Consider the following 51,476-nt stretch of genomic DNA (forward strand, 5'->3'; position numbering starts at 1 on the left):
CTCCCAGCTCGTCCCTGCTCCCTGCTCCCTCAATTAGCTTTTTTGTGGGATGGACATCTTGTCCGTCCCTTTTATTTTGAAATGTCGAACTTGGCTATATGTATCTTTTATCACAAATAATTGAACGTACTTTCAATCAAAATATGAACCGAGCTAAAAGTTACAGGCTTAGCGTCAGCTAGTCGATGAATCGATCTGCCTAATTTGATTGAATCAGTTTGCCTAAATCAGCGTGAATTTATAAGTGTGATTGTGAGGAGCAAGTGAACAAGCAAAAAATATTTGCGATCGCCAATTCCCAGCTAGCGATCGGTATTTGGAGATGGAATAAATCTGGGCGGCTGGCGATCGCAATAGGTTTAGGGTTAATACTATTGGTTGGTACGATTTCAATCTCAGTTCCCGTCATCGCCGCCGGACGGACGCAAAAAATTCTTTCAACTCCCGCAAACGTGATTTGGGGAGAATTATTTAAACCAGATAGCAAGCCGATCGCCCGCGTCAAATCGGGCGATCGCGTGGTTATGGAGACAATATCTCACGAAGGTATCCTCCCAGATCAAGGAGACACCGTTCGGTTTTTCGCCCAGGGTGGCATTCCTAAAAATCCTAAAAGTACGATTTCTCGACAGCAGATCCTCTCAGACCAACTACAAACTAAAGCCAAAGTGAAAAAGACTGGTCCCGGTCCTCACGTTATTACTGGACCAGTTTACATAGAGGGCGCAGTACCAGGCGATGTGTTGGAAATTAAGACCCTAGACATCAATTACAGATCGCCTTATGGTGCAATTTCCAATCGTCACGGCAAAGGAGCATTACCTGGCGAGTATCCTGAAAATAACGCTCCAATCTACTCCAAAGTTATCGCCATAGATGCCAAGCGGGAAGTAGGCATTTTTCAACCTGCCAACAACCTACTACCAATTGAGATCCCGTTGAAGCCTTTTGTCGGATTAATGGGAGTCGTGCCTGCTAACCCAGCCGATGCAGCGAATTCCGTACCACCTGGGAACTATGGTGGTAATTTGGACATCAAGCTTCTAGGACGTGGTTCGAGCTTGTATTTACCCGTACAAGTTCCTGGCGCACTATTTTACGCTGGCGATCCCCATTGCGCTCAAGCAAATGGCGAAGTTGCTTTGACGGCGATCGAGTGTTCCTTAACTCCCACGTTTGAATTTATCTTGCATAAAGATATGAAGTTAGCAACCCCAATGGGGGAAACAAAGGATGCTTGGATTGCTGTCGGATTGGATAAAGATCTGGATGAAGCCATGAAAAAATCTGTCAGAGAATACTTGCAAATTGCCAATGAGAAGTATGGCATGACAAAACAAGATGCCCTGATGCTAGGTAGTGCGGCAATTGATTTTGATGTTTCTCAGGTAGTAGATATTGTGAAAGGAATTCACGGAACGATCCCCAAGCAGTTATTTCCTACTAAGTAATTCAGCCAGAAATCCAGCCAAAGTCAATTCGTAGGGACTTACATCTGTCTGTCCCTACAGCTCATCTACATAGAATTACTAATTACAAAATACGAATTACAAATTACAATTCACAAGTTATACGCAACTTATATTTGCCAAGACTCTATGCTGAATTCTCATTCTCATCACGGTCATTCTCATCATGGTATCCACGGCTGCACTTGTCATACACTGAGCAACTACGATCGCAAAATTAAATTATTATGGACGGCACTGATCGCGATCGCCAGTTTTGCCGCACTTGAGTTTGGGGTGGGCTATTGGAGTCATAGTTTAGCTTTACAAGCTGAATCCGGTCATTTGCTCTCAGATAGCTTTGCTTTGGCTTTGTCTCTGCTAGCAGCTTGGTTCGTACAGCGACAAGCAGCTAGAGGAGAAAATTTTGCTCATATGCGGATCGAAGCTATTGCCGCTGTACTCAATGGTTTGGGACTGGTAGCGATCGCAGTTTGGATTGCAATTGAATCTGTCTCTCGCCTCCAGTCTCCACCGACAGAGATCCTCAGTTTACCCATGTTGGTGACTGCTGGGGTAGGTTTGGGAGTCAATGGGTTTAATGTCTTTTTACTGCACGACAGCAGCCATCACGATCTCAACGTCCGAGGTGCTTTTCTACATATTTTGGCAGATTTAATTAGTTCGATCGGCGTAATTGTAGCAGCGATCGCAATCTGGCTCATGCATTGGTTATGGGTAGATGGCGCAGTTGGCTTATTTGTATCTAGTTTGATATTTGTTAGTGCCATTCCTTTGATTATTCAAAGTCTCAATTCAATTCGTAACAAAGTGAGTCTTGAGCAGTGATAGCGATTGACTCCCAACTATCTAATCAGCCTGCATTTCCTCTTCGGCGCAAATGGTTAACTCTGTGGGTTGGCAACGCTTGATAACAATTGTAATGCCTTGCGCTCCCTCACTATCAAGGTCTTCAACGTAACCAGGATAAGCTGCTTTTGCTTCATCGTGCGTTGAAAAAGGTCCAAAATAGTAAGTACAGCGTGGCTTTGTCGTGATAATTTCTACCCACCAATCAGTTTCCTGCACCACCCTAAACCCAGCAAATGCTTGTTTGATTCGATCTAGTAATTTCATATTAAATATACTGTAGCTACTTCAATTATGTATGGTTTCTATCGGAAGAAGGAAAAAATTCTCAAAATTTTTTAATTACTAAATCAACTGCGATCGACAATACCAAAAAATATGGTTGCTCTACTAGATAACAACAGATTCTTTTCATCTTATCAATGCAAAACAGGATTTTCGATCGTTCTAAATTGTAGCGTTAAAACTTAAATAAACAACGATTAATATAATCCATAATTTGCAACTTGTTAATGTACGATCTGCAATGGAGCGATCGTGGGTAATTGAGTAGTGAGTGGCTAGTAGCTGGTGGCTAGACTATTTGCTAGTCATCAGCCACTCGTGACTAGTCACTCTCTTGTGATAACTGATAACCGATAACTGATAAATGAAGATTGCCACTTGGAATGTGAACTCGGTTCGTACCCGCTTAGAGCAGGTGATAGATTGGTTAAGACAAACTCCAGTAGATGTACTGTGTTTACAAGAAACCAAAGTCGTAGATGCAGATTTTCCGCGATCGCCCTTCGAGCATCTAGGTTATTATGTATACGCTTCTGGGCAAAAGTCCTATAACGGCGTTGCTATCCTCAGCCAACAGCCGTTACAAGACGTAAGTACTGGGTTTGCACCACTGTTAGTAGAGAGCGGTATTGTAGAAGCTGAGTTACTCGCAGCTTTAGACGAACAGAAGCGAGTAATTGCAGGTACGCTCGATCGCGTCCGCATCGTCAATCTTTACGTCCCTAATGGTGCGGCAGTGGGCAGTGAAAAATATGAATATAAGTTAGGGTGGTTAAAAGTCCTGCGGGAATATTTGCGATCGCAGTTGCTCGTTTCTCCGGTGATGTGTGTTTGCGGTGATTTTAATATTGCTCCCGACGAGCGAGATCTGCACGATCCAGACAAGCTGACAGGTCAAATTATGGCATCAGAACTAGAACGTCAAGCCTTGCAGGAGATTTTAGCACTAGGGTTTGCCGATGCCTTTCGCAAATTTATCACAGAAGGCGGACACTATAGCTGGTGGGACTATCGCACCGCAGCATTCCGCCGCAATTTAGGTTGGCGGATCGACCATCTATACTTATCGCCAGAATTGTACCAGCAGGCGATCGCTTGTTGGATCGATCCCGCACCGCGTAAGCTACCCAAGCCTAGCGACCATACACCAGTTGTTGTGGAATTTTAGCAATATGAGATTTTTGTTATTTTTTAGATTTCTCCTAACCAAAAGTGTACCGAAACCCTCCTTAAAAAGGGGAGTTGGGGGGATCTTAATCGCGATTGCTCTGAGTTTACCAGCAATTGCCCAACAACCACCCGCAGCCGACATCCGCGACGCATGGAAGCCAGTTTACAAACAACTACCCAATCTTCCACTAGAAAATAAGTACGTTAGTAGAGAGTCAGGAAAAGTCAATCCAGATAGCACTCTTGTCAACCGCTTAATTGAGTATCACGTTTATGTCAAAGGTCGAGCGCCCAACTACCGTCTAGATTGGAAATTAACCCTAGCAGATTATTTAGGGGCAAACGAACTCATTCAAGACACCACGTATCCAGGGGCAAAAACCTTACATCAAAATCCCCTAGAAGGCGATCGCGCTGCGATTAACCGCCTCAATCGCCAACAGCGAGATGCTTTAGTACAAACTCTAGTTAATGTCTTTACTCCCGAAACCTCCACATCTCCCAGCACCGAATCTCCCACCACCAATCAACAACCACCAACCAACAACCAACAACCAACCTTTTCTCAGCCAAAACCAGGAGATGCAGACTTATTGAAATGAATTGGTAATGGGTAATTGGTAATGGGTAATCGGTAGTTGGTGGTTAGTCACTAATAACTGATAACTGACAACTGATTTCCTCTTGACACGGGGAACGTAACATCATAATCTAACGAGAGTTAATGAAAATTATTGGCAACTGTTTTCTATGGGTTCTGATAATATTGCTATCCAGCAGCGAGAGAAAGAAGCGCGATCGCTGAAGACTCTTTTAGCTTGTAGCTTGGTTGGTTCCATAGCTTTGCACGTCGGTCTGCTATACGCAGGTATTGATAAATTATGGCAAAGGAATTTTACCCAGCCAAAACCCATAGAAGTTGTCATCGTCGATCCTCCTAAAAAACCGGAGGTCAAGAAGCCAGAACCTAAACCAGAACCACCAAAACCAAAACCCCAGCCACGGCGGGTACAACAGCCACAAGTCAGGCAGCCTCAACGAGTCGTACGCCAGTCGCCCCCCCCAAAAGTTGTTAGGGCTACACCCAAGCCCGTACCGCGTGCTGTGACTCCGCCGCCAAAGGCTGTTACGCCAAAGCCCGCACCTGCTCCAGCACCAGTAGCAACTCCCGATCCGCAATTGAGAAATAAGTTATCGGATCTGAGGAATTCGAGGGCAACACAAGAAAAAGTATTAACTGGTACGGGCGATCCTCAAGCACCCGCTGTAGCTCCCAGACCTAGCACGGGTACTGGTAGAACTCCTGTAGCAGCAGGACCCCGAACTGTCAGACAACCGCGCAGCGAAACGGGTGATTCCGAAGGTTCCAACACTCTAACTTGTCGCCGTTGTCCTGAACCCAGGTATCCAGCCAGTGCTAGAAGGCGGGGAGTAGAGGGGGTTCCCAAAGTTGCTTTCTATGTAGATTCGGATGGGAATGTGAGCAACGCGCAGTTAGTGCAGTCTAGCGGTGATGCAGACCTAGATGCAGCGGCACTTAGGCAGGTAACTCGTTGGAAATATAACGATCTCAAAAAGGGAAGACGTGTCGTGCTGAGAGTGCGTTTCGTCCTCAACTAAGATTGAAGCCGCTCTTGTATCTAAACTCGATCGCAAATGCGATCGAGTTTAAACTTTCAAATTTACCAATTTTGAAATTTTGTATAAAAAAAGACTTGTTTTCATAGCAGTTGTGAAATACTTAAAATTTAATGCTAGTGGCTTGCATTAATAATGATAAAATTTCCTAGTTGAAGGTAGATTTATAACTCAGTAATTCAGCATATAGCTTGCGCTTGAGCTGTAAATTGCTGTGGCTTTGTGTGAGGAAACACTGTGAATAAAATGCATTTGGTCAGTTGTGTGGGACTGGCTGGAATTGCTGTGGCTATTATGGCACAGCCAGTAAGAGCTGATGTAGTCAAGGTAACATCTGTAGAAATTCAGCCGACAGCATCAGGAGCAGAGATTGTATTAAAAACGACGAATGACGAGTCGCTGCAAGTTTTTACATCTAGTTTTGGTAAAACTTTTGTTGCTAACATTGTCAATACTCAATTACAAATTTTAGATAGAAATAATCTGCGACAAATAAACCCTGTAAAGGGCATTGCAGCGGTGACAGTTAGCGAAACTGGAGCCAATAGTCTCCGTGTTGTGGTGACGGGTGAGACAGAGTTACCGAAGGTACGGGTACGACAAAGCGAAAATGGTTTGGTTCTGAGTGCAACCACATCTACAACAGCTGCAACTCAACCCCCAGCAGCACCAGCAGCACCACCTGCAAGCGAGACACAGCCACAAGTCACTACACCGCAGTCAGAAGTTCCCCCTACAGAAGGTGAAGTCCAACAGCTAACAACACAGAGAGATGAGGAATCAGAAATCGTAGTCACGGGAGAGCGAGAAACTGGCTATCGCGTTCCTAACTCCACAACAGCAACTAAGACCGATACACCCATCCGCGATGTCCCAGGAAACATTCAAGTCATTCCGCGAGAGGTGATAGAAGACCAGGGAGCAGTTCGCATCAACGACGTACTGCGTAACGTTAGCGGTGTCAATTTCTCCACAGACGCTGGCGGTCGTAGCCCCACCTATAACGTGCGGGGATTTGAGGCTATCCAATTCAAAAACGGGTTAAGAGAGGACAGACAATTTAACACTCGTACTTACCCAGAAACAGCAAATATCGAGCAAATTGAAGTGCTAAAAGGACCAGCTTCCGTCCTGTTTGGACAAGCACAACCTGGAGGAATCATTAACTTTACGACTAAAAGACCGCTACCCGAACCCTTTTACCAAATTGATTTCACGGCAGGAAGTTACGATTTCTATCGTCCGACGCTGGATTTTTCGGGTCCGCTCAACTCTGATGGTACGCTTGCTTATCGGTTGAACGCTGCTTACGAACACGCCGAAAGTTTCCGAGATTTTGTTTCAACGGAGCGGTATTTCATCGCTCCCGTACTTGCGTGGAGAATTAGCCCCAATACCAGCTTAACTTTTGAAGGAGAGTATCTGCGCGATCGCCGACCGATTGACCGAGGTTTAGTAGCCGTTGGTGACGAAGTAGCTGACATTCCCTTGAGTCGCTTTTTGGGCGATCCCTCTTACGAGCAAGAAATGGACGAATTTCGCAGCTATCTTTATCTAGACCACCGTTTCAGCGAAAATTTATCACTCAGAACTGCCTTGCGGTACACCAGTAGTAAGGAAATCTATAACTCTGTAGAAGCAAATGAACTGGAAGCAGATGACCGGACTTTACTTTTAGCTCGTTATTTTGGCGGTCAGTATTACGAGACTTATACGCTACAAAATGACTTGACTTGGAAGTTTAACACGGGAGCGATCGCGCATACATTGTTGTTCGGTGTCGAACTCGCCAGACAGACAGGACGATACTTTGACGATGCAACAGCAGCAGAATCCCCATCAATAGATATTTTCGATCCCGACTACGAATCTGTCTTTGATTTTCCGTTCTCGCTCGAACCCGATCCTGCCTATAACGGTGGTAAGCTTTCATCAGATACGATTGCCTTTTATTTGCAAGATCAAATTGCTTTTACTGACAATCTGAAACTGGTTCTAGGCGGTAGATTTGATAGTTTTGACTCAGAAGAAAGATATCCTGGTGACCCAACATTAAACGTTGATACAGAAGCCAGCGAATTTTCACCGCGAGTTGGAATTGTTTATCAACCAATTCAACCAATTTCTCTCTATGCCAACTACAGCCGCGCTTTCATACCGCAGACTGGTAGGCTTACTGGTGGCGGTGCTGTTGAACCAGAGATTGGAGAACAATACGAAGTCGGTGTTAAAGGTGAGTTTTTGGACGGTCGGCTTGCCTCGACTTTAGCTTTTTACGATATTACCAAGAGTAACGTTCTGACTGACGATGCCAATAATCCCGATCCTGACTTTTCGATTCAGGTAGGCGAGCAGCAAAGTAAAGGATTTGAGCTAGATGTATCGGGAGAAATTCTGCCAGGGTGGAATATTATTGCCTCCTATGCTTATACCGACGCGGAAATTACTGCTGATAATACTTATGCAGTCGGCAATCGCCTCAACAATGTCCCTTTCAATACTGCTAGTTTATGGACGAAATATACCATTCAAAGCGGTTCGCTAGCAGGTTTAGGATTTGGCGCTGGTATTTTTTATGTTGATAGTCGAGCGGGAGATTTGGACAACTCTTTTACAGTTCCAGATTTTACACGGGTAGATGCTGCTATTTATTACGAAAGAGACAACTTTAAAGCAGCATTAAACTTCAAAAATCTATTTGATGTCGAATATTTTGAAGGAGTACAGAGTAGAACGCAAGCGATTCCTGGTGCGCCGTTTACAGTTCAGGGAACAGTTTCGTGGCAGTTTTAAGCTGAGTGATTTTTTGTCGCGATCGCTTTTCTTAATTGTTTCAAGTTTGGTGTGAGAAATTTCAATGAAGTTGCAGATCTATTCTTTATTGCTTGTTGTTAGTGCCGCAGTTGCGATCGCTCCACCAGTACACGCGACTGAAGCAGAGATCTCGATCCCCCCAACCCCCCTTTTTAAGGGGGGCAATTTACTCTCTCCAACCCCCCAAAACACAGCAGCAAAGAGCAATTTACTCTCCCTAACCCCCCTTTTTAAGGGGGGAGCCGCAGGCGAGGGGATCTGGGGATCTTTGGCACAAAGCCGCATTACCCAAGTAACTGCTGTACAACTGCAACAGACAGATAAAGGACTGGAAGTAATTTTAGAAACACCAGACGGTGAATCATTACAAGTCTTTCCTACTAGTTTCAGCAAAACCTTTGTCGCCAATATTCCCAACGCACAACTAGCACAAAACAAAACTTTTCGTCAAGAAAACCCTGCATCGGGAATCGCATCTGTCGCTGTTACTCAACAAGGAACGAATAATATCCGAGTCACGGTAACGGGAACCCAAGATTTACCCAAAATAGAAGTGGGAAGGAGCAATCGCGCCCTTACTCTCACTCTACCAGAAGCGATCGCACCTACAGCCCAACAACCCACACCAGAAGCACCAGTACCAACACCTGAAACCCAAACAACACCAGAAGTAACACCACCAGCAGATGAGACGACTCCCCCAGATGGCTTACAACCGCCAGCAGCCACTACTGAGGGAGACGAGGAAGTTGAAATCGTTGTTACAGGAGAAGGAGAAACTGGATACAGCGTTCCCGATACTTCTACTGCAACTAAAACAGATACACCCCTACGCGACATTCCCCAATCAATTCAAGTCATTCCCCGCCAGCTTTTAGAAGATCGCAACATCACCCGTGTAGGAGAAGCACTGCAAAATGTGCCTGGTGTCTTTAGTTTAGAGGGTGGTTATGAAGGTTATGCCGATTATTATCAAATTCGTGGTTTTGATACGAGTCGGGGTAGCATTTTTAGAGATGGCATTGCTACTGACGTTTGGGATACTTCAGAAACCGTAAATTTAGAACGGATTGAAGTATTAAAGGGTCCGGCTTCCGTACTATTCGGTCAAGGTTCTCCAGGGGGAATTGTTAACTTAGTCACCAAGAAACCCTTGGCAGAGCCTTACTCTTCAATTTCTGGTACGATTGGCTCGTTTGATACCTATCGTGGCGAACTAGATTTTTCTGGTCCACTCAACGACAGCAAAACAGTTAGGTATCGCCTCACGATGGCTTATGAAAATAACGACAGCTTTATCGACTTTGTAGAAGGAGAACGGTTTTTTATTGCACCAGTCATTACCTGGGATATTGGTTCTAGAACTTCCCTAACGGTTGATGCTTCTTATACTAACGATTCACGAACCCCCTATTATGGTATTCCCGCAGTAGGAGGAAGAATTGCCGATGTTCCCCGCAGTCGCTACTATGGCGAACCATTTGCCGAATATAGTCGTGATGGATTTGAATTAGGTGCAGTTCTCAGACATGGATTTAGCGATAATTGGTCGGTTACAGGTGCTTTTCGTTACATTAGTTACTCCCCAGAACGATACGCAGTCTTTTTTAGCTCTCCAGATGAAGATACAGGCGAAATGACTCGCGAACAATACTTTTCAGATGGAAATTATCAAAGATATATTGGTAATCTGGATTTAGTTGGTGAGTTTAAAACTGGTTCAATTCAACATAAATTACTATTAGGTACGGAATATCGGCAGTACATTGAAGACCCCAGATTTCAATTTGGAGAGTATCCATCGATTAATCTTTTCGATCCTGTTTACGTCAATAGACGTTTTGACAAAGCTCCTACCTTTTTTCGTGACGACTATGATGAAACTTGGGGTTTTTATATTCAAGACCAAATTGAGTTACTGCCGAATCTGAAATTTTTAGCAGGGGTGCGCTATGACAATTACCAGCAGAATCGTACCACACAAGATCTAGGCGAACCCAGAATCGATTTTGAGCAAACTGATACTGCTTGGAGTCCAAGAGTAGGAATTGTCTATCAACCCATCGAACCAATATCGTTGTATTTTTCCTACAGCGAGTCTTTTGTCCCCAATTTTGGTGACACTCTCGATCAAGCTGATGAGCCATTCGATCCAGAAAAAGGAAGACAATTTGAGGTAGGTTTAAAAGCCGATTTAAATCCCAATCTAAACGCAACTCTAGCATTATTTGATATCAGAAAACAGAACGTTCTGACTACAGATCCAATTAATCCCGAGTTTTCCATCCAAACTGGGGAACAAACTAGCAAGGGAATTGAGTTAGGTATCGCAGGTGAGATTTTGCCTGGTTGGGATATTTATGCGTCTTATACCTATCTCGATGCTTACATCAGTGAAGACAATACCTATGAAGTTGGCAACCGCCTACCTAACGTACCAGAAAGTACCATTGGTTTGTGGACGAAGTATGAAATACAGCAAGGCGGACTGAGGGGATTAGGATTTGGTTTAGGTTTATACTATGTTGGCGATCGCTTTGGAGAGTTAGACAATACGGTAGAGCTTCCTTCTTACTTTCGCACCGATTTGGCTTTATTTTACGAACGCGATAACTGGAAGGCTCAAATTAACTTTAAGAATTTGTTTGATATTGATTATGAAGCAGGAACATCTGGAGGTACATCTATTACGCCTGGTGCGCCGTTTACAGTTTCAGGTACGCTTTCAGTAGAATTCTAATTAGAGTAAATATCATGCGATTTCATCATACCAATTCTCTCAATCCTAAAACAAATTCTTCATCGCTACCCTTTTCAACAAGAGTTAGAGAAATCTCTTTGCTACCCTTTTCAAGGGGGGTTGGGGGGATATTTCTTATATGTAGCTATGCTAGGATTAATATTACTTTCACAACCTGCTTGGGCTGATAGTGAAAAAGAAAATTGCGATGCGGAAGGCGGTATGCTCTTCGACCATGCTACGCAAACGCTTCGCGACCATCGCAATCCCAACATCAACTGGGCGATCGCAAACTCTTTTCAGGCTGCATATGTAAATTGGGATACTGTTGAAAATTGTCACGGCAAGAAGCGATCGCGTCAAAAAAGTAGAGAATTTGATTTTGACGATTATTCTCTAAACGGCTTTTATGTACTTGAATTATCCTGGAGTAACGAGTTTAAAACTGGAACTCTTCAGCATGAAATGGGTTTTGGGATAGAATTGAATAAATTTCCGTTTTTGCTGTCTGCTAAAACTACCGACACTCAAGCAGACAAACAATTTAATTTCATAAACTCAACAACAATTCCTTTGCCGTTTTCTCTAGCTGATTTTACTAGTAGACAAAACTCATTGTCCTTATATCTTGAGAATAAAATTGCTATAGGAAAGCGACTTAGTATGTTTTTTGAGGGTAATCTAGACTTAGTGATTAACGATATTACAGACCTACCCGATGAAATTTCTAATATTAGTCAACAAGACTACGTAGCATTTAATCCAGAACTAGAAATTTCATATCAACTTAGCGACTCGCTTTCTATCTATACTAATTTAAGTTACTCCTCTCTCCCAGTTCCAAAAATTTCCAGTAGTTTGTTAAAACCAGAAATAGAAAATGGTTTAGAAGTAGGCATTGAGACAGAATTTTTTAACGATCGCTTTTCTGCTACTCTTTATTTATACGACGGCATTCAGCGAAACGTAACTTTCACAAATGCAAACGATCCTGAGTTGGAAGTTTTGACAGAAAAACAAAAAAGTCAAGATATCGGCTTAGAAATAGTCGGTGAGATTACCCCTGGATGGGATTTTATCTTGTATTATGCTTACACAAAGGCACGTATTGCTAAATCGTCAGAATTGCCTGTAGATTCTCAAGTTCCCAACATTGCCAGTCATAGTGGTGGTTTCTGGACGACATATGAGATTCAGGCAGGTACATTACAAGGTTTGGGTTTTGGGGGTGGCGTGCGGTACGTTGGCGATCGCCCAGGTAATATTGAGAATAGTTTTAAATTACTGAGTTACTGGCAGACAGATTTAGCAGTCTTCTACCAGCGCGATAACTGGAAAGCCGCACTCAGCATTGAAAACCTGTTCGACGTAGATTATTTCGAGGGTAAACCTCTAACTGTACTAGGAACGATTTTAGTAGAATTTTAAGCTAGATTACTTGAGATTAGTTTTAAATAAGAGTAAACTCTATAGCTAGTAAGTGAGAACGATACTTACTTATTGAGATACTGTAACTAGACTTACCTTTAATCTCTAATTCATAGCTGGTCGATCGTCACCGTCAACCAAAGTGACAACAGACATTTTTCCATGCAAAATCTACTATGAAAACTAAAACACTGCGCAGTATTGCATTTAGCTTGCATAGATACATTGGGCTAGCTGTAGGGCTGATTTTAATTATTGTTGGCGTAACAGGTAGCTTTTTAGTGTTTCAGAAAGAATTTGACCAATATTTATTACAGCACCAATTTGGGCAAATAACCCCACAACCGCAGCGCGTAGCAATAGAATCCGTTGTTAATACTGTAAAAGCAACTTACCGCGATCGCCCCGAACTTAAACTAGCTTCTATTAATACTCTGCCCCACAACCCGACTTACAGAGTGCGGCTGAGAACGGAGGATGACAAAACCACTGATGTTTATGTCAATCCTTATACAGGGAAAATTTTAGGCGATCGTAACTGGGACAATACTTTCATCGGCATTGTATTTAGACTCCATTACGCGCTTCTAGCAGGTGACATTGGGATCAAAATTGTTGGAATCATTGCCTTGCTACTTCTCGTTCTCAGTCTTACAGGTATCTTTTTATGGTCTGGTTGGCGTAAGCTAATCAGTGGCTTCAAGATTAAATGGCAAGCGCACCCCAAACGAGTTAATTACGACGTTCATAAAGTTGCGGGTATCGTTACTGCTATATTTTTGGGTTTGACTGCTTTTACAGGTTTCTGCTGGAATTTTTACGATTACGCCGAACCTGCAATCTACGCCCTGACTTTCACGCCAAAATCACCTGAACCAGTTTCTCAAATTGTTACAGGTAAGTCACCTTTGGGAATAACAGAGATTTTGAAAACAGCGGATGCGGCTTTACCTAATGCAGAGACTACTTTTATCAACTTACCCAGGAAACCAGAAGACGCATTCACTATCTATAAAAAACATCCTCAAGAGTCGAACGAATATGGCGACAGTAGCGTTTATCTCGACCAATATAGCGGCAAAATATTAAAACTCATAGATGGACAAAACTTACTTTTAGCAGAAAAAGTACTCGGATCTTTTACACCTCTGCACTACGGCACATTTTGGGGATTACCCAGCCGTGTTCTCTACGTATTAGTTGGACTTGCACCTCTAATTTTATTCGTTACTGGCTTTGTTATGTGGCGCTACCGTTATCGAGGCAAAAAAATTGCAGATCGAATAGATGTCGCGAGAGAACCAGTACAACGACATTAATGCATATTTAGGGCGATCGCCTCAATCTAGTTGAGACTTAGCAGCAAGAATCTGATAATTCTATGATTGGCTGTCTCCATAAACTGGACGATGCCAGTCAAAGCTTACATCCTCACAAACAGACAGCACGACATCACTGTCTTTAACCTGCAATCCTTGCCACTGGCAGCATTTCACCTCCCAGTCATGTCCCTCGATTGCCATAGCTGCAACATAGTTGACAGCTGGGATAAACGACTGAAGCAACCATCGCTCTGCCGCAGCGCGATCGCCATTTATACTGAATAGTTGGGCAGGTCGATCTGGTAGCAGTGAAACATCAAATTGGTTTAAAGGAAGTGCTAATCCATCTCCTAGTGCTTTGAGGATAGCTTCTTTACAAGTCCAACCGTGGAAAAAGGCTGCTGGCTGCTGGCTGGAAGGAAGCGCGAGAAAAGTCGTGCGTTCTCTGGTTGAAAAGAATTGAGCAACGATTTGCTCTAATCCAGGTATATGACGGACGTATTCTAAGTCAATCCCAATTTGGCGATCGTAAGTAAAAGCATACAAAGCTAAGTCTTGGGAATGAGATAAATTAAAATGTAGCAAGTCGCACGTCTTCAGTGCTGGTTTACCATGACTGCCGTAACAAAACTGTAATTGGTGAGGTTCGATATCTAAATAGTAACTGAGAATGCTTCTGAGGATACCGCGACCGATAATAAAACGGTTTCTATCTGCTTCAAAATGAAAGCGGTTTGCTCGATCTAATTCATCAACAGATAAGGTTTTAACTAATTGTTGCAAATATGCTGAATTTTGGCTGAGGCTAGCACGCCAAATGTGAATCTCGTGTTGTGGCAATACTAAGCTTTCAGAATTCGCAATCATATTGGTATTGTATCTACAACTATATTCTGCTCTTGTAACAATTTTGCTGCCATTTGGCTATCAACTGGTTTTGAGAAGAGATATCCTTGTCCGCTACCGCAATTAAGTGCTTTGAGTTGAGCTAAATGTTTTAATGTTTCTACTCCCTCAGCTACCACATCCATACCTAAATTAGCTGCAAGAGTGACAATAGTACGGACAATCTCAAATTGTTCGCTGTCTATATCAATCTTATTAATAAAAGAGCGATCGATTTTCAAAGTATGAGTAGGAAAGCGATATAAATAGGCTAACGACGAATAACCCGTACCAAAGTCATCAATTGAGAGCTGAATTCCTAGAGATTGTAACTGAAACAGCATTGTGGTTGCTATTTCAGCATTATCCATAATTACGCTTTCTGTAATTTCCAGCTTTAAACTTTGGGCAGGTACGTTTGTTTCCCGCAGAATTTCAGTAATTTCTTCTACTAAATTAGTTTGAGTAAACTGCTTGGCAGAAAGATTGATGCTCATGACTAACGATTGATATTCAGGAAATTGTATTTTCCAAGCACTCAACTGACGGCACGCTTCTCGTAATACCCACCAGCCAATCGGAACGATCAAACCTGTTTCCTCTGCTACTGGAATAAATTCGGCTGGTGAAACTAACCCTCTTTGTGGGTGTTGCCAGCGAATAAGTGCTTCAAAACCTGTAATCGCACTTGTTTTAAGCGAAACAATTGGCTGATAATATAATTGAAATTCTCGTCGTTCTAGTCCACGTCGCAAGTCAGTTTCTAATTGTAAAAGTGCAGCGGCTCGCGTGTGCATAGTGGTATTAAATACTTCGTAGCGAGCTTTACCTGTAGCTTTAGCGCGATACATGGCTATATCTGCGTCGCGAAGTAAATCTTCTGGGCGTTCGTAATTAAAACTACTGAGAGTAATCCCGATACTAGCACTAGTAAAAACCTCATTACCACTGAGATTGAAAGAGCGCGTTAATTCTTCTTGTAATCGATTGGCAATATTAGTAGCCACATTTTCATCTTTAATATCTTCTAATAAAATCGTAAACTCATCGCCACCTAAACGAGCAACAGTATCGCCAACTCGCAAATATTTTTCTAGACGACGGGCGATCGCAATGAGTAGTTGATCGCCTACTGAATGACCTAAACTATCGTTAATTAACTTAAAGCGATCCAAGTCAAAGAAAAGCACGGCAAATAAATAATTTCTCCGCCTTTTTGCCAGAGAAATTGCATGACTTAACCGATCCATAAATAAAACTCGGTTAGGCAATCCAGTTAATGCATCATGTAGAGCATCATGAAGTAACTGTTCTTCTGTAACTTTGCGGTTAGTAATATCAGATTGCGTTCCTACTATGCGATACGCTTCTCCTGATGTATCCCGGATAATAATTCCTCGGCTAAGCATCCAACGATAAGTTTTCCCCTTGCATAAAATCCGGTATTCGCTCTCAAACTTAGAATTTAGCTCGGAGAGATGATTGAGCATTTCCATTTTGATGCGTTCCACATCTCCAGGATGAATGCGATAAAACCATTCATCTAAAGAGTTCATCTCATTGTCTGAATAGTCCAGCATTGATTTCCATTGAGAAGAAAAGTAAATCGCATTAGTTTTTAAATTCCAGTCCCAAATGCCATCATTAGTAGCTTGCAAAGCCAGAACGTAGCGTTCTTCGCTCTCTCGCAGTACTGTTTCTCTTTGCTGACGAGCAGTTAAATCGATTTCAATCAAAATTGCCGTATTTTCTAGCGCAGTTTTTTGCGCCACTATTAGCAAGTTACGAGTACTGCTATCAGTTTGAATCTCTAGTTCCTTATAAATGGTTTGCTCTGGTTGAGAAAAAAAAGCTTGAATAAACTCAAGAAAATGACAATTTGAATTATAAAAACTAATAGGCTGCCCAATTAATTCTTCTGTATGCAAGTTTTGAGCTTGAGCCAGATGTTGATTGACCGCAAGAATCTTTAATTCCGAATTAATCCAGTAAGCTGGTAGAGGTATAAGATCGAAAACGCTTCGTTCCTGTAATTTTTCTTGTCGCTCATGCTGTTGAATGGCTGGCAACCCAATATGTAGAGATTGGAAAGCCCAATAAGCAAGTAAAACTGCAATACTAGCTAAAATAGATAACAAGCTGACTGCGATCGCTTGACTGGTAGCACCATAGCGGCTATTTGGCAGTAGGTAAAATATGCAGCTAAAAGTTACAAAATTGCACGTCAGGAATAGTGCGATTGTAACTTGCAGGGCTGTGAATTTCCGCGATATATTCGCAGTACTAGTTGGATGAGACGGCAGTTTCAGTTGAGTGTCAAAGTTAGTGTAAGAGCAATGACAGCTAGGATCTATATTTTCAGGTAAAGACTGATTTAACTCTAACTTCTCCATAATCTTCTATAAAATGTAGCTATTCGATCTCAACTCGATAAATCGTACTAAGCTATTCTGTTAGACGGGTAAAGTGGCTCTAGAATATCCATAGTCAATATAATTTGACATAAACTAGATTCAGAGTGTAATAGTAAACATCCTGAACATTTAATTCAAAGTTAGAGAGACACTCTACCTCAATGGAGTTTTTCTTTTGATGTTTTCAGCTAAGCTAAGTAGAAATTCGGTATTTAATCGCAGTTTATTATACTAATTGCAGAGTTGGTAAGATTTTTTATTATAGGATCGGTGTTTTCTCTAGGTTTTTTTCTCAACCTGCTACACAAACTAATATGGCGATCGCTATTTAGAGCAAATATGCGCTCAGTCTTACTCCCATACTAGGCAATTTCGGATACTAGAGCGATCGAACTAGTTATCTATTCAATAATTTCTGTATAGATTTACACTTAAAAGCTGTGGTACTCCTCAAGCGTGACCGCCGAGCTTCAGTAAATTTAAGGAATCTACAGATGTTATCTACCTTTTGATTAATAACAACTGTAAAATTGCTTAATTCAATAGCTTAAAAGCCAATCTTCAAGCAAATAGTTCTGTTTAATAAAATTTTAATAAAGTAGTTGGCATTCAGCGATCGCTAGTGAAATAGTGAAAATAACCAACAGAATTATTCGCATCTACACCGAGTGATTTAATTCTGGTAATCTACTAACTCTGATAGCGAATAGTTGCTAAACCATCAGTGGTTTGAGCTTAAAAACATAAGATAAATAAATCAACAAACCGCTAGAGACAAAAGCCAATGGTTCCAGTTAACTTTAAAAAAATAGCAACAAAAAAAGAAGTAGTTGCTCTGCTTGAGTATTTAAAACAGGAAACAGGTACAGCCATTCAAATTCACGATGCTGATGGCAAAAGAATAGTAGGAGTAGGTAGTGAAAACTCAACACATAGGTATCCAATTGAATTTGCCGACCGTGTTATTGGCTGGATTGCTGGTAGTGAAAAAGCTATTGCTATTGTTAACCTGATTTCTTACTTGATAAAACAGGAATTTGAGAAAAAGGCTCTGGCAAACGAATTATTAGAGAAATATCGAGAGCTGACTTTGCTCCACGATATTACGACTCAGATTACTGCTAGCTTAGAATTAAAAGAAGTTGCCCAACTGGTTATTGAGGGTGTTGGGAAACTAATTGAAGCTACAGGCGGATCGATTTTACTCCTGAATCAAAAAACAGGAGAGTTAGAATCTCTATCATCTGTTGGTCAAGCTTTTCCATCTCAAGAATCTTTGAAGTTAGGTGGAGGACTTATTGGTCGGATTGCTGACACAGGTAAAGGCGAGATTGTCAATGATATTACTACCGATCCTAGATTTGGCGAGTATCAAGGACCGATCAAATCTTTAATTTGCGTCCCACTGAAGACGAAAGAACAAATGAATGGGGTGATATTTTTTTGGAGCCAAGAAGTAGATGAGCTGAGCGAGAGAACCGCGCTCTCATACAATTCTGAAGACTTAAAAATTCTGACGATGTTTGCTTTCCACGCAGCAGTGGCAATTGAGAAGGCTCTCCTTTACGAACAAAGTTGCATTTCTGCGACTGTTGCTCAAGCACAAGCTCAACAGTTACAGCAAGCTTTATATGAATTGCAACATACCCAAGCTCATCTAATTCAGAGTGAGAAAATGTCTAGTTTGGGACAGCTAGTAGCAGGAATTGCTCATGAGATCGACAGTCCCGTGAACTTCATTCATGGTAATCTCGCTTACATAAGTAATTATGCTCAGAATTTATTAAATTTGATCGAACTTTATCAAAAATATCATCCTAGCGATCGCGTTCAAATTCAAGAATTGATGGCTAACATTGACTTAGAATTTCTCTTAGAGGATTTACCAAAAACACTAAATTCAATGAAAGTAGATGTAGGACGCATTCGTAAAATTGCTCTGTCACTGCGTAACTTCTCTCGCTCTGATGAGTTAGAAATGAAGCCGATAGATATTAATGAAGGGATTGATAGTACTCTGCTGATTTTAGATAGTCGCCTGAAAGCAATCAGCAAGCATTCTGTAATTCGGATTGTTAGAGAATATGGCAAATTGCCTTTGATTGACTGTTATTCTAGTCAAATTAATCAAGTATTTATGAGTATTCTTGCTAACGCAATCGATGCTGTGGAAAATCAGAGCGAAGCTGGAACCATTACCATTCGTACAGAAGTCATGGAAGTCGAAAATGAAAGTTCCTTAGCTTTAGGAATGTGGCAGCTTGAAGACAAATTTACCGCTCATTCTAGTTTCTCCTTCTCTAGTCCCCACGTCGTTATTCGTATTCAAGATAATGGCGCTGGAATTAGCGAGGAAGTTCGCGATCGCATATTCGAGCCTTTCTTTACAACGAAAACTGCTGGTAATGGCGCTGGTTTGGGTCTTTCTATCAGTCACCAAATTGTTGAGAAGCACGGAGGAGTTTTAAAGTGTTTTTCCGAACCAGGACACGGAGCCACATTCTGTATTCAAATTCCGATTAAGCAAACAATGATGTTGCAACCTATATTCAGCTCGGCAAATGGAAATAAAGTATTTAATTCAGAATTATCGCTAGCTGGCATTATTTAAAGGTAGTTCTCCTAGATTTTTCAATATTCTCAAACTTATTGTTATCTATCTTCAGTCTTCCATCTAAAGTAGTAGGTAAATCAATGCAGAATCAGACTCAAATCAATTCCATTCATCAGTTAGTTGAACTTCAAGTCTTAAAAACTCCTGATGCCGTAGCAGTTGTTTTTGAAAACCAACAACTGACTTATCGAGAATTGAATGAAAGAGCAAATCAACTAGCACATTACCTACAGGCATTGGGAGTTAAGCCAGAAGTTTTAGTAGGAATTTGTGTCGATCGCTCTTTAGAGATGATTATTGGGCTTCTAGGCATTCTCAAAGCTGGTGGAGCATACGTACCTCTCGATCCGAGTTATCCACAGGAACGCATAGCATTTATGCTAGAAGACTCTCAGTTGTCAGTACTTCTAACTGAGCAAAACCAACTTAACAAATTGCCACAGCACTCAGCACAGATTGTGAACCTGGATACCAATTGGCAGGCGATCGCCCAATATAGCAAAGAGAATGTTGACAGTGGAATTAATGCCAAGAACTTAGCATACACCATCTATACCTCCGGTTCGACTGGTAAACCAAAGGGTGTGCAAATTGTCCATCACGCTGTAGTTAATTTCTTAATTTCTATGCGAGAGAAGCCAGGGCTAACTCAGCATGATGTGCTTTTAGCAATTACAACAATTTCTTTTGACATTGCAGCCCTTGAGATTTATTTACCACTGATTGTAGGTGCAAGAATCGTATTAGTTAGCCGAGAAGTAGCTGCTGATGGAATGCAACTATCAACTATCTTAGATAAATCAGACATCACTGTCTTGCAAGCTACACCAGCCACTTGGCAACTCCTTCTTAATGCAGGTTGGAAAGGGCATAAACAGTTAAAGATGCTTTGTGGTGGGGAAGCAATGACTCGCTCTCTTGCTGACCAACTTTTAGAAAAAGGCGGTTCGCTTTGGAATATGTACGGACCAACTGAAACAACAATTTGGTCAGCAGTATGTCAGATAGAGCCTGGAACTGATTCCATATCAATAGGATACCCTATCGCAAATACCCAAATTTATCTGTTGGAAGAGCAATCTCGTCGCAAGGAAGATGTATTGAAACCCGTTCCTGTGGGTGTGCCAGGGGAAATTTACATTGGTGGTGATGGAGTAGCAAGAGGATATCTAAATCGCCTTGAACTAAACAGTGAAAGATTTATTCAGATCTCCTTTAAAGATCGACTAGAAGAGCGCCTCTATAAGACTGGAGATTTAGCACGTTATCGTTTAGACGGCACAATTGAGTTTATTGGTCGAATCGACCACCAAGTAAAAGTTCGCGGTTACCGTGTTGAATTAGGGGCAGTTGAAGCAGCATTAAGCCAGCATCCAGAGGTTAGAGAAGCCGCAGTTATTACGAAAGAAGATGCATCTGGTAATAATCGGCTGGTCGCCTATATTGTGAAGAAAGCTGGCATGGTCGAAACAAATTTATCAAAAGCAAGTGTTAAAGCTGATGTTGAGCAAGTCTCGCAATGGCAGCAAGTTTGGAGTTCTACTTACGGTCAATCTACTACAAGTCGAAATCAAATATTTAACAGTGTTGGCTGGAATGATAGTTACACAGGTTTACCAATTCCAGTAGAAGAAGTACGTGAGTGGGTTAACTACACAGTAGAGCGTATTCGTTCTTTTCGTCCCCAGCGCGTTTTAGAAATTGGTTGTGGTATGGGACTATTATTATTCCAGATTGCTCCGTGTTGCTCTCACTATTTAGGGATAGACCTCTCTGCTGAAGCTATTCATCGTATCCAGCAACAGTTGCAGCATAGTGGAGAGGATTGGTCTCACGTTGTGTTAGAGCAAAGAGCTGCTCACGAACTTGAAGATTTGGAACACGGAATGTTTGACACTATCATTATCAATTCTGTCATTCAATACTTTCCCAGCGTGGATTACCTAGTAAAAGTTTTAGAAAAAGCTATCAAGTTAGTTAGCCCGAAAGGTCAAGTTTTTATTGGTGATGTACGTAGTTTACCTTTACTAGAAGCTTTTCATACTTCGGTTCAACTCAGTCAATCTCCTGCTTCACTAACGACTTCTCAGCTTCAGCAACGCATTCAAGAACGTATTCTTCTGGAAAGAGAGTTAGTGATTCACCCAGACTTTTTTACTGCTCTGAAACACCACATTCCTCAAATTAGCTATGTTGAGCAACAAATCAAGCAAGGGCGATATCAAAATGAGCTGATTCGATTCCGCTCTGATGTTATTCTTCACGTAGGAAGTGAAATCGAGCCAACTATTGAGCCTTATTGTTTAAATTGGCAGCAAGATAATTTATCTCTTTCTATAGTTTGTAGCGTTCTCCAAAACGATAAAATTAAGGTACTCAAAATATCTCATATTCCTAATGCAAGACTTACCTCAGACATTCATGCAGTCAAACTAATAGCAATTTCCAACAAACCTGAAACAGTAAGAGAACTACATCAGACAACGCAGCAAATAACTGAGGCAGGAGTTCATCCGCAAGATTGGTGGGATTTATGTAACAACTTACCATACCATATTCAAATTAGCTGGCATAATGGCGGAATAGATGGTTGTTATGACGTAGTGTTTCAACGATACACGGCTACTACAGATGAAAAAGAGAGAAAAGTTCTTTCAATCGCAGAAAAAACATTTGAGCTAAAACCCTGGAATTTATATACTAACAATCCCTTAAAGGCTGACAAGATAGACGATTTAGCAATACAAATACGTTCGTTTCTAAAAGAAAAACTGCCTGAATATATGATTCCATCGGCATTCGTGATGATGGAAGCTTTACCCTTAACACCAAATGGTAAGGTGGATCGCCGATCGCTACCCGAACCTAAAAATACTAGACCTGCTTTAACGCAAGCTTATGTGTCACCCAGTACCTCGATCGAGCAGCAAATAGCTGAAGTTTGGTCTCAGATTTTAGAAATTGAACAAGTAGGTATTTATGATAATTTCTTTGAGTTAGGAGGACATTCATTATTAACAGCTCAGCTACTTTCTCAGATAAAAAATATATTTCAGGTAGATGTACCTTTATTTTATCTCTTCAAAAAACCTACTATAGCAGGGTTAGTTGAAGCTATTGACTTAGTAAAGCATTTAAGTACTGGTATAGATGATACGGCAACAGTAGATTTACAGGCTGATGCTGTTCTAGATCTTACAATTTATCCAGCAAATACATATGATAATACCGCAGAAGAGCCTAAACATATATTTTTAACTGGCGCAACTGGTTTTATTGGAGCATTCTTACTAAATGAGTTACTATCAAAAACCAAAGCAAGTATTCATTGTTTAGTTCGTGCTTCTAGTTTTGAAGAAGGGAAATATCGGATTCAAAGCAATCTGGAACGCTATTGTCTCTGGCATGAAGATTGGAGTTGTAGAGTTATTCCGATAGTGGGAGATTTATCGCAATCATCTTTGGGGCTTTCTGACCTACAATTTAGTGAATTAGCTGGTAAGCTCGATCTGATTTATCATAGTGGTGCGTTGATTAACTTAGTCTATCCATACACGTTATTGAGAGCAGCTAACGTGCTGGGAACTCAGGAAGTATTAAGATTAGCTAGTCAAGTCAAAGTTACTCCCGTCCATTACATTTCTACTCTTGATGTATTCCAGTCACCTTTCTACTTTGGTAAAGAGGTAATTAAAGAAGACGACGATCTCGCTCATAGCAACGGCTTTTTTAATGGTTATGCTCAAAGTAAATGGGTTGCAGAGAAGTTAGTAATGGCTGCAAGAGAGCGAGGAATTCCCGTCTGTATTTACAGACCAGGGATGATAACTGGTCATAGTCAAACAGGTGTTTCTCAAACAAATGATTTAATGTGCAGGTTAATCAAGGGGATGATTCAGCTTAATGCAGCACCACTGCTAGAGCGTAAGATTAACATGACTCCAGTAGACTATGTAAGTAAAGCTATTGTCTACTTGTCCAGGCAACCTGAATCTATAGGTAAATCTTTTCATCTACTCAATCCTAACCCTTTACATTTGAGCCAGTTAGTGAGTGTAATGAACATTCTCGGTTATCCAATTCAGCAGATTCCTTATGAAATGTGGCAATCAAAGCTGATCGACCCAGAACTTTCACAAACAAATGCCTTGAGTCCCTTATCCTCTCTTCTAACTGAAGGGTCTGAAAAACAACAGACTTATTTGGAAACCTCTTTGCTATCTTCCCAGGTGCATGACTGCCAAAACACAATCAATGGACTTTTAGGTACTCCTATCGTTTGTCCCCCAGTTGGCGGTCAACTTCTAAAAGCTTACTTTTCTTTCTTAGTACGTAGTGGTTTTCTCCCAGCTTCTGAAGACAATCTTAACTCCGAGCGCTGCATTTCCAAGGAAATAGTAAAGAGAAAGCTCGATTTACAGCACTCGGAGTTGGTGAGAACGGCTTGAACAGCTTGAAAAGATATGTGATGACTCATGACTAGATGTTTCTATAATTTAATATTTTGAGCTGCTCTGGCTCTCAACTTGTAACTTGCGTTTATTCACGATGGCTACTCATAACTCACACTGCAATGTCAGATGTGAGTTTTTAGTTTTACTAGGGAATCATATATGGAGACCCCAGTTTTAGAGCTGAAGAAGGGTAATGTTGTAAAAAAATCATGAAAAAGACCATACGTAAGTCTATCGGTTCGAGATTATTTTTCTACGTATTAAGTAGCGCTCTGGTAGGATTGGGTGGGATGTCCTATTTCTTCTATCGAGCGCTAGAACATCATGCTAAGGACGAAATTCGAGTTAATCTCAGCACTCAAGTCAAGGCAATAGAGACTGAGCTTGCCCGAGTTACGCAGTCTATGGTGGATTTGTCTACAGCAGTTAAAACTCTAAATCGTCGAGGCATCAAAGATCCTGAAACATATAAGAAATTAGTTTTTGATTTTTTTGAGCAACGCTCATCCTTGACTATGGCTCTTGGCGTGGGTCAAACGCCCTTTCAACTCGTGCCAGATCGCCAATGGTATTGGCCCTACTTTTATGTTGACCAAAAAAGCTCTGGTCAGATAGGTCAGCTTTTACCCAAACCACACCAAAATATCCGGTATGCAGAGTTATTTCATGATGACAAATATCAAAACCAAGAATACTACAAAGCAGTTGTAGAAGAGAAAAAAGACTTGTGGTACGAGCCTTATCACTGGTACGGGTTGACTCTCACGACTTATACAGGTCCTATCTTTACCGATCGCCAACAATTAATAGGTATGACAGGGCTAGATATCAACGTCACGGCTATAGGAGAGCAAATTAAAGCACCTGAGAGTTGGATAGGCGGTTACTTTGCAATTTTAAGCGAAAAAGGAAATTTGCTAGCCTATCCACCCGATCCGCAAAAGGCTAAAGCATTGTCAACATACAAGGATGTACCCGAATTAAAGGCTGTATGGCAAAAGATATCGAATGGTAAAGCTGGATTAATTCAAGCTGAGGGACACTACTGGGCATACGAGCGAGTTAAAGGTACAAACTGGTTGACGATCGCATCAGTGCCTCAATGGGTTGTGCTGGGTCCCGCGTTAACTATTACTGTCGGAGGAGCGCTGGGAGCGGCTATCATCCTGGCTTTAGTTGTTGCCTTCTTTATCCGCAGACTGAATCAGCGCTTACAACACATTATGGCTGAGTGCGATCGTTTAGCAGAGATAGATTTGCAAAGGACGCGCCGACTTAACCAAGCATCCGAAGTAATTGCTAGCAATACGTTTCAGCAGCAGTCTGAAGCGAGGAATACAGATGAACTGGAAGTTTTAGAGCAAGCTTTTAATAAGATGGCAGCCCAGCTAGAAGCATCATTTGAAGAGCTGGAACTGCGAGTTCAAGAGCGCACGGCTTATTTAACTGCCGTGATTGATAACTTAGCAGATGGGTTATTGGTCGTCGATTTAAATGGTAAAATTGCTCGGGTCAATCCAGCCTTATTTGCTCTATTTGGAATTGAAGAGACAGATTTAACTGGTCGTGATTGTCAGGTTGTATTTAATCGTAAGATTGTCGAGTTAGTAGAAGAAACTCGTAGAAATCTAAAAAAAGTTTTTGTTGCAGAAATAGAGTTGTCGAGCGGTTGTACTGGAAAAGCAGTCGCAACTGCCATTGTGAAAGATGCCGATTCTACAAATAAGCAAAATGGAAAAGAACGGTGCATTGGTTCAGTTCTATTGATTCGAGATATCACGTCAGAAAAAGAGGTGGATCAGATGAAAACTGATTTCATTTCTACAGTATCTCACGAGCTTAGAACACCTCTAACATCAGTTCTTGGTTTTGCCAAAATCATTAAGAAGAAACTCGAAGAAGTTGTCTTTCCCGTCATTCCAACAGATGATAAAAAAGTTCAACGCAATGTGAGACAAATAGCAGACAATCTGGATATTATCGTATCAGAAGGTGGCAGACTGACAGATTTAATTAATGATGTCTTGGATATTGCCAAAATGGAGGCGGGTAAGATTGAGTGGAAGATGGCTCCCCTACAAATTAATGAAGTCATAGATAGAGCGATCGCCGCTACATCTGCTCTCTTTCATCAAAAGAATCTGGAATTAATTCGAGATATCGAATCCGAGGTTCCAGAGATTATAGGCGATCGCGATCGCTTAATTCAAGTAGTCATTAACCTAATTTCTAACTCTGTCAAATTTACTGATACTGGCTCAATTACTTGCAAAGTCAAAACCAATGAAACTCAAATCCATATTAGTATTATCGATACAGGCATAGGGATTGCTGAAGCCGATTTAGATAAAGTATTTGAGAAATTCAAGCAAGTGGGTGATACCCTCACTGACAAACCAAAAGGTACGGGCTTAGGATTACCAATTTGCAAACAAATTGTCGAACATCACGGAGGTAAAATATGGGTTGAAAGTACTTTAGGTACAGGTAGTAAATTTTCCTTTACCTTACCCATCATGATTGCTTGTGACTTGAAACCAAAAACTTTCGATGTCGATACTCTCGTCAAGCAGTTGCGAGAACATGTAGTCATGAAGTCTGCTAATTCTAAAACGACTAAAAAAACAATTTTAGTCGTCGATGATGATGCTAATATTCGTCAATTGCTCCGGCAGCAGCTAGAGTCTGAAGGATACAATATTCTTGAAGCTAAAGATGGCATAGAAGCGATCGCCTTTGTGAAAAAATCTGCTCCCGACCTTATTATTCTAGATGTTATGATGCCAGAAATGAGCGGTTTTGATGTAGCAGCCGTTCTCAAAAACGATCCCAAAACTATGAATATTCCCATTATTATTCTATCAATTGTAGAAGATAGAGAGCGGGGCTACCGCTTGGGAATTGAACGCTACTTAATGAAGCCAATTGAGACAGATACTTTATTGCATGAAATTGGCACACTGACGACTCAAGCTAATTCTAGTAAAAAAGTTTTAGTGGTTGATGAAGATGTATCTACTGTAAAAACTTTAGCTGAAGTTTTACAAGCTAAAGGTTACAGTGTAGTTGAAGCTATTGATGCTCAAGAATTGCGAGAAAAAGCAATGTCGGTTCAACCATACATGATTATTGCTAACGCTAACTTTTGGGAGCGCTCCGAAGTTATTAAAACTTTACGTTTTGAAAAAGGTTTAGAAAATGTTTTCTTTATCTTACTGGCAGACCGTAAGGATGACGATCGTTCTGAAGCATTAACTACACAGAATGAAATTTTACTTCCAGGAGCTTTTATCAAAAATGAAAAACTCGTATAAAGCTTTATCCAACGATATAGATTGTAGGTTAGTATAACTATGCCTTAGAGTAGTACGCGATCGCACCGAAAGTTTCAGTTTAAATTTTGCTAACCGAGATTTAGGTATATGGGTGAAGAGATGAATTTAAAAATTTTAATTGTTGATGACGAACCTCACGTCAGACTTTTAATGGAACAAACATTAGAAGAATTGGAGGATGAAGGAGTAGAACTACTATTTGCAGAAAACGGTGAGATAGCACTGAATACGATCGAGAACGAGCGACCTCAGCTCGTATTTTTAGACGTGATGATGCCAAAAATGAATGGTTTTGATGTATGCGATACAGTTAAGAATAAGTTAGGCATTTCCGATGTCTATATTATTATGTTGACAGCTAAAGGTCAGGAATTCGATCGACAAAAAAGTATAGAGGTTGGAGCAGACATGTATACTACCAAACCGTTCGATCCTGATGAGATTACGGAGAAAGCCAGAGAAGTTTTGGCTTTGTAAAAACCTGAGTATTGCATTCTGTTACCAAAAATCGGGCTGGTGAATAATTAAGCGCGATCGCTGCCATACACCGCAACTCATTGTAAATGACAGTCTAGTACGATTTTTGAAAGACAAGTCCGATCGAGTAGAGCCTTTTGCGGTAGTATGCTTCTAACTGCAAAAATTGTCCTGACAATGACCTCTACATCAGCCATCGATCTCAGCAATAGTTCTCTCCCAGAAGCTTCAAATACCTGGGCAACGCAATTACTTCAGCAATTACTGGATCGTCAATCTTTGTCCGGCGCACAAGCAGCGCAACTCATGCAGGAATGGCTCAACGAAAGCATTCCACCTGTCTTATCTGGAGCAATATTAGCAGCAATTCAGGCTAAAGGTGTATCAGCCGAAGAACTGGCTGGGATGGCTCAAGTTTTACAATCTGTGCGGGCGCACGGCACGGGCGCACAGCTGTGCGCCCCTACACCTTTAATCGATACCTGCGGTACTGGTGGAGATGGAGCTGCAACCTTTAATATATCTACTGCGGTTGCCTTTGTCGCAGCAGCGGCGGGAGTACCAGTAGCTAAACACGGCAATCGCTCTGCTTCTAGTCGAGTCGGTTCTGCGGATGTGTTGGAAGCACTAGGAGTTAATCTCAATGCTGCCGCAGAAAGAATACAAGTAGCTGTTGCAGAAGTAGGTATTACATTTTTATTTGCTCCTGGGTGGCATCCTGCGATGAAGGCGGTTGCGCCGTTACGCAAAACGTTGAAAGTACGGACGGTGTTTAATCTATTAGGACCGTTAGTCAACCCTTTGCGCCCAACAGGACAAGTCATTGGAGTTTGTGAATCAAACTTACCACTGACTATCGCTCATGCCTTGCAGCAGTTAGGGACAAAACAGGCAATTGTGCTGCACGGACGGGAAAGGTTGGATGAAGCAGGTTTAGGTGACGCTACAGATTTAGCAGTGTTATCTAACGGACAGGTAGAGTTAACAACTATACATCCGCAGGAACTAGGCTTAGCACCCGCACCAACAGCAGCATTAAGGGGTGGAGACGTACATGAAAATGCAGCAATTCTCACTGCTGTATTGCAAGGTAAGGGAACTCAAGCACAGCAAGATGTTGTTGCTTTAAATGCAGCGCTAGCACTGCAAGTAGGAGAAAAGATTCCTTTAGGTGAATATGCTGCTGGCATTAGCCTAGCTAGGGAAATTTTGTATAGTGGTGCTGCTTGGGCAAAGCTACAGCAACTCGTACAATTCCTCTAAATCAGTTATCAGTAGTAGTTGGTAGTTGGTAGTTGATGGGTGAGAGTTAACTGGTCACTGGTCACTGGTCACTGTTATTAGCGATCGCGCTACAGTAGTGAGTCAAAGATATCGTGTTGGTAGGCAGCGATGGTATCGCCTAAGTATTCCTTGGTTGTTCCAGTCTATAACGAAGAAAAAAATATCCTAGAACTCTATCGCCGCGTCAGTGCGGTTGGCGAACAATTGGATGGAGCCATAGAACTCATATTTGTTAATGATGGCAGCCGCGATCGCACTTTGCAAATCGTGCGCGACTTACATCAAAATGACCCTCGCGTATCCTACCTCAGTCTTGCCCGCAATTTCGGACATCAAATTGCGGTGACGGCTGGACTTAATTTTGCCAGGGGTGAAGTGGCAATTGTCATGGATGCAGACTTACAAGACCCGCCAGAATTGATTTTAGAGATGGTAGCCAAATGGCAAAATGGCTTTCAAGTTGTTTATGCCCAACGCACGCAGCGCCAAAAAGAAAGTTGGTTCAAACGCGGTACGGCATACATATTTTATCGCCTGCTCCAACACCTTGCTGATGTCGATATTCCCACCGACACTGGAGATTTCTGTTTGATCGATCGGCAAGTCTTAGATATCCTTAACGCCATGCCAGAACGCAATCGCTACATGCGCGGCTTACGGGCTTGGATTGGTTTTCGTCAAACATCCGTACAATTCGATCGCCCGCCTCGTTTTGCTGGTAAGGTTAATTACACTTTTGGTAAGTCTTTGGCTCTGGCTTTAAATGGGTTGGTGTCGTTCTCCAAAGTCCCCTTGCGCCTCTCTACTTATGTCGGTCTATTTGCTGCGGCGATCGCTGTTCTCATGGCTCTACTCGTATTGTACTGGCGATTGTTTGTCCCTCAGTCCCCTTTGACTGGGTTTACGATGATTTTGGTAGCTATTTTCTTCCTTGGTGCCGTTCAACTTGTTAGTATTGGCATCTTAGGCGAGTATGTCGGGCGGATTTACGAAGAAGTCAAAGGCAGACCAATTTACACCCTAGCCGAAGTCGGAGGATTTTCCAGTCATGCCGATTTTAAACAAAAATTAGGGAGTCGGGGGGAAGAGAGCTGAGGGAGCCCAGGGAGCTGAGGAAGCTGAGGGAGGAAGAAATTTAAAGTCTCCACACCCTTTCTTCACTGGTCACTGATAACTGGTCACTGGTCACTGTAATTTTCCTGCGGTGCGTAAAATTTGTCCTGCTAAAATCGCTGCACCAAAACCGTTATCTATATTGACAACTCCTATCCCTGCTGCACAAGAGTTGAGCATTGTCAAGAGGGGAGCTAAGCCGCTGAAACTCGCACCATAGCCAACGCTGGTAGGAACGGCAATGACAGGACAATCGGCTAATCCTGCAACGACGCTGGGTAAAGCCCCTTCCATTCCCGCTACGACAATTAATACGGATGCTTCAGCGATGACGTGGCGGTTATCTAGTAGGCGATGAATACCAGCAACACCCACATCCCACAACCGGAGAACGCGGAAACTAGACAGTTCGGCAGTTATAGCCGCTTCCTCGGCTACGGGTAAATCGGCAGTCCCTGCCGAGAGAATACCAATTTTACCAGGGTACTGCGGTTCGATCCGTACTGGTGCGATCGCCGCAATTTTTGCCATCGGATAGTAACGCAGTCCCTCTACCTTCTCTTCTAGCTGTTCTGCTACATCGGGTTCGATGCGCGTCGCCATCACTACTGAATTGCGCTGGCGCATTGCTGCCATAATTTGCACGATTTGGTCAGGAGTTTTGCCTTGACCCCAAATCGTTTCAGGAAACCCAGTTCTGAGCTGGCGATGATGGTCGATACGGGCAAATTCACCAACTGGTTCGTAGGTAAAATGTTTCAATTTGTCTAAGGCGACAGTTGGACTTACGTTACCAGCTGCTACAGATTCTAAGAGCGATCGCAAGGCTTCGGGTTGGGACATTTGAGGGGCGAGGAGTGAGGAGTAAGGAGCGAGGGGACAAGGAAGGAGTTTATTTTAACTTTTGACTTTTAACTTTTGACTTTTCCTAGACCCTATTCTGTCACTTTCAGTTCGTATTTGTTCCATAGAGTCCCAGCTTGAGAGCCGAGGGCGGTGTATTTTACTCCTTGGATGCGATCGCGAATTGCTGCTAGGGATAAGGGATTGACTAGGTAGATGAAAGGTAAGTATTCCTGAGTCAGACGTTGGGTTTCCTGGTAAATTTTTTTGCGTTTATTTTCGTCTAACTCTTGCGCCCCACGGATGTATAGCCTACCGATTTCGGCTTCCCAGTCTGCAACTTCTCTACCGATCAGCGGTTCTTGTCCTGGCTGAGGTTTGAAATTAAATGCGTGTAAACCACCATCGGGCAACCATACATTAGCACTATCGTGGGGTTCTAAGCTACCAGAAATCAAGCCTAATAAATAACATTCCCAATCGAGAGAGCTGTTGAGTTTATCTACCAAAATATTAAAGTTTATAGGATTGTAATCAACTTGAATCCCGATTTTGCTCAAATCTTGCCTAATTTGCGCCCCCATTGCTACGCGAGTTTTATTTTCAGTATTGGTAATTAAAGAAAAACGCACGCGATTTCCGTCTGCATCAAGTAACTGATTTCTAGAGTTATATTTAAATCCTGCATTCAATAGTAACTTTTTAGCTTTATCAGGATTATATTCATAGACTTTCAATCCTTGTTCTGGGGAGAGATAAAAAGGGTTTTGCGGTTCTATAGGTGAATTTTGAACTGTCCCTACGCCACGAAAAACATTGTTTAACATTCTCTCGCGATCGATTGAATGAGCAACAGCTTGACGAAAAGCTAGGTTGTTAAACCATCGCGATTTTATCGGATTGACAACAGGATTGCCGTTTTGCCTCTTTCCTTTATTTAGGTTGAATGAAATAAATGTTTGGCTAAATCTGGGACCTCCGTTATAAACGGTAAATCTTCCTCGTTCTTCTTCTTGCTTGAGTAGGGAAAAGTCTTCGGGAGTAACTTCAATTGTGTCTAGTCCTGCCGAACGAAATTGGAGAGTAGTTGTATCGGTAGATTCAATAATTTGCCAAACAACTCTTTCTACATAGGGCAACTGATTTCCTTGGCTATCTTTACGCCAATAATAAGGATTACGACGAAATACAACTCGTTGACCTGGTGTGAAACTTTCTATTTTATAAGCACCATTGACAATAATTTTTGCTGGGTCAGTATCAGTACCCCAAGTTGAGGTAAATAAAGGATTACCCTTAGTATCTTTAGATATAATCGATTTAGCTAAAGCGTGTTTGGGTAAAATTCCTACAGAATTAGTTGACGCTCCTGTAGTTGTACTGAGAAATGGGGCAAATGGAGTAGAAAAGGTAAATTCCACTTGGCGATCGCTCATTTTTTTAATTTGAGGAAATTCAGCTTTCTCGCCAATTTTTAAACTGTCTTTCCAGTCGGTAGGAATTTGCGGATTAAATATGATATCTTGATAAGTAAAGATAACATCATCTGCTGTTAAAGGTTCACCATCAGACCAGCGTAAGTTCTCGCGCAAGGTAAAAGTAATCCGTTTTTTATCTTCAGAAATTTGCCAGGATTCTGCTAACGCTGGCTCAACTTCTCCAGTCTCACCATTGAGTGTAGTCAGTCCTTCAGCAATAAATAAAAATACGTGAGGGTATTCTTGATTGAGAGCGTAGTTAAAAGTTTTAGGATCTCTTAAAGTACTCGTTACCCACTGCGATTGTGCTGCTGAGGTTTTAAATTCTGTAGGGTTGCAACCTGTAAGCAAGATTTGACAGGTAAAGCAGAGAATTAATATAAGAACAATAACTCGCGCTCGCATTGTATAATTAGATAATTATTTCTAGTCTTTCGCTTCTTTCAACTCATAAACATTCCAAAGCGTCCCGCCTAAAGCAGAGAATTTTGTTCCTTCAATGCGATCGCGAATTGCTGCTAAAGCTAAAGGATTGATTAAATGAATAAAAGGGAGGTACTCTTGTGCTAAACGCTGAGTTTCTCCATAAATTTCTTTACGCTTTGTTTCATCAAGTTCTCTTGCTCCCTCAATATAAAGCCGACCGATTTCTGCTTCCCAATCTGCAACTTCTCGTCCTTCAATCGGCGGTTGTCCTGGTTGTGGTTTCTGATTAAAAGGATGAAAACCACCGTCAGGCGACCATACATTTGCTGCGCTATATGGTTCAATACTACCAGTAATTAAACCAAAATAAGATTCCCATTCTAGAGTATTGGTAATTTTATCTACCATGACGGCAAAGTCAATTGGAGTAAAATCAACTTGAATCCCAATTTTGCTGAGATCGCGCTTGACTTGCGACCCGATCGCATCAACAGTTCTATTACCCGCTTGGCTAATCATGGTAAACCGTACTCGATTATCTTCAGCATCGAGTAGTTGACCTTTGTTATTATATTTAAACCCAGCTCCCCTGAGCAATTCTTTAGCTTTTTCAGGATTATAGTTATAAACTTTTAAGCCTTCTTCAGGAGAAAGATAGTAAGGGCTTTGAACAGAAATTGGCGAGTTTTGTAGTTCTCCTAAACCGCGATAGACATTATTTAGCATTGCTTCGCGATTTATACCATAAGCGACTGCTTGTCTAAATGCTACTGTATTAAACCAGCGTGATTTGATTGGATTGACTAAAGGTTTTCCCTGACGACGACCTTTATTTAAATTGAAACAAATAAAGTTTGTGCCAAAGTCTGGACCACCACTATAGATTTTAAAATTTCCTCGGTCTTCCTCTCGTTTCAGTAATTGAAAACTCGTAGGACCAATTTCTAGCATGTCTAATCCTAGCGAACGAAACTGGATTAAAGCTGTATCTGGTGATTCCACAATTTGCCAAATTAGCCGCTCAATATAAGGTAAAGCATTTCCTTGCGTGTCTTTTCGCCAGTAGTAGGGATTGCGGCGAAAGACTATTCGCTGGTTTACAGTGTAGCTTTCCAGTGTAAAAGGACCATTGACCACAATTTTTTGCAAATCTGTATCAGTTCCCCATGTGGACAAAAACTGGGGTCTACCATCTTTATTTTTAGTTTCTACCGATTGACGTAGGGCGTGTTCTGGTAAGATGACTATACCACCTGCAAATCGTAAAAAAGGTGCAAATGGCTCTGGAACGGTAAATTCGACTCGGCGGCTATCTAATTTACGAACTTTAGGTAAAGCTTTACTCTTGCCAATGCGCAGAATATCTCTAATATCTGTGGGAATTTGCTCGTTAAAGTAAATATCATTATAAGTAAAAACAATATCGTCAACTGTTAGCGGTTCTCCATCTGACCATTTTAAATTTGGTTTTAGAGTAAAAACGATTTTGAGATTGTCTTCAGAAATTTCCCAAGACTCAGCTAATGCTGGCTCTAGCTTTCCAGTTTCGCCATTTTCAGTAATTAATCCTTCATAAAGAAATCCAAAAACATTGGGTGACGATTGATTTAAGGCATAATTAAAAGTTTGCGGATCGCCTGGAACTCTCGCCACGATTTGCTGAACTTGAGTTGCGTTAGTTCTCATTTCAGTGGGATTACAGCCAGAAAGCGCGATCGCGACTAATAATATAAGTGTTATTAGAAAATTTCGACGGATCATAAATTGGGATTTGTATATGTAATTGTAGGGGCGCACATCTGTGCGCCCCTACATCTCTGAATTTATTGTTCTTTGACCTTCAACTCGTAAATATTCCAAAACGCACCACCTAAAGCAGAGAATTTTGTTCCCTCAATGCGATCGCGAATTGCAGCTAGCGATAAAGGATTATATAAGGTAATGTAGGGTAAATATTCTTGAGCAGTGCGTTGAAACTCATTATAGATTTCCTTCCGTTTGGCTTCGTCGAATTCCTGCGCTCCTTTAATAAATAGATCTTCAATCTTTTGTTCCCAATCTGCAATTTCTCGTCCTTGAATTGGCGCTTGTCCTACTTGGGGTAATTGGTTGAAATTGTGCAAGCCACCTGCTGTCAACCATACATTTGCGCCGTCATTCGGTTCAATTCCACCACCAATAAAACCACCAACATAACACTCCCATTCCAAAGAATTAGAAGTTTTATCTATTAAAGTCCCAAAATCGAGAAATTGGAGATCGACTTGCATTCCAATTTTGCCTAAGTCTCGTTGAATTTGAGCTACCGTTCTCCCACTATTACCTCTACCCCCAGCAGGAACCATGAGAGTAAATCGTACCCGATTATCTTGAGCATCAAATAATTGATTTTTATTGTTGTATTTGAATCCAAGTTTTTGCAGTAATTCTTTAGCTTTATCTGGATCGTAGTTGTAAACTTTTAGCCCTTTTTCAGGAGGAAGAAAATACGAACTCTGAGTGTCAATTGGTGAATTTTGTAGTTCTCCCAAACCCCGTAAGAAATTATTTATCATCGTTTGACGATCGAGTCCGTAAGCAACTGCTTGCCTAAATTCAACTGTATTAAACCAGCGTGATTTAATCGGATTAACTAATGGTTTACCGTTTCTGCTACCTTTATTTAGATTGAAAGTAATGAAGGACATACCGAAAGCAGGTCCACCATTGTAAATTTTAAAATTACCTCGTTCTTCTTCGCGCTTGAGCAGAGAAAAATTATCTGCTGAAGCTGAAGCTATATCTAATCCACCGGAACGAAACTGGACTAAAGTTGTTTCTGGATTTTCGACAATTCGCCAAATGTATTTTTCAATATAAGGCTGAGAATTGCCTTGTGCATCTTTACGCCAATAATTAGGGTTACGGCGATAAACTAAGCGTTGAGCAGGGACGTAGCTTTCAAGTGTAAAAGGACCGTTTGTAACAACTTTTGTTGGATCTGTATCCGTTCCCCAAGTGCTTAAAAAACGAGGATTTCCTTTAGCGTCTTTTGTTTTGACTGATTCTTGTAAAGCGTGTTTTGGTAGAATGGCGATCGCACTCGTAGGATCTCCCGTCGTCGTAGCTAAGAATGGTGAAAAAGGTTCGGGCATGATAAATTCGACGCGGCGATCGTCCAACTTGACAACTTTTGGATAAGCTTTTTGCTTACCAATTTGAATGTAATCTCTTAAATCTGTAGGAATGGCTTTGTTTAAAACAATATCGTTATAAGTAAATACGACATCATCTGCTGTCAGTGAATGACCGTCAGACCATTTTAAGCCTTCTCTTAAAGTGAAAACAATATTTAATTTATCTTCGGAAATTTGCCAAGATTCTGCTAATTCTGGTTCGAGTTCTTTAGTAATACCATTAACTGTTGTTAATCCTCTAAAGGTCATGTTAAAAATATTGGGAACTTGATGACCTAAAGCATAATTAAACGTATCGGGATCGGTAGTCACGCTTACTACTATTTGCGGTACGTCAGCCGCTTGGGTTCTCATCTCAGCCGGATTGCAGCCAGACAGCGCGATCGCCATGACTACAGCTAGTATACCTGCTAACCATTTACGCCAGGATTGGGAAAGAGTAATTGGGTATTTCATGAGATAACTTGAATCACAATCGCGCTACCAGTCACAAAAGTTTGCGAAATATTAAAATATCGATGTCTACATATATTGCTTCAAGCCTAACTATAATACCTATTTTCGCTAGAAGTACGAGCGCGGACGGGCAAGATGCTCATCCAAACCCCGTAACAATAAAATAACAGGAGCGATCGCCAATCTTACTTAAGCTGGCATTGCTCCTGTTACAGATAATTGAAAGGTTTACCAGTAACTACTATTTAGTTACCTTCTCGACTGCCTCTTTTGCTCCCTCTACTGCTTTATTAACGATATTCTCATCAGGGTGAGATTTTTTAAACTCTTTGAGATTGTCTTCGTACGTTTTGTCGATATCTTTGGACGCTTCGACTTGCTCTTCATAAGCTTGTTCGCGCTGCTCGACATCCACAGTTCCAACTTGGCTATTTTTATCCATTTGTTCTTGTTGGATTAGTTTTTGGTTGGGAGTTGCGGCATAACTAGGCTCAGAGACAAACAAACCAGAAACGAGCAATAGCGCGATCGCGGCTAGTAATAAAACCTTGCGTTGTAAATTTTGCTTAAAATTGGTAAAAATGGACTGCATACAATCACCCTCCTAAGATTTGAAGCTGAACGCAATCCTACGAAGAAAGGTGCGGTAAAGGCTTCTACCGCAGGATACAGTTATGGTAGGGAGCAGGGAGTAGGGGAAGAGAGCTGAGGAAGCTTATGATGCTCTCGGGAGCTGAGGGGGAGAAGAGAGCTGAGGGAGCAATTCACGCATTCACGCATTCACGCATTAATTCCGAATTCCGAATTCCGAATTCTTCCCACGCATCACTCATAAGGTAATTAGGCAAAAGCCGACGATCCTAAATCTGGAGGGATATCTTGCCAGCGTCCTTGTCCGACTGCTTGTATAGCTTGTGTGAGGGAAATATCGCCAGTATACAAGGCACGACCGACGATCGCACCCGTAACGCCAAGAGGTTCTAAAGCTAGGAGGCTGAGTAAGTCGGTGACAGAACTTACACCTCCAGAAGCGATGACGGGAATAGATAAACTTGTAGCTAACTCTCGTAGTGCATCCAAGTTGGGTCCAGCAAGAGTTCCATCGCGATGAATATCAGTGTAAATAATTGCTGCCGCACCCAGTTGTTGCATTCGCTGGGCTAAATCTGCGGCTAAGACTTCCGAAGTTTCCAACCAGCCGCGTGTAGCTACCTTACCATTACGCGCATCAATACCGACGACAATTCGCCCTGGAAATTCTTGACACAGACTAGCTACTAACTGGGGTTGTTCTACAGCTACAGTACCCAAAATAACTCGCTGTACGCCTAATTCTAAGAGTTGGGCAACGCTAGCGCGATCGCGCAATCCGCCACCAACTTGAATTGGTACTGACACTGCCTCTACAATAGCCGCGATCGCCTCCAGATTAACGGGTTTACCTGCTTTCGCGCCATCTAAATCGACGACATGCAGCCACGTAGCACCTTGGCTAGTCCACTGTTGCGCAACATCAGCCGGATTATCGTGAAAAACCTGGGAGCGATCGTAATCTCCCTGATACAGTCGCACGCAGCGACCTTCAAGTAAATCTATGGCGGGAAAAAGATTCATAAGTCAGTTATCAGTGATCGATTATCAGTGTAGAGACGTTACATGTAACGTCTCTACAAAATCATTTCCTCAAAGCTTGTCGAAAACCCAAAACAATCAGAATATTAGAGAGAGTTAAAAATACTTCAGCACTACCATGCAACCAGTCAACATTGGCAAGAGATTCGCCGTAATGGACTTGGGCATAAATTCCAGCAGGGATAGTGACGGCGACAAATACCAAAGTACCGTAGAAGCCGAATAATGCTAGACGCGGCAGTTTTTGAGAGCGAGTTATAAACCAGAGAAAGCCTAGATAGGGAAAAAGAGAGAGAGCGAAAAGGGTTTCTTTTGAAATCATTAGAGATAAGCAGAAGGCAGAAGGCAGAAGGCAAATGTATTGTACGTTTAATTATTATCCTTCTACTTAGAAGAAATCTTGCTGTGCGATCGCATTACTGGCGATCGCGTCGAACGCCATAGCAACCAACCAGCAGCTAATAACGTGAAATTTCCGATTAAAGTCATACTAGCTTGAAGCATTACCAACCATTCTAAGGATTTGGCATTGTCGAAGAAGTGCCAAGTACAGGCACACATGGCACTAATTAAAGCAGGTAGCATTGCCAGAGAAACCGCATACCAAGCGCGGTTGCCCACAACCTCGCCATAACTCCAAATTAACCAAATGGCGATCGCCCATTCGATGACACTAGAGACGTGAATAATCCAGGTAGGAATTGAGAGTGCGTGCATTTTGAGGGAGTAGGGAGTAGGGGAAAGAGAGCTGAGGGAGCTGAGGGAGCTGAGGGAGAAAAAACACCTGTCAATGTCACTCTCTACTGACAACTGATAACTGTTAACTGCCAACATACAGCCAATATATTATAAAGTTTTTATCAAGTTTGGATTAAGTCAAGATTGAGGGGTGACGGATGTGAGGCAGATAAGGGTGGTGTTGTGCGGGTATTACGGCAAAGGTAATGGCGGTGATGAGGCGTTGCTAGCAACACTGTTGCAAATGCTACCTAAACATGTCACACCTATTATTCTGTCTGGTAATCCAACGCAGACGCAGGAGCGCTATCAAGTAGAAGCTTGCGATCGCATGGCTTTTTCTCCTGTGTGGAAAACCTTGCAGCAGTCTGATGCTTTTATTTGGGGTGGGGGCAGTATTATGCAAGATTCTACTAGTGCCATCAGCCCGTTTTACTACGGGGGATTAATGACTATGGCGCAAAAGTTAGGGTTAAAAACTATGGCTTGGGCGCAGGGAATTGGTCCTTTAAAAAGTCCGCTAACCCGGTGGTTGACAAAACAGACATTTGCTGGATGTACGGGGGTGAGCGTCCGCGATCGCGGTTCGGCAAGTTTGCTGACCGATTGGCAGATTCCCCATCTGCAAGCACCCGATCCGGTATGGGCTTTGGAAGCCGGAAATACACCTGGGTTGTGGGATTTACCAGCGCCGAGAGTTGCCGTGACTTTGCGATCGCACCCACAATTAACTCCCAATCGCCTTGCTAATTTGACTCGCGCTTTAGTTGATTTTCAACGGGCAACAGATACCTGCATTTTATTAGTGCCATTTCAATTATCGCAAGACTTAGCGATCGCTCAAGCGATTCAGCCACAATTACCAGGGGCAAATCAAATCCTCTACCTCGAAGATCCGAAAAGTTTAAAAGGCGTATTTCGCGGCGTAGAAATGGCAATTGGAATGCGCTTTCATAGCTTAATTATGGCAGCTGCGGAAGGTTGCCGCTGTTTTGCCATCAGCTACGATCCAAAAGTCGATCGCCTGATGGCAGAACTATCTATACCTGGATGGGATGTCGCTCAAATTCCCGACGACCCCAATATTATCAGCCAAACTTGGATCGAGCATTATGCCAACGGCGACCCTTTAAGTCCAGACCAAATTCAGTCTTTAGTAGACAGAGCCTACATGCATCGTGAATTGCTGCGGGAGATTTTGCAATAATAGTCGATGGTCACTGCTCCCTGCTCCCTGCTCCCTACTCCCTGCTCCCTGCTCATGATTTCACAGCAACCGTAACTGTCCGTCAGTATTACTTGCATCGATTCCAGTTCCTGGGGTAGATTCTAACCAAGTTTCCGTATCGGCTGCTAGTAATTGTTGGGCAGCTACCATCATTTGAGCGGTAATATCTTTCAAGTCCTCGCGATTATCTAGATAAGTTTTTAAAGCATCAAGGGGATCGATACTGCTACTCGCGTCTAATTGCGGTAAACGCGGTCGTGCTAGCTGACTGATCAGCTCTGGTTGAATTGTATAACTGTGAGCAGAACTGAGAACTTGATGAAGTGCTGCATTATCAATTAAGTCGATTTGATCGGAGCGAAGTTTGTAAATTAGTCTGACGACTGCATCGGTAATATTCTTTTTTGCGATCGCTTTGATTAAAGCTGCTTGCGGATCGGCTGCATTGGCGACATCGACGTTAATGGTACAAAAAGGACGAACTGGTAGCGGGCAGAACTCCCATTTGGTACTACCCCGCTGTAGTTCTATCATCACGTAGCCTTTGTCTTCTTTTTCTTCGCTAAAATCGACTCGCTCGATACTACCAGGGTAAATAATTGGCGGTTCGTTAGATGGGTTGAGGTTTTGATGGCGGTGGACGTGTCCGAGAGCAACGTAGTCTAACTCGGGACGAGTTAGAAGAGACAGGGGAATAGTAAAACCTTTCCCTACAGCTAAGAAGCGCTCAGCACCATAGGAAGCATTATCGATCATCAAATGACCTAGAAGTACTGTCGGAATCTTGGGGTCGAGCCGACGAATTTCTCCTTCTAAGGCAGCACGCAAGCGATCGATCAATAACTGGTTGACATCGGCGAGGGATAAACCTTCTGTTTCTGGACGAGTCAGGAGAGTAGAACGAGTTAGCCAGGGAAGAGTGATGACTTGAACTGTACCATTGTTTGTTTGAATGTGATGGGTCATCAAGCGATCGCCCACCATAAACCCTGGTACGCCCAAAGTCCGATAAATGCACAAACTCGCCCCCCCTTGCCCTTGGGAATGCTGGTCGTGGTTGCCTACCAATAATACGGTAGGAACCCGCGCATCAACCAAGCGACGAAATTGACTGGCAAATTTTTCTTGAATATAAGGGGGTGGCGTGGCATCGGGAAAAGCATCCCCACCAAACAGCACCAAATCCACTGGTTCTTCTAACGCGCGATCGATACAGCGCGATAAAGTCTTGACAAAATCTTCCAAGCGTGTGTTCAATCCAGTTTCAGGATTGAGCCGACCGTGGGAAAAGCTACTTCCCATGTGGATGTCTGAAAGATGGAGGATTTTAATCATAGGAGTCAGGAATCAGGAGTCAGGAGTCAGGAGTCAGAAGTCAGGAGTCAGGAGTCAGGAGTCAGGAGTCAAGAGAGAAGAATAGTAAGCATCTAATAGCTTGCTAACTTCTTCAAGTAGAAGGCATAACTCTAAGCTATCGCCGTAGCCGAGGTCTTTTGCCAAAATCAGGTAATAGCGGCACTCCTCGACAGAGCCTTGGGCAATATTCATAAACCGTGCTTTATCAGTTTTGTTTTTCTTCTTAAATCCTTCTGCAATATTGGCAGGAATAGAAATTGCCGCTCTCCTCAATTGAGAAGTCAAGCCATACAATTCTGTTTTAGGAAAGTTTTCGCTGAAACGATATACTGCTAAAACAAACTGATGAGCTTTTTGCCAAACAATTAAGTCTTGGAAGACCCTTGCTGGTATTCTCTTCATTCTGACTCCTGACTCCTGACTTCTGGCTCCTTCAAATATGAATTCCGCATTCAGTCTTGTCAGAACCCCGCCAGCGTCCGGCGCGTTCGTCTTCGCCTTCGGCTACGGGTGTGGTAATCGGTTCGTCGCCGATACTGGGATAGCCTTGGTCGTGGAGCGGATTGTAAATGACGTTATGCTCGAAAACATAAGCCCAAGTTTCTTTGCGCGTCCAAGAAGCGATGGGATTAACTTTGAGGCGCTGTTGACTGTCGAGTTCAAAAACGGGCATATCAGAACGGGTACGCGCCTGATCGCGCCGCCGTCCGGTAATCCAAGCTACAGCGTTGAGTTCGGCTAGTCCTCGTTGCAGAGGTTCGATTTTGGTCAAGTGGTGAAATTGCTGAATGTCGCTATCCCATAGGGCTTCGCCATATTTGGCAGCAAAAGCAGCCCGAGTATCCACATCTGGAGTTTTATAAACTTGCAGATCCAAGTCGTACAAGTCTTTGACTTTGGAGACTAGCTCTAAAGTCTGGGGAAAGTGGTGTAAAGTGTCGAGAAACATAACTGGGGTGCGGTGCTTGAGTTCGCGGTAGAGAATATCGGTGATGACGATATCATCTACGTTGAAAGCGCTGGTTTGTACTAACCCTGTAGGAATGTTCTCGACACACCAGGCAAGAATTTTGCTAGGATGAGCTGTCTCATATTTGCGATTTAGCTCATCTAGATCGAAATTAGGTGTTTGGATAGAAGATGTTGAAACAGTCATCTGCGCAATGATGTGAATAGTTCTGCATATTCAACAATAACGGAAATCAGTTATCAGTTATCAGTGATTAGTGGTTGGTGACTAGTGGCTAGTGGAACTAGAATTGCTTCCCCAGCTCAAGAGCAGCTCTCTTTCTCGACTTACGACTTACGACTTACACTTAAGTTTATGCACTTAATTCTCTATAGCAAACCTGAATGTCATTTGTGTGAAGGCTTGCAGGAAAAGCTAGCACAAATTTTATCTACACACCAAGAGCTATCGCTGGAAGTCCGCGATATCACACTACAGGAAGATTGGTGGCAAGCATATCAATACGAAGTACCTGTTTTATTTCTGTGTAGCGACGACGGGCGATCGCTCCCTCTCCCTCGTCCCTCTCCTCGCGCTACAGTCAGTCAAATTCAGCAAATGCTTCAGAAATATGTAAATCATCATGAAGCAGAATAGGTGCAATTGAAAGCTGGGATTAAGCTAGCTAGTTAACAGTTATCAGTTATCAGTTATCAGTGACCATCAACTCCCAATTTCCAGTTACCAGTTACCAGTTACCAATTACCAATTACCAAATCATGAAGTTAGGCGAATTGTTAGCAAAAGTTGACAGTATCGAACAACTACCCCAGCACCCAGCTTTAGATCTGGAGGTGAAGGGTTTAACGACAAATTCTCATGCTTGCCAAGTTGGCGATCTCTTTATTGGAATGCCAGGAACGCGGGTGGATGGAGGAGAGTTTTGGCAAAGCGCGATCGCGAGTGGGGCGATCGCGGCTTTAGTGTCTTCTCAGGTAGCCTTGAAGAGAGCTGAGGGAGCCCAGGGAGCTGAGGGGGCTTGTATTATTGCCGCTAGGGATATGGTTCGAGCTTGCGCTGGGGTGGCGGCTGCTTTTTACGGCTATCCAGCCACGCAAATGAGGCTGGTGGGGGTGACGGGAACAAATGGTAAAACGACCACCACCCATTTAATCGAATTTTTCCTCCAACAAGCAAAGTTATCTACAGCTTTATTTGGAACTCTTTATTCTCGTTGGGCGGGTTTCGAGCAAACAGCAGCTCATACTACGCCATTTGCTGTAGAACTGCAACAGCAATTAGCTAACGCCGTGCAAGCGGGAACTCAAGTAGCGGTGATGGAAGTCAGTTCTCATGCTTTGGCACAAGGACGAGTTTTAGGGTGTCCGTTTGAAGTAGGGGTGTTTACCAATCTGACTCAAGATCACCTAGACTTCCACCGCGATATGGAAGACTATTTTGCGGCAAAAGCCTTGCTATTCAGTCCCGATTATCTCCAAGGACGAGCAATTATTAATACAGACGATCCCTACGGACAAAGATTAATTAAACAACTACCACCGGAACGGGTGTGGAGTTATAGCGTCCAAGCTGGAACAGCCGACTTCTGTTTGAGCGATTTGGGTTACGAACCAACGGGAGTGAGCGGTAAATTACACACACCCGCAGGAGAAGTAGAATTTCGATCGCCTCTGGTAGGGCAGTACAATCTAGCTAATTTACTCGCAGCAGTAGCAGCCGCTTTACACTTGGGCGTAGATTTACAACTCATCGCTAACGTATTGCCGCAGTTTGCTGGAGTCCCTGGGAGAATGGAGCGGGTGCAAGTGAGTCCCCATCAGGATATCAGCGCGATCGTCGATTACGCCCATACGCCAGATAGTTTAGAAAACTTGTTAAAAGCAGCTCGACCGTTTATTCCAGGTAAGATGATTTGCGTGTTTGGCTGTGGCGGCGATCGCGATCGCACCAAGCGCCCGAAAATGGGTAAAATCGCCGCCGATTTAGCAGATGTCGTTTACGTCACTTCCGACAATCCCCGCACCGAAGACCCTGAAAGAATTCTCCAAGATATTCTCGCTGGAATTCCCAACACAGTAGACCCATTTGTCATTGGCGATCGCGCTACAGCAATTCAAACGGCAATTCAACAAGCCCAATCCGGCGATGGCGTACTCATTGCTGGCAAAGGTCACGAAGACTACCAAATTTTAGGTACGGAAAAAATCCACTTTGACGATCGCGAACAGGCGAGAAATGCACTAAGAATTCGGAATTCAGAATTCGGAATTCGGACTTTGGAAGTGGGGTAAGCGGCTGGTGGCTAGTGGCTGGTGGCTGAAATTGCTCCCTTGTCCTCCTTGTCTCCCTTGTCTTCTTTGTCCCGCTTGTCCTCCCTCTAACCCATAATTCCTAGTAATGGAAATCTCCCTTTATCGACTGGCTCTGAGTATAGAACAACCACCATCGCCAATGTTGGTGAGTCCGGCAACCTTGCTTTCCTTGGTAGAATCGGTGATGGAATTACTGGTAGAAAAGCAAATCTCAGCAACACTATGGCTAAAGTTACCATCAGGGAAAGTCTGGTATGCTTCGATTCAGCGCTATCACGAGCAGGTGAGAGTCTCTGACAAAACCTATGTTTGCTACGGACAGGAAACTGCGATCGCTCAATTGTCTGGTTTCCCAATGGTTCCAGTCCAATTATTACCAAATAGCCATTTGCGGCGGGACTATTTTCTCATCGTCCATTCGCCTCAATTCTGCTGTATGGTGCTGGCACATCGATCGCGACTGAAACGCAAAAAGGGAAAAACTAAGGAAAACGATCGCCAAAAGAAATTTTTACCCTTGCTGAGCCTTTGTTCGTTTGAGGGACGAGTCTTACAGGAGGTACTCAAGGGAATCGGTCATGTCGTGGCTCAAAGCGTGCGTTGGAAGCTAGCGCAGCACAAACAGCCAGCGATCGCCCCAGAGGTGATGAAAAATTGGGAGACGCTGTTTGCTTGTCCGTCTGCACCCGATCCAGTACTATTAGAGCGATTATTTGCCAAACAAGTTCAGCAACAAGATGCAACTCGCCGGAGTACGTTTGATGAACTCACTGGCACTTTAAAACGGCAAAATCAAGCTTTAACAAATACCTTAACTCGTAAAGATGAATCGTTCGGTAGGATGTGCGAAGAACTCCGCACTCCGCTGACACATATGAAAACGGCGTTGAGTCTTTTAAACTCTCCTCACCTCAAACCACCGCAAAAACAGCGCTATTTGCAGATTTTGAGTAGCGAGTGCGATCGCCAAAATTCTTTAATTAACGGTTTATTAGAATTAGTTCAATTAGACAGAACGGCAGAACAAACAGTTTTACAACCATTGAAACTGAGTGAAATTATTCCAGGGGTAGTTAGTACCTACCAACCTCTAGCTCAAGAAAAAGGCATTATGCTTGCCTACACCGTTTCTCCCGATTTGCCTTCTATTTTCTGCTCTAACAATTGGTTACGGCAAATCGCTATTAATTTGTTACATAACAGCATTAAATTTACTCCTACAGGCGGGCAAGTGTGGGTTAAAGCTTGTACTCAAGGCGAATACGTGCAATTAGAATTTCGCGATACGGGAATTGGTATTTCACCTAACGAGATCCCCAAAATCTTCGATCGCTTTTATCGGGTGCGTTCTGTTTCCAGCGAAGATATAGGTGGTGCGGGACTTGGTTTAACAATCGTTCAACAACTTTTACTACGCTGTGGCGGTTCTATTTCGGTTAAAAGTAAAGTCGGTGAAGGTTCTATTTTCAATGTCTTGTTACCCATAGCTCCATCTAAGTAAAGTGTGGGTTGAAAATGGAAACGCTAAATGAGGCACAATACGAACAACGGCATTTAGAAAGCTGTCAAGATTACGAGTTGATTCTTAATACTAAAGGGTACGATTACATTGAGAAATATTGCGATCGCTACGTTAAAAAAAAGTGTCGCGAAATTCTGCTACCTTCTGGAAACAACCTTCAGATTCTCGATTTGACTTGGCTGCATGATTTAAGTACAGAAGTCGAACACAGTTGCGCTGAACCTCTAACAGCAAAATTTTATCTTGCCGGAAATCTCAGAACCATCACGCCTGGAATTAAAGATAAATATGTCAAAGACGATTATCTTGAAAAAACAGGTGAAAATTACTTATTCTACCTACCACAGATCGCTGAAATCGAGCAAGCTAAAGCCGGAACTACTGAGATATTAATTAGAATTACTTTTGACTTAAATTTCTTTAGGTCGTTTAATACAGACTCGGAATCTCTCCCAGAACCGTTACAACTTCTGCTAGAAACTGACACTCCGCCTCGGTTTCACCTTCCAGTGGGAAAAATTACCCCGCAAATGCACCTTGCCTTGCAGCAAATTCTCGATTGTCCTCATCAAGGCATGATGCAGCGGATGTATCTAGAAAGTAAGGTACTCGAACTGCTATCTTTGCAGTTAACTCAACTCGTCGAAAGCAATGGGAGACAAGCTAACAGTTTCAAACCAACTGACGTAGAACGAATTTACCAGGCAAGGGAAATCTTAATTCAAAATCACGTCAACCCACCTGCGCTGATGGATTTGGCTCAACAAGTTGGACTGAACCACATGAAGTTGGAACAAGGCTTTCGCAAGATTTTCGGCACAACAGCATTTGGTTATTTGCGCGACTACCGCTTGCAGCAAGCATATTTATTGTTGCGAGATGGCAAGCTGAATGTAGAAGCAGTAGTAAATAAAGTTGGGTATTCCCATTTAGGTCATTTTGCTAACGCCTTCCGGCGCAAGTTTGGCATAACTCCTGGTGCTTGTCGTGCTGGCAAAAAGATTGTTACTGAGTTGTAACTTTTCTGCTATGGATCGAAATTTATCTTCTATGGCATAGACTTGGGTTTCGGTAATTACGTAGACTACTCACTGGCTTATTTGCAAATCTTTTTTGATAGTGATTTGTGTCAAGATTGCTGTGAGGAGTATAGTAAGTGTTGCAACCTGGGCGATATGGGATTTTAGGCTTGAAAGCTTCTTGGCTGCTTGCTGTTTTGCTGTTAACTGAGCCAGCGATCGCTAAAACTGACATGGGAACTGAGGTGGGCTTAGCAGCAACGGTGTCTAACCAGATGCAAACTAATCTCAAGAAAGATGATAAAAGTTTTTATACAAGTGCTCAAGTCGCGGCTCAGCCACAGCCTGATGCGGCGGGTAAGTCAAATGCGGTGCAAGTAACGGGTATCAAGCTGAATCCAACGCCAAACGGCTTGGAAATGATTCTAGAAACCGCTGATGGAACCTCACCCCAGGTCTTGACCTATGGCTACAAACAGACTTGGGTAGCAAATATTATCAACGCCCAACTGCGTCTACCCGAAGGTAAGATTTTTCGTCAGAATAATCCAGTTGCAGGTATTACTTCTGTTACCGTTAGCCAACTTGCTACTAACAGTATTCGAGTCACGGTGACGGGGACATCGATCCCAACAGGACAGATAGTAACAAGGAATCGCACCTTGGTACTGAGTTTAGCTGCACCCACAACCCCTACAGCCCAAAAACCAGCGCCAGCAACACCGCCAGCGCCAAAACCGGATATTCAGCCAAAACCAGAGGCAACACCATCAGAACCAAAGAATATACAGCAGCCATCCCAGCCAGCACCAGGGGAAGAAACTGAAATTGTGGTGACGGGGGAACGAGAAGTAGAGGGATATAACGCACCAGATGCATCAACTGCTACCAAAACGGATACACCTTTACGGGACATTCCTCAGTCAATTCAAGTCATTCCTCGCCAGGTAATTGAAGACCAGCAAGTAACAGAAATTTCAGATGCTCTGCGGAATGTTTCAGGTGTGACTCCACGAGTAGATTATGGCTTTTCGTATACCTACAATATTCGAGGATTTAGCGATTCTAGAACCCTGAGAAATGGATTCCGTATTGAAGCGCCGACAATTGCCCCTAGTGGCATCGAGCGAGTGGAAGTTTTGAAGGGTCCAGCTTCAGTATTGTACGGTCAAGTAGAGCCAGGGGGAATTATAAATTTTGTTACCAAAAAGCCTCTCAGCGACCCCTATTATGCAGCTGAGTTTACCGCTGGAAGCTATGACTTTTACGAGCCATCTATTGACTTTTCTGGACCATTGACTGCTGATGGAAAACTATTATATCGCTTGAATGCCTCTTACCAAAACTTTGGGAGTTTTATTGATTTTGTTGATGGAGAAATTCTCTCGATCGCACCTGTAATTAGCTATAAAATTGGCGATGCAACTACTCTGACTTTAGAGTATGAATATTTATATTCCGATCGCACGTACAATGATGGGCTGCCAATAGATCCAGTTACATTTGAGCTGCCCATTAGTCGATATTTAGGAGAACCAGGCGATCGCATTGATGAGACTACCAATAATCTCATCCTCAGCTTTGACCATCGCTTTGACGACAATATTAGTCTTCGCACTGCTTTTGGAGCTTCTTTTTCGGAAGGGGAAGATGTAGCTTGTCGAGTGTCTGAGTACGATCCAGAAACTCAGGAAGTATCTCGATTTTGTGTAATAGATGGCTCTGAATATGACGATGTTTATTCTTGGCAAACCGATTTGGTGGCTAAATTCAACACTGGGTCAGTGCAGCATCAACTACTACTGGGGCTAGAGCTATCTCAACGCAACAATGGCTATGAAAACTTTGAGGCTAGTGGAGCTAACATTAATGTCTTTGACCCCGTGTATGGCGAACCAATTCCACCTTCAGATTACTCTTTTAAAGACGATTTTACGTCTAACGCTGTAGGGCTATATCTACAAGACCAAATCGCATTGTTGCCTAATTTAAAACTACTAATAGGAGGCAGATTTGATTTTACAAGTTTTGAATCTAGGGGTTACGAACAAACTGTAGGAGAAGAACGAATTGACAGGTCTAACGATTTTGAGGACGATGCGTTTTCCCCGCGAGTGGGATTAGTTTATCAACCGATTGAACCCATTTCTCTCTATGCCAGTTATAGCCGTTCCTTTGTCCCCAACAATACTATAACAGCCAGTGGAGAGTTAATCGAACCAACTCGCGGCACGCAATATGAAGCCGGAGTTAAAGCCGAATTAGGAAATCTCTCAGCAACTCTAGCAGCTTATGAAATTACGAAAACCAATATTCTGACACCCGATCCCGACAACCCAGATTTCTCAATTGGAGTCGGAGAAGTAAAAAGTCGCGGCATTGAATTCGATCTGGGAGGAGAAATTCTACCTGGATGGAATCTAGTTGCCTCTGCTTTTATCAATGATGCTTTTGTGACTGAAGATAACAATCTTCCTGTTGATGACGTACTCACAAATGCTCCAGCAGAAGGAGCTAGTTTATGGACGACTTATGAAATTCAACGTGGCAATTTACAAGGATTAGGTTTTGGTGTGGGAGTATTTTATGTAGGCGATCGCGAAGCCGAATTACCTAACGAACTCGTACTTCCCTCCTACGTGCGTGCCGATGCCAGTATTTTCTACAAGCGCGATAACTGGAGAGTGGGGCTGAATTTCAAGAATTTATTTGATACTAAATACTACGAATCATCTCAGAATACGGCTTTGATTTACCCAGGTGCGCCTTTTACAGTTTTGGGAACTGTGGCGGTAGAATTTTGACTCCCCTAACCCCTCGCTTTGCCAAGGAGAAGAGAACCGCAGGCGGAGTGAGGCTTTGTGTGCGATCGCAATCTGTCATTTTTGAAATTATCTATAGCTATATGCGTGCAAAACGACTGCGTAATCTTATATTTTCAATTCACCGTTATATCGGCTTAGTTGTCGGGTTAATCCTAATTCTGATTGGCATTACAGGCAGCTTGCTTGTCTTTCACTCAGATATTGACGATTGGATCGTGTCTCAACAATTTGGGGTAGTGATTCCCCAAGGACAACCAATATCAATCGATCGCACCGTGGAAATTGCTCAAGCGGCTCATCCGCAATGGAAAGCTGTAAGCGTTTCCATCCCAAAAAGCGATCGCCACCCCTTCCATGTTGTGATGGAAGAACCGAATGCAAATCCAGATATTTATCTCGATGGCGCTCATCAAGTGTTCGTCAATCCCTATACAGAAAAAGTGATGGGCGATCGCTTGGAAAGATTCAGCTACTATCGCTTTTTGCTCAACCTACACTATCGTTTGTTTGTCGAACAGCCTGGAGTAATTTTAACAGGAACTGTAGCTTTGTTTCTGCTAATTGCCGCAGTTACAGGCACTTTCTTGTGGTCTGGTTGGCGCAAACTTTCAACCGGATTTAAAATCAAATGGAAGGCGCATATTAAGCGACGAAACTTTGATTTACACAAAGTTGTTGGAATTACAACAGCGGTTTTTCTCTCATTAACTGCCATTACAGGCTTCGGTTGGAACTTTTCAGATTTTACCTATCCGGCGATTCGGACGGTGACATTTAGCCCAATTCCAAATGACGATCCCGTTACTTCTAAGCCAATATCGGGACAAGCACCTATAACCCTTACTCAAGCCGTCGAGCAAGCTAAAGCCGCATTACCAGGAATGCAGCTAAATTCTGTAGATTTGCCTGGGTCTGAAACAGGAGCGATTTCAATCTACGGCTTGTATGGCGAAAGCTGGTCAACTTATGGTGTAGCACACATCGATCGCTACAACGGAAAAGTTCTTCAAGTTGAAGATTCGCGACAGCCAAAATCGTTAGGCGATCGCATTATTAACTCATTTTTCGATCTGCACGTCGGTACATTTTGGGGTTTACCATCGCGCTTTCTCTACGTTTTAGTAGGATTTGCACCCTTAGTTCTATTCATCACTGGCGTTGTCATGTGGCAGCATCGCCGCGAGAATAAGAATAAAAGTAAGTC

Annotated in this window: 36 protein-coding genes; 22 read left to right on the plus strand and 14 right to left on the minus strand. The window is 42.6% G+C overall.

The window, feature by feature from the left end; translation table 11 throughout:
* Nucleotides 1-263 precede the first annotated feature (263 nt).
* Together C7Y66_RS11080 and C7Y66_RS11085 are read left to right on the plus strand one after the other, a co-directional pair.
* Nucleotides 264-1,451, plus strand: coding sequence for an acetamidase/formamidase family protein (locus tag C7Y66_RS11080; protein WP_106545624.1), 1,188 nt, complete (start codon nucleotides 264-266; stop codon nucleotides 1,449-1,451).
* Between the two features lie 147 nt (nucleotides 1,452-1,598).
* On the plus strand, nucleotides 1,599-2,297 hold the full coding sequence (locus tag C7Y66_RS11085) for a cation diffusion facilitator family transporter (protein ID WP_015153955.1): 699 nt from the start codon (nucleotides 1,599-1,601) through the stop codon (nucleotides 2,295-2,297).
* A 21-nt stretch (nucleotides 2,298-2,318) separates the two neighbouring features.
* On the opposite strand, the gene C7Y66_RS11090 is transcribed toward C7Y66_RS11085, so the two are convergent.
* Nucleotides 2,319-2,585 (minus strand): DUF1816 domain-containing protein, encoded by a 267-nt coding sequence (locus C7Y66_RS11090; protein WP_106545625.1) that lies wholly within the window; start codon nucleotides 2,583-2,585, stop codon nucleotides 2,319-2,321.
* A gap of 382 nt (nucleotides 2,586-2,967) precedes the next feature.
* Between C7Y66_RS11090 and xth the strand changes: the two genes are divergently transcribed.
* The 7 genes from xth to C7Y66_RS11125 all read left to right on the plus strand — a co-directional run bounded on the left by xth (nucleotide 2,968) and on the right by C7Y66_RS11125 (nucleotide 13,712).
* Nucleotides 2,968-3,771, plus strand: coding sequence for an exodeoxyribonuclease III (gene xth / locus C7Y66_RS11095; protein WP_106545626.1), 804 nt, complete (start codon nucleotides 2,968-2,970; stop codon nucleotides 3,769-3,771).
* 4 nt (nucleotides 3,772-3,775) lie between these two features.
* A complete protein-coding gene (locus tag C7Y66_RS11100; RefSeq protein WP_106545627.1) occupies nucleotides 3,776-4,375 on the plus strand; it encodes a hypothetical protein in 600 nt (199 codons plus the stop codon).
* Between the two features lie 148 nt (nucleotides 4,376-4,523).
* Nucleotides 4,524-5,393: an energy transducer TonB gene (locus C7Y66_RS11105; RefSeq protein WP_106545628.1), complete on the plus strand. Its 870-nt coding sequence runs from the start codon at nucleotides 4,524-4,526 to the stop codon at nucleotides 5,391-5,393.
* Nucleotides 5,394-5,657: 264 nt separating this feature from the next.
* Entirely contained in the window at nucleotides 5,658-8,204 is a 2,547-nt protein-coding gene (locus C7Y66_RS11110; protein ID WP_106545629.1) for a TonB-dependent siderophore receptor, read from the plus strand.
* 64 nt (nucleotides 8,205-8,268) lie between these two features.
* The gene (locus C7Y66_RS11115; RefSeq protein ID WP_106545630.1) at nucleotides 8,269-10,965 is read left to right on the plus strand and encodes a TonB-dependent siderophore receptor; all 2,697 of its coding nucleotides are present in this window, start codon (nucleotides 8,269-8,271) and stop codon (nucleotides 10,963-10,965) included.
* A gap of 147 nt (nucleotides 10,966-11,112) precedes the next feature.
* Nucleotides 11,113-12,393 (plus strand): TonB-dependent siderophore receptor, encoded by a 1,281-nt coding sequence (locus C7Y66_RS11120; protein ID WP_106545631.1) that lies wholly within the window; start codon nucleotides 11,113-11,115, stop codon nucleotides 12,391-12,393.
* 176 nt (nucleotides 12,394-12,569) lie between these two features.
* Nucleotides 12,570-13,712: a PepSY domain-containing protein gene (locus C7Y66_RS11125; protein WP_106545632.1), complete on the plus strand. Its 1,143-nt coding sequence runs from the start codon at nucleotides 12,570-12,572 to the stop codon at nucleotides 13,710-13,712.
* A 60-nt stretch (nucleotides 13,713-13,772) separates the two neighbouring features.
* On the opposite strand, the gene C7Y66_RS11130 is transcribed toward C7Y66_RS11125, so the two are convergent.
* Together C7Y66_RS11130 and C7Y66_RS11135 are read right to left on the minus strand one after the other, a co-directional pair.
* Nucleotides 13,773-14,582, minus strand: a complete 810-nt coding sequence (locus C7Y66_RS11130; protein ID WP_106545633.1) for a 4'-phosphopantetheinyl transferase superfamily protein — start codon at nucleotides 14,580-14,582, stop codon at nucleotides 13,773-13,775.
* Nucleotides 14,579-16,993: a GGDEF and EAL domain-containing protein gene (locus C7Y66_RS11135; RefSeq protein WP_106545634.1), complete on the minus strand. Its 2,415-nt coding sequence runs from the start codon at nucleotides 16,991-16,993 to the stop codon at nucleotides 14,579-14,581. The genes C7Y66_RS11130 and C7Y66_RS11135 overlap by 4 nt, the downstream gene beginning before the upstream one ends.
* Before the next feature lie 805 nt (nucleotides 16,994-17,798).
* Here C7Y66_RS11135 and C7Y66_RS11140 point away from each other — a divergent pair.
* The 6 genes from C7Y66_RS11140 to C7Y66_RS11165 all read left to right on the plus strand — a co-directional run bounded on the left by C7Y66_RS11140 (nucleotide 17,799) and on the right by C7Y66_RS11165 (nucleotide 30,273).
* A complete protein-coding gene (locus tag C7Y66_RS11140; protein ID WP_106545635.1) occupies nucleotides 17,799-19,625 on the plus strand; it encodes an ATP-binding protein in 1,827 nt (608 codons plus the stop codon).
* A gap of 83 nt (nucleotides 19,626-19,708) precedes the next feature.
* Nucleotides 19,709-24,076, plus strand: coding sequence for an amino acid adenylation domain-containing protein (locus C7Y66_RS11145; RefSeq protein ID WP_106545636.1), 4,368 nt, complete (start codon nucleotides 19,709-19,711; stop codon nucleotides 24,074-24,076).
* Nucleotides 24,077-24,291: 215 nt separating this feature from the next.
* Nucleotides 24,292-27,396 (plus strand): ATP-binding protein, encoded by a 3,105-nt coding sequence (locus tag C7Y66_RS11150; RefSeq protein ID WP_106545637.1) that lies wholly within the window; start codon nucleotides 24,292-24,294, stop codon nucleotides 27,394-27,396.
* Nucleotides 27,397-27,516: 120 nt separating this feature from the next.
* On the plus strand, nucleotides 27,517-27,894 hold the full coding sequence (locus C7Y66_RS11155; RefSeq protein ID WP_041462960.1) for a response regulator transcription factor: 378 nt from the start codon (nucleotides 27,517-27,519) through the stop codon (nucleotides 27,892-27,894).
* Between the two features lie 177 nt (nucleotides 27,895-28,071).
* Nucleotides 28,072-29,157, plus strand: a complete 1,086-nt coding sequence (gene trpD, locus C7Y66_RS11160; protein ID WP_106166570.1) for an anthranilate phosphoribosyltransferase — start codon at nucleotides 28,072-28,074, stop codon at nucleotides 29,155-29,157.
* A 129-nt stretch (nucleotides 29,158-29,286) separates the two neighbouring features.
* Nucleotides 29,287-30,273: a glycosyltransferase family 2 protein gene (locus C7Y66_RS11165; RefSeq protein ID WP_106545638.1), complete on the plus strand. Its 987-nt coding sequence runs from the start codon at nucleotides 29,287-29,289 to the stop codon at nucleotides 30,271-30,273.
* Between the two features lie 90 nt (nucleotides 30,274-30,363).
* Here C7Y66_RS11165 and larB read toward each other — a convergent pair whose 3' ends face one another.
* The 8 genes from larB to C7Y66_RS11205 all read right to left on the minus strand — a co-directional run bounded on the left by larB (nucleotide 30,364) and on the right by C7Y66_RS11205 (nucleotide 39,019).
* A complete protein-coding gene (gene larB, locus C7Y66_RS11170; protein WP_106545639.1) occupies nucleotides 30,364-31,134 on the minus strand; it encodes a nickel pincer cofactor biosynthesis protein LarB in 771 nt (256 codons plus the stop codon).
* Between the two features lie 92 nt (nucleotides 31,135-31,226).
* Entirely contained in the window at nucleotides 31,227-33,017 is a 1,791-nt protein-coding gene (locus tag C7Y66_RS11175; RefSeq protein ID WP_106545640.1) for an ABC transporter substrate-binding protein, read from the minus strand.
* Nucleotides 33,018-33,038: 21 nt separating this feature from the next.
* Nucleotides 33,039-34,799, minus strand: a complete 1,761-nt coding sequence (locus C7Y66_RS11180) for an ABC transporter substrate-binding protein (protein ID WP_106545641.1) — start codon at nucleotides 34,797-34,799, stop codon at nucleotides 33,039-33,041.
* A gap of 62 nt (nucleotides 34,800-34,861) precedes the next feature.
* Complete coding sequence (locus C7Y66_RS11185) at nucleotides 34,862-36,670, minus strand: ABC transporter substrate-binding protein (RefSeq protein ID WP_106545642.1); 1,809 nt, start codon at nucleotides 36,668-36,670, stop codon at nucleotides 34,862-34,864.
* 241 nt (nucleotides 36,671-36,911) lie between these two features.
* Nucleotides 36,912-37,262, minus strand: a complete 351-nt coding sequence (locus tag C7Y66_RS11190; RefSeq protein ID WP_015153934.1) for a hypothetical protein — start codon at nucleotides 37,260-37,262, stop codon at nucleotides 36,912-36,914.
* Nucleotides 37,263-37,510: 248 nt separating this feature from the next.
* Nucleotides 37,511-38,284, minus strand: coding sequence for a 1-(5-phosphoribosyl)-5-[(5-phosphoribosylamino)methylideneamino]imidazole-4-carboxamide isomerase (gene hisA / locus C7Y66_RS11195; RefSeq protein WP_106545643.1), 774 nt, complete (start codon nucleotides 38,282-38,284; stop codon nucleotides 37,511-37,513).
* A 61-nt stretch (nucleotides 38,285-38,345) separates the two neighbouring features.
* A complete protein-coding gene (locus C7Y66_RS11200) occupies nucleotides 38,346-38,624 on the minus strand; it encodes a DUF3593 domain-containing protein (protein ID WP_106545644.1) in 279 nt (92 codons plus the stop codon).
* Nucleotides 38,625-38,686: 62 nt separating this feature from the next.
* On the minus strand, nucleotides 38,687-39,019 hold the full coding sequence (locus C7Y66_RS11205) for a DUF2499 domain-containing protein (protein ID WP_041462416.1): 333 nt from the start codon (nucleotides 39,017-39,019) through the stop codon (nucleotides 38,687-38,689).
* Nucleotides 39,020-39,209: 190 nt separating this feature from the next.
* On the opposite strand from C7Y66_RS11205, the gene csaB reads away from it, so the two are divergent.
* Complete coding sequence (gene csaB, locus C7Y66_RS11210; protein WP_106545651.1) at nucleotides 39,210-40,247, plus strand: polysaccharide pyruvyl transferase CsaB; 1,038 nt, start codon at nucleotides 39,210-39,212, stop codon at nucleotides 40,245-40,247.
* 60 nt (nucleotides 40,248-40,307) lie between these two features.
* On the opposite strand, the gene sbcD is transcribed toward csaB, so the two are convergent.
* The 3 genes from sbcD to cysH are packed head-to-tail and all read right to left on the minus strand — an operon-like array spanning nucleotide 40,308 to nucleotide 42,780.
* A complete protein-coding gene (gene sbcD / locus C7Y66_RS11215) occupies nucleotides 40,308-41,603 on the minus strand; it encodes an exonuclease subunit SbcD (RefSeq protein ID WP_106545645.1) in 1,296 nt (431 codons plus the stop codon).
* Nucleotides 41,604-41,657: 54 nt separating this feature from the next.
* Entirely contained in the window at nucleotides 41,658-42,026 is a 369-nt protein-coding gene (locus C7Y66_RS11220) for a four helix bundle protein (protein ID WP_106545646.1), read from the minus strand.
* Nucleotides 42,027-42,057: 31 nt separating this feature from the next.
* A complete protein-coding gene (gene cysH / locus C7Y66_RS11225; RefSeq protein WP_015153927.1) occupies nucleotides 42,058-42,780 on the minus strand; it encodes a phosphoadenosine phosphosulfate reductase in 723 nt (240 codons plus the stop codon).
* Nucleotides 42,781-42,948: 168 nt separating this feature from the next.
* On the opposite strand from cysH, the gene C7Y66_RS11230 reads away from it, so the two are divergent.
* The 6 genes from C7Y66_RS11230 to C7Y66_RS11255 all read left to right on the plus strand — a co-directional run.
* Nucleotides 42,949-43,230 carry a glutaredoxin family protein gene (locus tag C7Y66_RS11230; RefSeq protein WP_041462415.1) on the plus strand — a complete coding sequence of 94 codons (282 nt, stop codon included), beginning with the start codon at nucleotides 42,949-42,951 and terminating at the stop codon, nucleotides 43,228-43,230.
* Between the two features lie 122 nt (nucleotides 43,231-43,352).
* Nucleotides 43,353-44,885: a UDP-N-acetylmuramoyl-L-alanyl-D-glutamate--2,6-diaminopimelate ligase gene (locus C7Y66_RS11235; protein WP_106545652.1), complete on the plus strand. Its 1,533-nt coding sequence runs from the start codon at nucleotides 43,353-43,355 to the stop codon at nucleotides 44,883-44,885.
* Between the two features lie 106 nt (nucleotides 44,886-44,991).
* Nucleotides 44,992-46,407: a DICT sensory domain-containing protein gene (locus C7Y66_RS11240; RefSeq protein WP_106545647.1), complete on the plus strand. Its 1,416-nt coding sequence runs from the start codon at nucleotides 44,992-44,994 to the stop codon at nucleotides 46,405-46,407.
* 14 nt (nucleotides 46,408-46,421) lie between these two features.
* Nucleotides 46,422-47,447, plus strand: a complete 1,026-nt coding sequence (locus tag C7Y66_RS11245; protein WP_106545648.1) for a helix-turn-helix transcriptional regulator — start codon at nucleotides 46,422-46,424, stop codon at nucleotides 47,445-47,447.
* 137 nt (nucleotides 47,448-47,584) lie between these two features.
* Nucleotides 47,585-50,251, plus strand: coding sequence for a TonB-dependent siderophore receptor (locus tag C7Y66_RS11250; RefSeq protein ID WP_106545649.1), 2,667 nt, complete (start codon nucleotides 47,585-47,587; stop codon nucleotides 50,249-50,251).
* Nucleotides 50,248-51,476 (plus strand): PepSY domain-containing protein (locus C7Y66_RS11255; RefSeq protein ID WP_199197371.1); only part of this gene is annotated, 1,229 nt, incomplete at its 3' end. The genes C7Y66_RS11250 and C7Y66_RS11255, both read left to right, overlap by 4 nt.

The sequence above is a fragment of the Chroococcidiopsis sp. CCALA 051 genome (assembly GCF_003015105.1).
Taxonomy (GTDB): Bacteria; Cyanobacteriota; Cyanobacteriia; order Cyanobacteriales; family Chroococcidiopsidaceae; genus Chroococcidiopsis; species Chroococcidiopsis thermalis.

What these genes read in the sequence shown, in the direction of transcription:
- C7Y66_RS11085 (WP_015153955.1), top strand. Translation starts at nt 1,599, where the DNA reads ATGCTGAATTCTCATTCTCATCACGGTCATTCTCATCATGGTATCCAC.
- C7Y66_RS11090 (WP_106545625.1), bottom strand. Translation starts at nt 2,585, where the DNA reads ATGAAATTACTAGATCGAATCAAACAAGCATTTGCTGGGTTTAGGGTG.
- xth (WP_106545626.1), top strand. Translation starts at nt 2,968, where the DNA reads ATGAAGATTGCCACTTGGAATGTGAACTCGGTTCGTACCCGCTTAGAG.
- C7Y66_RS11100 (WP_106545627.1), top strand. Translation starts at nt 3,776, where the DNA reads ATGAGATTTTTGTTATTTTTTAGATTTCTCCTAACCAAAAGTGTACCG.
- C7Y66_RS11105 (WP_106545628.1), top strand. Translation starts at nt 4,524, where the DNA reads ATGGGTTCTGATAATATTGCTATCCAGCAGCGAGAGAAAGAAGCGCGA.
- C7Y66_RS11110 (WP_106545629.1), top strand. Translation starts at nt 5,658, where the DNA reads ATGCATTTGGTCAGTTGTGTGGGACTGGCTGGAATTGCTGTGGCTATT.
- C7Y66_RS11115 (WP_106545630.1), top strand. Translation starts at nt 8,269, where the DNA reads ATGAAGTTGCAGATCTATTCTTTATTGCTTGTTGTTAGTGCCGCAGTT.
- C7Y66_RS11120 (WP_106545631.1), top strand. Translation starts at nt 11,113, where the DNA reads ATGCTAGGATTAATATTACTTTCACAACCTGCTTGGGCTGATAGTGAA.
- C7Y66_RS11125 (WP_106545632.1), top strand. Translation starts at nt 12,570, where the DNA reads ATGAAAACTAAAACACTGCGCAGTATTGCATTTAGCTTGCATAGATAC.
- C7Y66_RS11130 (WP_106545633.1), bottom strand. Translation starts at nt 14,582, where the DNA reads ATGATTGCGAATTCTGAAAGCTTAGTATTGCCACAACACGAGATTCAC.
- C7Y66_RS11135 (WP_106545634.1), bottom strand. Translation starts at nt 16,993, where the DNA reads ATGGAGAAGTTAGAGTTAAATCAGTCTTTACCTGAAAATATAGATCCT.
- C7Y66_RS11140 (WP_106545635.1), top strand. Translation starts at nt 17,799, where the DNA reads ATGGTTCCAGTTAACTTTAAAAAAATAGCAACAAAAAAAGAAGTAGTT.
- C7Y66_RS11145 (WP_106545636.1), top strand. Translation starts at nt 19,709, where the DNA reads ATGCAGAATCAGACTCAAATCAATTCCATTCATCAGTTAGTTGAACTT.
- C7Y66_RS11150 (WP_106545637.1), top strand. Translation starts at nt 24,292, where the DNA reads ATGAAAAAGACCATACGTAAGTCTATCGGTTCGAGATTATTTTTCTAC.
- C7Y66_RS11155 (WP_041462960.1), top strand. Translation starts at nt 27,517, where the DNA reads ATGAATTTAAAAATTTTAATTGTTGATGACGAACCTCACGTCAGACTT.
- trpD (WP_106166570.1), top strand. Translation starts at nt 28,072, where the DNA reads ATGACCTCTACATCAGCCATCGATCTCAGCAATAGTTCTCTCCCAGAA.
- C7Y66_RS11165 (WP_106545638.1), top strand. Translation starts at nt 29,287, where the DNA reads ATGGTATCGCCTAAGTATTCCTTGGTTGTTCCAGTCTATAACGAAGAA.
- larB (WP_106545639.1), bottom strand. Translation starts at nt 31,134, where the DNA reads ATGTCCCAACCCGAAGCCTTGCGATCGCTCTTAGAATCTGTAGCAGCT.
- C7Y66_RS11175 (WP_106545640.1), bottom strand. Translation starts at nt 33,017, where the DNA reads ATGCGAGCGCGAGTTATTGTTCTTATATTAATTCTCTGCTTTACCTGT.
- C7Y66_RS11180 (WP_106545641.1), bottom strand. Translation starts at nt 34,799, where the DNA reads ATGATCCGTCGAAATTTTCTAATAACACTTATATTATTAGTCGCGATC.
- C7Y66_RS11185 (WP_106545642.1), bottom strand. Translation starts at nt 36,670, where the DNA reads ATGAAATACCCAATTACTCTTTCCCAATCCTGGCGTAAATGGTTAGCA.
- C7Y66_RS11190 (WP_015153934.1), bottom strand. Translation starts at nt 37,262, where the DNA reads ATGCAGTCCATTTTTACCAATTTTAAGCAAAATTTACAACGCAAGGTT.
- hisA (WP_106545643.1), bottom strand. Translation starts at nt 38,284, where the DNA reads ATGAATCTTTTTCCCGCCATAGATTTACTTGAAGGTCGCTGCGTGCGA.
- C7Y66_RS11200 (WP_106545644.1), bottom strand. Translation starts at nt 38,624, where the DNA reads ATGATTTCAAAAGAAACCCTTTTCGCTCTCTCTCTTTTTCCCTATCTA.
- C7Y66_RS11205 (WP_041462416.1), bottom strand. Translation starts at nt 39,019, where the DNA reads ATGCACGCACTCTCAATTCCTACCTGGATTATTCACGTCTCTAGTGTC.
- sbcD (WP_106545645.1), bottom strand. Translation starts at nt 41,603, where the DNA reads ATGATTAAAATCCTCCATCTTTCAGACATCCACATGGGAAGTAGCTTT.
- C7Y66_RS11220 (WP_106545646.1), bottom strand. Translation starts at nt 42,026, where the DNA reads ATGAAGAGAATACCAGCAAGGGTCTTCCAAGACTTAATTGTTTGGCAA.
- cysH (WP_015153927.1), bottom strand. Translation starts at nt 42,780, where the DNA reads ATGACTGTTTCAACATCTTCTATCCAAACACCTAATTTCGATCTAGAT.
- C7Y66_RS11230 (WP_041462415.1), top strand. Translation starts at nt 42,949, where the DNA reads ATGCACTTAATTCTCTATAGCAAACCTGAATGTCATTTGTGTGAAGGC.
- C7Y66_RS11235 (WP_106545652.1), top strand. Translation starts at nt 43,353, where the DNA reads ATGAAGTTAGGCGAATTGTTAGCAAAAGTTGACAGTATCGAACAACTA.
- C7Y66_RS11240 (WP_106545647.1), top strand. Translation starts at nt 44,992, where the DNA reads ATGGAAATCTCCCTTTATCGACTGGCTCTGAGTATAGAACAACCACCA.
- C7Y66_RS11245 (WP_106545648.1), top strand. Translation starts at nt 46,422, where the DNA reads ATGGAAACGCTAAATGAGGCACAATACGAACAACGGCATTTAGAAAGC.